The following is a 41,401-nucleotide window of genomic DNA, read 5'->3' on the forward strand; positions in this document are numbered from 1 at the left end:
CCGTCGTCCCAGCCGACCGCGAACTGCACGCCGATCGCCTCGCCGTCCGGGTCGGTGGCCCGGGTGGTGACCTGCGGCATCCGGTTGATCCGGATGCCGGGGTACTGGCAGACCGAGCCCGGCGACATCGTCATGTCGGACATCGGGATCTGGTTCGGGCGCAGGTTGTAGTAGACCCGCAGGAAGGCGTCGTCGGTGAAGCGCTTCCAGGCGAGGGTGTCACCCTCGTTCTGCGCCTTCAGACCGAAGGTGATGGTCGGCCAGCCCCAGTTGGCGGCGTCCTGCACCAGGTCCTTGACCCCGCCCGAGGTGCCGCCGTACTCCAGCCAGCCGCCCGGGCAGTTGCCGCTCCAGCCCTTCGCCGTGTTGATGGTCTGGAGGTAGCGGCTCCAGAAACCGGAGGCGTTCTGCGAGTTCCAGTTCACCCCCGGGGCGATGTAACCGGTGCTCCACAGCTCGACGGGCCGGGCGTCACAGGAGTACGACCAGCTCTCGTAGGTGCCGAACTCGGCACTGAGGATCTGCTTGCCGACGAACGAGCCGTTCGGGATCTGGAAGAACGCGCGCTTCACGTCGGTCGGCGCGCAGCGCGAGGTGTCGCCGCAGTAGCCGACGCCCCAGTCGTGGACGTAGTTGCTGTTGTACGTGAAGTGCCAGTACGACTGGTTGGGGTAGGTGCGCGAGACACCGGCCCAGTCGGAGGCCTTGGGGGTGTTCCACGCCGGGTCGATCATCACCGGGTAGACCGTGCCGGGGTCGTCCAGCATCGCCTGGTCAGGCGTCAGGACCATGGTGTCCTTGGGCAGTTCGACCTTGAGGCGGGTCATCTTGGCGCCCTCGCCGGGCAGGTCGCCCTGGCCGGCGGCGTCCGGAGCCTGGGCCTGCGGGGCTGCCGGGGCCTGGGGCGCCTGCTCGGCCGACCGGGCCTGCGGCGCGGGGGCCGCCTTGAGCGCCTTCGGGGCGGCGGCCGGGGCTGCCGGGGCGGTGGCCGGAGCGCCCTGGGCGGGCGCGGTACCGGCCTGAGCGGGGGCGGTCGGCCCGGAGGAGTCCCACATCACCGGGACGGGCGCCTCGAAGACGGTGCCGCCGCCGGACGGGTCGACCGCCTTGAGGGTGCCGTCCGTCTCCTGCCGGATCGTCAGGCCCTTGCCCTGCAGACCGAGCCGCAGCTGGTCCAGCTCGGGGTTCTTGGCCGCCGCGGCGGTGTGCACCACGACCACCTGGGTGAACCCGGTCTTGGTGGCGGACAGCCGCAGGTCCACGTCCGGCAGGATCGACGCGTACTCGGCGGTCGCGCCATTGATCGTCGGCTTGGGCAATGGCTTCGGCCAGCTGAGCTTCAACTCCTTGCCGGCCCGCGCCATCCGGACCAGCGGCGCGCTGCCGCCACCGGAGAACTCCAGGTCCGCAGTGGCCCCCTTGGGAGCGACGGCACCGCCGGGCAGGGCCTGCAGCGTCGGGTCGAGGTCCACCCAGGCGCCGTTCTTGCGCACCCGCTTGGGCTGGACGTAGGTGGTGGTCATCAGCCTGCCGTCGGGCTGGGCCACGGTGTCGCTGGACTCGCCGCGCTTGGCGAGCACCTCCACCGGCTTGCCGGTACTGGCCGCCTCCCGGACCGCCAGGGTCTCGGCGGTGTCCTGGGATTCCGTCGCGCCGGGCGGAGACGTCCGCCCGGCGGCGGCCGCCGGCACCACCGTGGTCGCCGCCAGCGCGACCGCGGCGAGTGCCGCGGCGAGCAGGCTGCCCGACCGTCTTGCTGCTGTTCTCACTGTACGTAAGCTCCGACTTCCGGTATAGGGCGAAGTTTGGAGCGGATCTTCACGGAAGATTAAAAGAATTGTCAAAGACCCATCAGAAAGGCATGGGCAAGCACCCCTCGGCAGCACATCCCGAAGAGGGGGCAGTACAGGTGAAATCGGGCGAACCGCCCCTTTTGCCGTGGCGGATATCACACCACAAAGGGGGCTCGGGGCACTTGCGGAACGGCCACCGACGGTCAGCCGAGCGCGGCCGGAACTCCCCCGCCCGGCACCGCTCCACAGCGGCATCCGCACTGGTCACCCGGGGTACCGTCGAGCGGCCCGGCCCGGCTCCGGCGGCGACACGGAGCCGGGATGATCCATCGACGTGCCCCGTCAACCGGGACGCCGGGAACGGCGCGCCGGTTCCCCGGCGGGAAGACCGTGGACCCGAAAGCGCGGACCCGAAGCGCGGACCCGGAAGACCGCGGACCGGGACGGCGGCCGGACGGCTCACCCCCGGCGGAGCTCAGTTGCCACAGGGGGATCCTTCTCCCGCCCGGCAATTCGGAATGCCGACTCCCCCGGATATGTGACGCACGATCAATTTCCTTGCGGCATAACCTCGCGAAGAATCACCGCCATACCGAAATGGCGAAAGCGCGCCCGCCCTACGGCAGCTGCACCGGCGGGAAGGTCCCGGCCGGGGTGCCGGTGAGGGCGCCGTCCATGGCGTCGCGCCAGATCGGGCCCGCCAGGGTGCCGCCGAAGGCCTGGCCCACCACCGTGCCGCCGATCCGCTGGCCGTCCAGCGGCTTGGGGTTGTCGGTGTCGCTGACGACCGTCGCACCGGCCATCTCGGGCGTGTAGCCGACGAACCAGACCTGGCGGCTGTCGTTGGTGGTGCCGGTCTTTCCGGCGCTGTCGCGGCCGGTGAGGCCGGCCGTCTTCCCGGTGCCGTCCTCGACGACGCCCTTGAGCATCGCGGTGACGGTGTCGGCCGTGTCCGTGGACATCACGGCGGAGCAGTTCGCCTGCGGCACCGCCAGCTGCTTGCCGTCGGGGCCGGTCACCGAGGTGACGGCGGTCGGCGCGCAGTACGTGCCGTGGGCGGCGAAGGCCGCGTAGACGCTCGCCATCTCCAGCGGGGTCAGGTCGTTGCTGCCGAGCGTCATCGACGGCACCACCTGGAGCTTCTCGCCGCCGGCCTGCTCGGTGATGCCGAGCTTGTTCGTCATCCGGGCGACATTGCAGAGCCCGGTGTCGGCCTCCAGCTTCGCGAAGTAGGTGTTGACCGACTGCGCCATCGCCGTCTTCATGTCGAACTGGCCGGTCAGGCTCTGGCTGTCGTTGTGCACCTGCCCGGCCGACGGGAACCTGCCGCCCGAGCAGTCCGTCATCGCCGGCCACGGGATGCTGTAGTCGGTGGTGTAGCTCTGGCCCGGCGTGATGCCGTTCTCCAGGGCCGCCGCCGCGACGATCGGCTTGAAGGTCGAACCCGTCGGGAAGCCGAGCCCACCACCCATGGCCTTGGTGGCGTTGTAGTTGATCTGGGTCTGGTGCTGCTTGTCGTCGACCCCGTACGGGCGGCTCTGGCCCATCGCGAGGATCTTGCCGGTACCCGGTTCGACGATGCTCATCGCGGTCGCCGCCTGGTCACCCGCGTTCACGTGGCCGGTGACCGACTCGTTGAGGGCCGCCTGCGCCCGGGGGTCGAGCGTGGTGTGGATCCGGAGGCCGCCGCGCTTCCACACCGCCTGCCGCTCGGCCGCCGTCTTCCCGAACACCGGGTCGGTGAGCACCACCTGGCGCACGTAGTCGCAGAAGAAGCCCTCCCCCTGCTTCGCCAGGATGCAACCCTGCTGCGGCGCCTGGACGTTCAGCCCCAGCGGGGTCGCGATGGCCTGCTGGGCCTGCTCCTTGGTGATGTGCCCGTACTCGGCCATCTTGCGCAGCACGGTGTCGCGCCGCTCCTTGGCCGCCGTCGGGTTGACGGTCGGATCGTAGCCGCTGGGCGACTGCACCAGACCGGCGAGCATCGCGGCCTGCGGCAGGGTGAGGTCCTTGGCGTGCACCCCGAAGTAGCGCCGCGCCGCCGCCTCGATGCCGTAGGCCTTCTCCCCGAAGAAGGTGATGTTCAGGTAGTTGGTGAGGATCTGGTCCTTGCCCAGGGTCTCCTCGACCTTGATCGCGTACTTCAGCTCCTGGATCTTGCGGCCCACCGTCTGCCGCTGCGCCTCCGCGACCTTCTGCGGGTCGTCGCCCGCCTCGTCGACGAAGACGTTCTTCACGTACTGCTGGGTCAGCGTGGACGCGCCCTGCGCGGTCGTGCCCGAGGAGGCGTTCTTGTCCACGGCGCGCAGCACGCCCTTGAGGTCGATCGCACCGTGCTCGTAGAAGCGGTTGTCCTCGACATCCACCAGCGCGGTCTTCACCAGCGGGGATATCTGGTCCCCCGGCACCACCGTGCGGTCGCGGTCGTACACCGTGGCGATCGTGCCGCCCTGGGCGTCGAGGATCGTCGAGGCCTGCGACAGCGCCGGCGTCTTGAAGTCGTCGGGCAGGCTCTGGAAGTCGTCCGCCGCCGACCGGGCCCCCAGCCCGGCCGTCGCGACCGCGGGCAGCGCGATCCCGGCCGCCACGACGCCCGCGGCCACGCTGACCGCGATCAGCTTCGCTCCGTGGCCGAACTTCCGCCCACCCGTCCCCGCACGCTTCTCTGCCATGGAACGGGAACCTACGTGCACGTCATGAGGAACTCGTTAGAGTCCCGGCCGCCCTCACGTCCACCTCTGTCCCCACTTCCACCTCTACCGCGCCGCGAGATGGACCTCCGTGATCGTCGCGGCCGCCTCGAACCCGAGCACCGGGTCGGGCCGCCCGGAGAGCAGGCTCGCGTAGAGCGGACGGTAGTGGGCGACCTTCCTCGGCGTGAGCCCGTCGTTGCCGAAGACGGCGAGCAGTTCGCCCTCCCGCGCGGCGAACCCGGTCATGGCCGTGTGGTCGATCCACACCTCCACCCCGGAGCGGCCGAACACCAGGCTGCTCTCCTTGCTGCTGGCACCGGTCAGCCAGCTGCTGCGCAGCCGGGCGGTACCGGTCTCGCCACGGGAGCGGAAGTCCACCGTGCACCAAGCGCTCGCACCGCCGTCCGTCTGCCGGACCGAGGCCGGCCCGGCGAGGTCGACGAAGCGGGTGAGCATGCTGAGCTGGTTCACCCCGGAGTCCGTCCAGCTGGAGACGTACGAGGCGAAGGCCTCCGCCCCGCGCGAGACGTACGGGTCGTAGAACGCGGACGTCACGGTCGTGACCGGCCCCCACTCGGGGTGCCCGGCGAGCAGGTCCGCCGCCCAGTCGACCTCGGGCGAGAAGGCGAAGTGGTGCGCGGTGAGCACCCGGCCGCGCACGTCGACCGCGCCGTCCAGCTCGCGCAGCGCCGCGAGCGAGGCCCGGTCGTGCACGAGCGGCTTCTCCACCAGCACCCGGGCCGAGGAGCGCAGCAGCACCAGGGACGTCAGCTCGGCGTGCGTCTCCGTCGGCGTGGCCAGGACCACCAGGTCCGGCCGGTGCGCGTCGAGCGCCCGGGCGAGGTCCCGGTAGTGCGGCGGCGCCTCCCCCCGGAATCCGACCGGCCCCGCCACCCGCGGGTCGACCGTGAACTCCAGCTCCACCTCCGGCCGCTCCGCCAGCACGGCAAGGTGCGTCTCCGCGATGATCCCGACCCCGACCAGCCCCACCCGCACCATGCCGCCCCCACTCCGAAAGACCCTGCCCGCACCCTAACCGGAACCCCCGGACCCGCCCCGGACCCGCCCCGAGGGCGATCAGAGGATCGGCTCGCAGCCGATCGCCTTCCCCCCGGCGGTGAGGAACTGCCGGACGAGATCGTTCTGGTCCGGGAACAGAAAGGGCTGTTCGAGGCCGCTCGTGAAACCGCCGTTGACGGTGAAGAAGACGTCCCTGCCCTGGCAGGTGGCGACGAGTGTCCCGTCGGCGACCCAACGGGCCCGCCCGACGGCGGACAGCTCCTTGCCGTCCTTCCGGGTAAGGGAGGTGGTCCGTGGCTCGGTGGTGATCGCGAAGGTCTGGACCCGCGCGTCACGCACCGGGTCACCGCCGATCGTGCAGGACCAGATCGGGCCGAACGCGGTGGTGACCTGCTGCGGCATGCGCCATTGGGCTTCGGGGTTCTTCGCGGGCGCGAACCCGGGCAGGCCGCAGAGGCCGGCCCAGTCCGGGTCCGTTTCGGCCCCCGTCGCGGACAGGCTGTTCGGAGCCGCGAGCTGTCGGCCCGCACAGGAGCGTGCCGTGGCCGCGCCGTTGGCGAAGGCCACGGCCAGGCGGGCCCTGGCCTCGTCACGGCCCGCCTCGCTCGTGCGAACCTCGGCGCGCAGGCCCTTCTGGCAGCCGTCGGGGAGTACGGCCCATGCCGCGATCGGGGTCACCGAGCCGACCGCGTCGCCGGAGAACAGCCGGGCATCGGACGCGGCCAATGGGCCCGGGCCGCCCTTGCCGTTGAGGACGACGGTGAACCGCACAGTCCTCTTGGAGGTCTCGAACAGGCCGGAACTGACCGTGGCTGAGCAACTGTTCCCGGGGGCGGTCTCCGTCGCCGAGTAGTAGGTGCTCTTGCGTTCGCTGATCCGCCCCGCCCCCAGCAGGTCGTGCACCTGATCGGCCGTGGCCGCCCCGTCACACACGCTGTCCGGCCCCCCGAGGTTCGTCAGCCGGTACAGCGCGAACCCCACCGCCCCGACCGGGACGAGGGAGAGCGCCAGCACCGCCGCCGCCAGCCGCACCCGCAGCCTCCGCGTGGTGAACCCGCGCCGGTCGTCGCGCATCGTCTCGGCCATCCTCACGACCGCCTCCCCCATGACGGCAAAGGGGCTGTCCCCTCTGCGGCATGACGACCGTACAGGCCACCACTGTCAGTACACCCACGCACCCCCCGTAGCGCAAATTTCACGGGGAGTGCACGGGTGCCACGCGACCGTCTTCGCCGCCGGCGGGCCGGCGTTCCGAACCATCGCCTTCCGCCCGCCGTGCGAGGGCAGAGGTCAGCGCTCGCGGCCGCGGGCCTTCAGCGGGAGGGCGGGGAGTTCGGGGGCGGGGAGGCGGTCGCCGGCGTAGCCGTGGACGTCGCCGAAGCGGGAGGTGGACATCCAGTCGGTGCGGGCCTGGGCGATGTCCTCGGTCGAGCGGCCGATGAAGTTCCACCACATGACGATCTTCTCGTCGAAGGGCTCCCCGCCGAGGAGGAGGACGGCGGCGTCGGTGTGGGCCCGGAGGGGGAGGTGGGGGCGGCCGCGGCCGAGGTAGAGCATGGAGCCGGGTTCGACGGGGACGCCGTCGACGTCGGCGCGGCCGGACATGGCGAGGACGGCGTACTCGAAGTCGGGGACGAGGGGGAGCCGGAGGTCGGCACCTTCGGCGAGGGCGAGGTCGGCGCCGACCAGGGGGGTGTGGGTGGTGCCGGGGGAGGTGGCGGTGTCGAGGGTGCCGAGGAGGACGGTGGCGCGCAGGCCGGGGGCGGTGACCACGGGCAGGTCGGGGTGGTGTTCGAAGCCGGGGGCGGTGTGCCGGTGGGCGTCCGGGAGGGCGACCCAGAGCTGGGCGCCGTGCAGGAGGCGGGCGTGCGGGCGCGGCGACTCCTCGGAGTGGGAGATCGCCCGGCCGGAGGTCATCAGGCCCAGTTCGTACGGCCGGACGGTCTGCAGGCTGCCGAGGCTGTCGCGGTGCAGGACTTCGCCCTGGTGGAGCCAGCTGACCGTCTGGAGGCCCATGTGCGGGTGCGGCGGGACCTGCATGCCGGGTTCGTCGGCGATGTCGTCGGGGCCGTAGTGGTCGACGAAGCACCAGGCGCCGACCATGCGGCGGCCGAGGTTGGGGAGCAGGCGGCGGACCACTGTGCTCGCGCCGAGCGGGAATTGACGTGCGGTCAGCAGATCCCGCACGGGGCCGCCACCGGCCTCGCCTCCGCAACTGGTCGGGGCGGGCCTGGGGTCGAGGTTGCTCATCGCGGTTCCACCACCGTACGAGGGGCCGGGCGGGAACGGCCGGGCGGGACGAGGGGCCGTCGTGACCGATCATCCGGCACCTTCCGGTGTTCCTCCACCCGCACCCGGCCATCCGGCGGTGTCGCGCGCAGTAGGCAGACGCAGTAGGCAGACGCAGCAGGCAGACGCGGGCGGCGGACCCCGCCGCCCGCACGGGCGCACCTCAGTGCGCGCAGGCCCACCAGGCGTCCGTCGAGGCCGCGTCGGCGAGCTTGCGCAGGTTGCGGACGGCCTCCGCCGGGTCCTCGGCCCCGTACACCGCGGAGCCGGCCACGAACACGTCCGCACCGGCCTCGGCGCAGCGCTCGATGGTGGACGCGGACACGCCTCCGTCGACCTGGAGCCACAGTTCCAGGTCGTGCTTGGCGATCAGCTCCCGGGTGCGGCGGATCTTGGGCAGCATGATGTCGAGGAACGCCTGGCCGCCGAAACCGGGTTCGACCGTCATGATCAGCAGCATGTCGAGCTCGGGCAGCAGGTCCTCGTAGGGCTCGATCGGCGTGCCCGGCTTGAGCGCCATGGACGCCCGGGCGCCCTTGGCGCGGATCTCGCGGGCGAGCCGGACCGGCGCGGCGGCGGCCTCGACGTGGAAGGTGACCGAGCCGGCGCCGGCCTCGACGTACTGGGGGGCCCAGCGGTCCGGGTCCTCGATCATCAGGTGGCAGTCGAGCGGGATGTCGGTGGCGCGGGCGAGCGATTCGACGATCGGGACGCCCAGCGTCAGGTTGGGCACGAAGTGGTTGTCCATGACGTCCACGTGCAGCCAGTCGGAGCCCCGGACGGCCTCGGCCTCGTCGGCGAGCCGGGCGAAGTCCGCGGACAGGATGCTGGGGTTGATCTGGGCCATGGCCGGCTACCTTCTACCTTCACCTGAGGGCTGGGACACCCGGGGAACGGGCGCCTCGCCCCATCATCCCGTGCCGCGCAACCACCGTACGCACACCGCGACCGCCGCGTGACCGGCATCACACCCCGAACGGGATTACCGGGGCCGCCGCCGTGGTCATCAGCTCCTGAAGCGGTCCACGCACCCGCCCGGGCGGTCCGCGCCAGCGGCCGCCCCGGCGCCTGCCCGGGCCGTCCCGACCAGCCGAGCTCCCGCCCCCGCGCGGAGTTCCGTCCCAGGAAGGCTCCCGATGGCCGATCTCGTCCATCCCGCCCGTGCGCTGTGGTGGCTCTTCGAGCCGGTGCACGCCGTCACCTACTTCCTGCCCGAGGGGCGCGCCGCCTTCGAGGAGGCCGGACTGCACGGCCGCCTCTACAGCTACTTCGCGAACCGCTCGGCCCCGCTCGGCGCGGTGGACGCGGCGCCGGTGGTCGCCGCGTTCTTCAGCTTCTCCCCGGCGATGGTCGAGCGCGCCCTGCCGGAGGTGTGGACGCACGCGAGCCCGGAGGAGGCGCTGGTCGCGCGGCTGAAGGGTTCGGCGGCGACGCTGGGCCGGCTGCTGGAGCACGTGGACCGCAAGCAGGTCGAGTACGCCGCCGAGGCCCTGGAGCAGGCCGCGGCCCGACTGGACTGCGCGGGCCGGGTGCTGGCCGCCGCCAACGCCGCGCTCCCCCGCCCGGCCGGCCTGTACGAGCGGCTCTGGCAGGCCGCCACCGTGATGCGCGAGCACCGCGGGGACGGCCATGTGGCGGCGCTGGTCGCGGCCGGGCTGGACGGCTGCGAGGCGCTGGTGGTCCGCTGCGCGCTGGACATGCGGCGCGAGGTGCTGCAGCCGCTGCGCGGGTGGACGGACGAGGAGTGGGAGGCCGCCGCGGAACGCCTGGTCGAACGCGGCTGGCTGACCGCGCAGGGCACGGTCACCGAGCTCGGCCGGATCCGCCACCGCTCCCTGGAGGCGGCCACCGACCTGGCCGCCACCCGGGTGTGGGAGGACTACCCGCGCGCCGAACTCGACAAGCTGGCGGCGGCGTTGAAGCCGATGTCGGCGCTCTGTCGCAGCGAACTGCCGGTCAACCCGGTGGGGTTGCCCGACAACCCGTAGGCCCCGGCCGGGGGCCGACCGCCTGCCCCCTCGGGCCGTTGGCTTGGCCCCTCGGGCCGGCGGCCTACGTCCCGGGTGGGCCGAGGACGATCCCCCGCCCGGCGTAGAACTGCCCGAACGACCGCCACGGCACGCGCGCGAAGGCCTGCGACTCCCCCGGGAATCCGGACGGGTTGTGGATCAGCAGCGCCGTGTCCGTGGCGCCGACCGCCAGCACCAGGTGGCCGCCGCGCCGCACCGGCTCCGGCCCGCCCGGCTCCCGGATCGACGGGTGCACCGACAGCATCACCAGCCGTCCGCCGACCACCTCGGCCGACACCTCCTCGGGCGTCAACTCCCGTGCCTGCGCGGCCAGTCCCCAGCGCCGCCGGACGTACTCGGCGAACGGCGCGTGGACCAGCCCGCGCAGGCTCTCACCGTCCCGGACGTACCCGCCGGCCGCCACGCACTCGCCCGCGAGCGCCATCGCCGTCGGCGTCACGCCCCACCAGTGCTCCAGCGCCATCCGCAGGCAGGCCACCCCGCACAGCCGCCACGACCACCACGCGTACTCCTCCGGCGTGGCCGCCCCGGACTGGCCCCAGCGCGGGTCCGCGGCCGCGTCCAGCCGCCCGTCGACGATCTCCCGGACGAGTTCGGGCGACTCCCACTGCGCGCGGTACGGCACCTCGTGCACCACCCTCACGCTGCACTCCGCCGACTCCGCCCGCGCCACCCACGCCGGCCGGTCGGCCCGCGCGCTGCCCTGATCCACCATCCCCCGACGCTCTCACGCCGGGTGGCCGGACAACTCACGACACTCCCTGAGTACCCGTACTCAGGCGGCCGGCCTGCGGTCCTCCGTAGCGTGAGCACGCCGGCCACCGGGGGCGGCGGCAAGCACGGCACCGGCGACGACGGGAGCGGTCATGAAGAAGGGCCTGGCGGTAATGGGCGGGCTGGTGCTGGTCTCGTGGCTGGTGTTCGCGGCCCCGTTCCTCATGTTCCTCTTCGCGGCGATGTCCGGCGGCCTGGACCCGTACTCCTCGGATCCCTCGCCCGCCGCGACCTACGCGCCGGCCCCGCCGTCCCCCACCGCCGCCTCGCCGACCCGCTTCCCGGCGCCGCCGGAGTCCCCCGCCCCGCCGGTCTCGCTCGACCGGTAGGCCAGCCGCTGCGCCGCGTGCCGTCCGCGCTGCTCCACCGGGACCGCGCCGGTGGCGCCGGCCAGGCCGAACGGCGGCATGTCGAAGTAGATCGACTCGTACCCGCCCTCCGGCACGATGTACGTCTCGTGCCAGAGCCCGACGTGCCCGCGGATCTTGCCCTCCCGCATCTTGCGGTTGGCGATGCCCCACACGGTGTGGTGGAAGCCGTCGGGCGCGCTCGCGTAGCCGTACAGCTTCTCCTTGGACTCCCAGTACTGGACGACGTAGTAGGTGCGCGGCGAGGCGGTGAGCAGGATCCGTCCGAGGAGGCCGCGCTCGGAACCGCTCCCGCCGCGGCGCAGCTCGTACAGCATCCGGAACATCGCGAACATCACCGGGCCCCAGTGGTGCACGGCCCAGAACCGGTTGATCCGCATGCCGATGAGCAGTACCACGGTGTCGCCGGTGGCGGCGGCGGTGGTGTAGCCCGGCAGCGGCTTGGCGAACATCGGCATCTGCGCCTCCCGGTCCCCGTACCCCTTGATGTAATCGGTGATTACATCAGCGTCCGACAACCCGGTCAAGGCTCGCTACAGACACAATTCCGCTACCGCGCAGGCGGGTTGGCGATCCCCTGGCCGAAGGTGTCGATAACCTGCGCGGCCAGCTCCTCCGCCTTCTCGGCCGGCAGGTAGCCGTCCACGATCATCTGCGCCAGCCCGTACACCAGCGCCTGACCGGCCAGCCCGACCAGCGCCGGGTCCCCGGCGCGCAGCCGGCCCGCCTCCTGGTCCGCGACGATCAGCTCCGTGAACGCCCGGTCGATCCAGTCCAGTTGCTCCCGCAGCTCCGGATCCCGCGAGGCCGCGAACACCCGCGAACGCACCAGCTCGAACCGGCGCGGATGACGCACCGCGTACCGGACGCAGCCCAGCCCGATCGCCCGCATCACCGACCGCCCGTCCGGACCGGCGGCCGCCGCCTGCGCCTTCTGCCACCGCACGAAGTCCGCCAGCACCCGCTCCGCCAACGCGGTCAACAGCGCCTGCCGGTCGGCGAAGTGCCGGAACGGCGCCCCGGCCGACACCCCCGCCCGCCGCGCCACCTCCCGCACGCTCACCTTCTCCTGCCCCTGCTCGTCCAGCACGTCGAACGCCGCCGCCAGCAACGCCTCCGGCAGCGCCCCGTGGTGGTACGCCCCCCGGCCGGGCTCCTTCGTCTCCCTCATGCCCGCCTTGCTACCACAACCGGCCCCGCCCCCGGCCCTTCGACGGGCAAGGACCGGGGCCGGGACCGGGGCCGGGGCCGCGGGGCCGGGGCCGCAGCGGCGGGGGTGCCTGGGCAGCGGGTGGGCTACCAGGCGTAGTCCTCCGGGGCGGGGCGGTGGCCCGGGAAGAGTTCGTCGAGGCGGTCGAGGGTCTTCTGGTCGAGTTCGATGTCGAGGGCGGCGAGGGCGCCGTCGAGGTGGGCCGGGGTGCGGGGGCCGATGATGGGGGCGGTGACGGCCGGGCGGGAGAGGAGCCAGGCGAGGGCGAGGTGGGCGGGGTCGACGCCGAGTTCGTCGGCGAAGTCCTCGTAGGCCTGGATGCGGTCGCGGTGCTTGGCGAGGAGTTCGCTCGCGTAGCCCATGGCGCTGCGGTCGCGGGTGCCCTCGCGCTCCTTGCGCAGGACGCCGCCGAGCAGGCCGCTGCGCAGCGGGGACCAGGGGATGAGCCCGAGGCCGTAGTGCTGGAGGGCGGGGATGACTTCGAGCTCGATGGCGCGGTCGAGGAGGTTGTAGAGGGACTGCTCGCTGACCAGGCCGAGGAAGTGGCGGGAGCGGGCGGCCTCCTGGGCCTGGGCGATGTGCCAGCCGGCGAAGTTGCTGGAGCCGACGTAGACGATCTTGCCCTGGGCGACCAGGACCTCCATCGCCTGCCAGATCTCCTCCCAGGGCGTGGCCCGGTCGATGTGGTGCATCTGGTAGAGGTCGATGTGGTCGGTCTGCAGCCGCCGCAGGCTGGCCTCGACGGCCCTGCGGATGGCGAGCGCGGAAAGCTTGCCGTCGTTGGGCCAGTCGCTCATGTCGGCGTAGGCCTTGGTGGCGAGGACGGTGCGCTCGCGGCGACCGCCGCCCTGGGCGAACCAGCGGCCGATGATCTCCTCGGTGCGGCCCTTGAGGTTGCCCTCGCTGTCGCGGCCGTAGGCGTTGGCGGTGTCGAAGAAGTTGATGCCGCGGTCGTGGGCGGTGTCCATGAGGCGGTGGGATTCGGCTTCTTCGGTGTGCGGGCCGAAGTTCATGGTGCCGAGGCAGAGGCGGGAGACGGTCAGGCCGGTGCGGCCGAGGTGGGTGTACTCCATGGCGCCCCACCCAATGCCACACCGGCCGTCCTGTCCAGCACATTTCCCGGGCGCGCCGGAGCCCCGTCGGTCACCGTCCGTGCGTGGCGAACTTCCGTACGGCGAGCGGCATGCAGAGGGCGAGCAGTACGGCGCTCCAGAGCACCGCCACGAGCGCGGCGTGCTGCATCGGCCAGGCGGAGCCGGCCGCCGAGGGGTTGCCGAAGAGCTCCCGGCAGGCCTGGACGACGGAGCTGATCGGGTTCCAGTCGGCGACCAGGCGCAGCCAGCCGGGCATGCCGCCGGTGGGCACGTAGGCGTTGGTGACCATCGCCACCGGGAAGACGACGACGGAGAGTTGGCCCGCCGCCTCCTCCTTGCCGACGGCCAGGCCGAGCAGGGTGCCGACCCAGGTCATCACGAAGCGGAAGAGCAGCAGCAGCGCGAACGCCCCTGCGGCGTCGGCGAGTCCGTGCCGGGCCCGCCATCCGGCGGCGAGCCCGACCAGGGCCAGCAGGGCCAGGACGACCACGCTGACCAAAAGGTCGGCGAGGGTCTGCCCGAGCAGCAGGCCGGTGCGGGAGACCGGCATGGAGCGCAGCCGGTCGGTGACCCCGCGCCCGACGTCGCGGGCGGCGCCGACCATGGTGGGCATGATGCCGTTGGTGGCGACCATGGCGAACAGGCCGGGCATCAGGAACTCCCGGTAGTCGCCACCGCCCGGCACCTGCATGGCGCTGCCGAAGACGTACCCGAAGACCACCACCATGATCACCGGGACGCCCAGCGAGGCAGCCAGCAGTCCGGGCGAGTGGCGGTAGTTGAGCAGGACGCGGAGCATCGACGTCCAGGTGTCGGAGACCAGCCGGCCGACGGTGGACGGTCGCGCGGGGGCGTAGGCGGCGACGGCCATCAGGCAGCCCTCCCGGCCCCGGCGGAGGCCGAGCCAACGGCGGAGGCCGAGCCCCCGGCGGCGGCCGAGCCCCCGGCGACTCCCACGGCGCCGGTGAGCGTGAGGAACACGTCGTCCAGCGAGGGGGCCCGTACCCCGACGTCCTCCGCGACCACTCCCGCCCGGTCCAACTCCCGTACCAGAGAGGGCAGCAGGACGGGAATGCCGGGTGCCGTCAGCACCGTGACGGTCCGCTCGGCGACGTCCACGTGCGCGTCGCCGCCGGTGAGCGAGGACAGCACCACGGCGGTGGCGGCGAGTTGCTCCGGATTGGCCAGGGTGACGGAGACCTGGCTGCCGATCGCCGCCTTGAGCCGGTCGGGTGGGCCGGTGGCGATGGCGGCGCCGTGGTCGACGACCACGATGTCGTCGGCGAGCCGGTCGGCCTCTTCCAGGTACTGGGTGGTGAGCAGCACGGTGGTGCCGCCGTCCGCCAACTCCTTGACGGTGTTCCAGATCTCCTGCCGGCTGCGCGGGTCGAGTCCGGTGGTCGGCTCGTCCAGGAAGAGCACGGGCGGGCTGGTGACCAGGCTGGCGATGAGGTCGAGGCGGCGCCGCATGCCGCCGGAGTAGGTGCGGACGAGCCGGTCGGCGGCCTCGGTGAGGTCGAAGCGGGTGAGCAGTTCGTCGGCGCGCTCGCGGGCCCGGCGGGCGCCGAGGCGGTGCAGCCGGCCGAGCAGCCGCAGGTTGTCGCGCCCGGTGATGCCCTCGTCGACGGCGGCGTGCTGCCCGGCGAGGCCGATGGCGCGCCGGACCTCCTCGGCGGCCCGGACGACGTCGTGCCCGGCGACCCGGGCGGTGCCGTGGTCGGGGGCGACCAGGGTGGCGAGAACCCGAACGGCGGTGGTCTTGCCGGCGCCGTTGGGGCCGAGGAGGCCGCAGACGGTGCCGGCCTGGACGGTGAGGTCGAGGCCGCGCAGGGCCTCGGTGGCGCCGAAGCGTTTCCGCACGCCCGCCATCTCGATGGCGGGACGGGTGGTCTCGGACATGGCTCTGCCCTCTCTCTAGGTACAGCGTACGTAGAAGCGCGTGCATGCGCATCCTACTACGTACGCCGTACGTATCTAAGATGGGAAACCGAGGTGATCTTCCAGTGCCATCCGACAAGACCCCCAGCAGCAGCGACCGCCCCTCCGCGCCCGAGGCCCCCGAGGCTCCGGAGCTGATCTGGCTGCGCCCCGAGCGCACCGGCCGCGGCCCGCGCCCCGCCCACAGCCGCGACTCGATCGCCGCCGCGGCGATCACGATCGCCGACGCCGAGGGCCTCGACGCGGCCTCCATGCGCCGGGTCGCGGCAGCGCTCGGCGCGGGCACCATGTCGCTCTACAACTACGTGCCGAAGAAGGAGCACCTGCTCGACCTGATGCTCGACGCGGCCACCGGCGAGTACGCGCTGCCCGCCGCGCCCACCGGCGACGTCCGCGCCGACCTCGCCGACCTCGCCCACCAGCAGCTCGCGATCTTCCGCCGCCACCCCTGGCTGCCCGCCCTGGTGCTGGCCCGGCCCGGCATCGGCCCCAACGCCCTGCGCTACACCGACCACTTCCTCGCCGTCACGGCCCCGACCGGCCTCGGCGGCGGCGCCCGGATGGAGGCGATGGCCATGTTCAACGGGTTCGTCTGCCAGTACGCCCAGTACGAGCAGACGGCCGCCGCGGGCGCCAAGTGGCAGTCGGAGCTGGTCGGTTACCTCACCAGGGCCGCGATGAGCGGCGAATACCCGCACCTGGCACAGGCCTTCGCCACCTCCGGCCCGCCCGCCGACCCGGAGAAGGCCTTCGACCGCGCCCTCGACCGGGTGATCGCCGCCGTCCTGGCCCCGGCGGCGGAGGACTGACAGCGGCGCAGGTGGATCACCCGTTCGAGTGGTTTGAAGGGCGCGTCACGGAAGCCCAGGAGGGTCGGCACGCCAGACTGAGCTGCCCGTTCCAGTGATCAACTCCCGTCACCCCATGGAGACATCCGATGGCCAGTTGGGATTACGACAACGTAGGTTCGCCGATCGACGCGCTGCAGATCAACCGCATCACGGTCACCCCGGACCCACCCACCCCGGGTCAGACCAATGTCTTCACTATCAACGCCGCAGCAGAAGAAGCCATCGCCGACGGCGCCTACCTCGACGTCACCGTCAAGCTCGGCCTGATCAAGCTGCTGACGAAGCGCTACGACCTCTTCGCCGAACTGCGCGGCGAGGGCACCCTCAAGCTGACCTGCGCCACCAGCGACGGCAAGAGCCCCATCCCGAAGGGCGCCACGACACTGACCCTCACCCTGGACCTGCCGAAGGAGACGCCGCGGGCGAAGTTCGCCATCGACGTCCAGGGCTACACGGTGGATGACAACGAGCTGCTGGCGCTCAAGGTCAAGGTCGACTTCATGAAGTTCTGAACCTCCGCCGCCGCAAGAACGCGGAGCTATCCGTGGGCCAGGGCCGCCCTCGGCAGCACCCCGGCGCCCCGCCCGTCCACCAGCACGAGCGCGGCGCCGTGCGCCTCCCCCAGCACGGCCCGCGCCTCGTCCGGCGACTGCCCGACGCCGACCGTCGGCAGTGCCGGCCCGAGCAGCGGGCCGAGCGGGTCGCCCGGCTTGGCGCCGCCGTCCGCGAGCGCCGCCGCCAGCGCCTCCCGGGAGACCGCGCCGACCACCTCCGCCGCGCTCACCCCGAACGGCCGCGCCGCCCGCGCGAGGACGACCGGCGCCACCCCGCCCGGCGCTCCGTGCAGCGCCTCCAGCGCCTCGCCGACCGTCGCGTCGGCCTCGACCGCCACCAGCGGCCCGGCACCGTCGAGCAGGTGCCGCAGGGTGTCGCCCTCCTCCAGGAAGCCCCACTGCCGCATCCACGCGTCGCTGTGCACCTTGGACAGGTACGAGCGGCCCGAGTCCGGCAGCAGCACCACGACCAGGTCGTCCGGTCCCAGCCCGCGCGCGACCCGCAGTGCCGCCGCCACCGCCGTGCCCGAGGACGGGCCGGCCAGGATGCCCTCCTCGCGGGCGAGACGGCGGGCCGTCAGCAGCGACTCCCGGTCCGGGACGCGCTCGAACACGTCGACCACGTCCGCCCGGTAGGCCTTCGGCCAGCGGTCCTCGACGGTGCCGGGGTGGAGGAAGTGCCCGATGCTCTCGACGTACCACGGGCTGCCGTCGCCGCCGCCGTACATCGAGGATTCCGGGTCCGCGCCGATGACGGTCACGGTGCCGCCGGAGGTGTCCTTGAGGTAGCCGCCGGTGCCGGTGATGGTCCCGCCGGTGCCGACGCCCGCGACGAAGTGGGTCACCCGGCCGCCGGTCTGCTCCCAGATCTCGGGGCCGGTGGTCCGCACATGGGCGTCCGGGTTGGCCTGGTTGTCGTACTGGTTGGCGAGCCAGGCGCCGGGGATCTCCTCCGCCAGCCGCTGGACGACGTTGAACAGGTGTGCCGGGTCCTCGGCCGGGACGGCGGTCGTCGCGAGCACCACCTCGGCGCCGTACGCCCGCAGGATGTCGGACTTCTCGGGCGCCGACTTGTCGGACACCCCGGCGATCACCCGGTACCCGCGCTGCCGCCCGACGATCGTCAGGCCGATGCCGGTGTTGCCCGAGGTCGCCTCGACGATCGTCCCGCCCGGCTTCAGCAGGCCGTCCCGCTCGGCGGCCAGGACCATCGACAGCGCGGCGCGGTCCTTGACGCTGCCGCCGATGTTGAGGAACTCGGCCTTGGCGTAGATCGGCGCGGCGATGCCCGCTCCGAGCCGGGCGAGGCGGAACAGCGGTGTCCCGCCGATCGCGTCGAGGACGGATTCGTGGACTGCGGTCATCATGGGCCCTTTCATCGGCTGTCCGCCCGAGCCTTCCCAGCCCGGGGGCCGGGTAGGCGGCGGCGGCCCCGCTCCTCATCCGGCCGAAACACGGGCGGAGGGGTGACCGCCCGTCACCATCCTCCCGGGTAGCGCGAGAGCCAGTCCGCGTGCCGCTCCTTCAGCCGGTCGCGCTCCTCCGTCGTGGTCAGGTAGACGTCCGCGCCGCCGTCGTACGGGTGGTAGAGCCGCCGCATGCCGGTGTCGGAGACGATCACCCCGTACTCCCGCTCGTCGGCGACCCGGCGCAGCAGCCGGTCCAGGCAGCCCGGCCGCCACTGCTGTCGTTCCACGAAGGAGTGCCAGTAGGTGCCGCACTCCGGCTCGGAGCCGTCCGCCCCGTCCGCCCCGTCCGGCTCGTCCGGCTCGAACCAGGTCCGCCAGTGCTTCGCGTCCCGGCGCATGCGGGGCACGCTCGGCTTCTCCGTCCACCTCGGCGTGAGGACGTACACCTCCTTGCCGGTGAACAGCCCGTTCAGCACGGTGTTGTGGCGCTCCAGCAGGATCGCGTACTCGCGCTCGTCGTCCGGGTAGCGCTTGGACTCCGGCAGGCTGTGGAAGCGCACCCAGCGCTCGCCCCCGCGCTCCTGGATCTCGTGCCCGATGGGCATGCTGCCCGGCCACCGCCGCTCCCACAGCGCGGTCAACGCGTCCCGGTCCACCGGCGTCCCCCTCTCGATCGGCGCCGAGTCTGTCACACCCGTCCCACCGGCCCCGACCTGGCGAAATTCCCTCGTCACCGCCTCCGGGCTCCCGTAGCGTGGTGCGGTCGTCGATCTTGAGGCCAGAACGGGGCACCACACCATGCAGCAGCACCAGGGCTGGGCCGACGAACGCTTCGGCGCCGTCGCCGACGCCTTCGCCGCCAACTTCGCCGAGTTCCCCGAGCTGGGGGCCGCCGTCACGGTGTACTCCGGCGGCCGCAGGGTGGTGGAACTGTGGGGCGGCACCGCCGACGAGCGCACCGGCCGGGCCTGGACGCAGGACACCCTGGTCCCGGTCTTCTCCTGCGCCAAGGGCCCGGTGAGCATCGGCGCCCACCTGCTCGCCCAGCAGGGCCGGCTCGACCTGGACGCCCCGGTCGCCCGCTACTGGCCCGAGTTCGCGCGCCACGGCAAGCAGTCCGTCACCACCCGGATGATCCTCGGCCACCGGGCGGGCATCCCGGCGCTGGACGCGGTGCTCTCCTTCGAGGAGGTCGCCGCCTGGGACCCGGTGATCCGGGCGATCGAGGCGCAGCAGCCGCTCTGGGAGCCGGGCACGGCGTACGAGTACCACGGCCATGTGTTCGGTTTCGCGGTCGGCGAGGTGATCCGCCGGATCACCGGCCTGACCCCGGGCGCGTTCCTGCGCGAGGAGCTCGCCGGGCCGCTCGGCGCCCTGCCCGCCTGGATCGGCCTGCCGGAGGAAGAACTCCCGCGCGTCGCACGGCTGGTGGAGGCCGAGGGCCGCCGTCCGATGCCCGGCCCCGAGCACCTGCTCACCCGGATCGTGACGATGAACGGCACACTGGTCTTCCCCGGCCTGGACGTGCCGCACGGCTGGAACGACCCGGCCCTGCACGCGATCGAGCTGCCCGGTGCGGGCGCCGTCGCCTCCGCGACCGGCCTGGCCGGGCTGTACGCGGCGGCGGTCACCGGCCTGGACGGCGGGGAGCGGGTGCTGTCCCGTGACACCGTCACCGACGTGCTGCGCGAAGTCTCCTCCGGCGCTGGCTTCCTGGGCTTCGACATGGGTGCGCGCTGGGGCTCCGGGGTGCTGCTCGACTCCCCGTCCTTCCGCCGGCTGCTCGGCGGGCGGAGCTTCGGCAACGACGGCGCCGGCGGCCAGTTCGCCTTCGGTGACGACGAGTTCGGCATCGGCTTCGCCTATGTCGCCAACCGGATGATCGGCCACGGCGACGCCCGGGCGAACCGGCTGATCGACGCGGTGCGCGGGTGCCTGGGGTGACGGACTTCCTCACTCTCGTCACCGGCCTGGCCACCACCGGCAGCCTCGGTGAGCTCCGCTACGGCGCCTCGCTGCCCGAACTCGCCGCCCACTACGGCGATCCGTGGGACGGCGGCCGGCTCCACCGTGAGACCCGCTGGCCGCACGCCTTCGGCTGGGGCGACGCGCTGACGGTGTTCTGCCGCTGCCGGCAGCTGCACTCGCTGTCCCTGTCGGCCTGGCAGGGCGAGCTCGAACTCCCGGAGCCGGGAGGCGAGTCGGTGCTGCTCGGCACCCGCGTCACCGAGACCGACCTGCTGGCCGCGCTGACCGCCGCCGGGCACAGCTGGCAGACGCTGACGTACGAGAACCTCCCGGACCAGCGGAACCTGGTGTTCTCGCCCGCCGAGGAGATCCGGGTGGAGCTGGTCCTCTCCGACCGGCACGACGCCGACGAGCCGCCGCTGGAGGAGTTCCTGCTGTACAAGGCGATGCTGTGGGGCTACGAGCACACCGACTGCCCCGAGCCGGACGCGTCCCTGCCCGACGACGGCTGGGGCGCGGGCGACCGCTGAGCGGCGCCGATTCGGTCACCGATTCGGTCACCGGGCCGGCGGCGGGCCGTTCCGTCCCCTGTGCGGAACGGCCCGCCACGGCTCCCTCGCTCCCGCCCTACTTCAGCAGGAAGTCGTAGACCGCCTGGCGCCCCATCGGGTTCTCCGCCCGGTTCTGCACCGAGTGCGCCGCGCCGGGCACGATCACGATCTGCGGGTCGTGCATCGACGCGGCCTGCTGGTACAGCACTTCGTACGGCGTGGACAGGTCCCGGTCGCCGCCGAGCAGCAGCACCGGCACGTCCGGCAGCCTGTGGTGGGCCGACGGCACCGGCGGCACCTGCTCGCGCGGCCAGTCCAGGCAGACCAGGGTGCTGCCGAGCCCGGTGGCGGTGGCCGGGTCGTACGGCCAGGTCTGCTCGGCGGTCAGCCGCTGCCGGGTACGCTCCAGGGCCGCCGCACGGCCCGCGACGGGGGTGTCGGCGGTGCCCCACGGGAAGCGCGAGTCGGCGCACAGGGCTGCGGAGTGCAGCCCTTGGCTGAGCTCCTCGGCCGAGGCGGTGTCGACCTCCTGGTGGACGAAGTCGACGAGGGCCTGGAGCTTCGCGGTCTGCCCGGCCGCGGCCTCGTGCAGGGCTTCCGGAACCCCGCCGAAGTTCGGGTCGGCGAACTCGTAGCCGGTGAGCATGCTCAGGACCTGCACCCCGTTGCCGTACCGCCGGACGGTGGCAGCGAGGTCGGCGGCCGGGTCGGTGGTGCAGCCGGTGGCCTGGCAGGCGGCCCGCAGGACCCGGGCGGTCGCGGGCAGCGCGGCCAGGTCGAGGGGGTCGTAACCCTGTTGCGGCACCACCGAGTCGAGCACCAGCCGGGCCACGTGCGCCGGGTGGGCGAGCGCGTACCGCTGGGCGACGAAGCTGCCGTACGAGACGCCGTCCAGGGTGAGGCGCCGGTCGCCGAGGGCGCGGCGCAGCAGGTCGATGTCGGCGACGGTGTCCGCCGTGCTGTAGAAGCGGGCGTTCGGGCCGAGGGCGGCGGCGCAGTCGGCGATCGACTGCCTGCGCGGCACGGCGATGTCGGAGGAGCCCATGTCCTCCTGGAGGCCCGGGCACTGGAGCGCGCCCTGGCCGGTGCCACGCTGGTCGAACATCACCAGGCGGTAGTCCTTGAGGACGGGCTCCAGCTTGCCCGCCATCCGCCGCATCCCCGGGACGCCGGGCTGGCCGGGGCCGCCGGTGAGGAACAGCAGGTCGCCCTTGGGAGCCGTGGTGTTGCCGGTGACGGCCACCCGGAGGCCGAGGGTGCCGGGGGTGGCACCGCGGTGGTCGAGCGGGACGGCGAGGGTCCCGCAGGTGAACTCGGGTGCGTCCGGGCAGGGCGCCTGCCCGGTGATCCCGCCGCCGGCGCGGGCCGGGTCGGCCGTGGCGGCGAAGCCGGCCCCGGGGGTGGCCAGGGTGGTGCCGGCGACCACCGCGAAGGCGCCCAGCAGGGCGGCGACGCGGCCGCGCGTGCTCGTCATGTTCGTCCTTCCGGTCGCGCCGCGCCCGTGCTGACGCGGTCACGGAAGTAGCCTGCGCCCAGGGCCACTTCGTTGGCGAGCGTTCGACCGGGAATTCGACCAGGAGCGAACCGTCAGAACCCGAATGGCCCCGGCCGGTACCGTGTGCCCAGGCCGTACCCCGCACGGCGCGTCACGCCAGCACGCGCGGCAGGACCACCCGCACCCACTCCTCCGGCTGCGACAGGTGCGGGGCGTGCCCGGCGCCCGCGTACAGGTGCCGTTCCACCGTGGGCAGGGAGAGGTCGACGAGGTCCAGCACCTCGCCGAACATCGGCGCACTGTCGTCACTCTGCGTCAGTAGCGCCGGGTCGGTGTACCGGGCCAGCGCGTTGAGGTCGAGGTCGAGCGCGTCCGGGTCGCGCAGTTCGTCCAGGTAGGTGGGCGCGTTGCGGATGTACGTGTGCCGGATCGGCGCGGGCAGCTGCTCCCAGGCGCCCGGCCCGAAGGCGAGGCTGTCCACGAAGAGTTCGGCGGCGGCGGCCGATTCGGCCTGCTCCAGCAGCTCCCGGACGGCGGCGATCCGGTCGGCGAAGGCGGTGCCGATCGGGCGCAGGTCCGGGTCGGCGAGCAGGATGCCGGTGCCCGGCGGCTCGTGCACGGCGATCCCCCGGACCAGGTCGGGGCGGGCGGCGGCGAGCCGGAGGGTGACCAGTGCGCCGTAGGAGTCGCCGTAGACGAAGGCCGGCGCGAGGCCGAGCCCGTGGATCAGCCCGGCCAGGTCGGCCGCGTCCTCGTACACCGAGCCCTGGGTGAGCGGGTCCTCGCTGCGGCTGTGCCCCCGGCGGTCGTAGGCGACGGCGGTGGCGGACTCCGCCAGGCCCGGCAGCACTCTCGCCCAGGAGTCCCCGTCGCTCCAGGAGCCGTGCACCAGGACGACTCCGGGGCCCTCACCACGGGCCTCGTAGTGCAGCCCCACCCCGTTCACCCTGATCTCGGCCATCACGAGCCTCCCGATCTCGGCGGTGCTGCCCACCAGCCTGACACAGCTCCCCCACCAGCCTGACACAACCGCCTGGAAGGCTCAGTTCCGCCGGTCGGGGGCGCGCCCGCGCCCGGGAGGCCCCGGGGGCTCCAGGAGACCCCGGGAGGCCCCGGACGAAGATCATCCTCACGCGTGATCACGGCGGCGCCCGGCCCTGCCAGGCTCGGCGCATGCACTACGTCGTACGCCGGATCGCCGCCGAGGAGTGGCGGGAACTCCGCGAGATCACCCTGGAGGCCCTACGGGACTCCCCCACCGCGTTCAGCCTGTCCTACGCCGACACCGCCGCCCGGCCCGACGACGGATGGCAGCGCCAGGCCGTCGCCGAGGCCACCGGCGAGGAGTCCGCCACCTTCGCCGTCCGTGACGAGGACGGGGCCTGGGTCGGCGTCGCGGGCGTCGAACCCATCCCGCACGTCCCCGGCACCGTGCACGTGCACGGCGTCTACGTCGCCCCGGCGCACCGCGGCAGCGCCGGGCCCGCCGCCGACCTCGTGTGGGCGGCCGTCCGCCACGCCCGGGACCACACCGACGCACGGTGGCTGACCCTCGGCGTCAACGAGAGCAACGTACGCGCGCTGGCCTTCTACCGGCGGCTCGGCTTCGAGGACACCGGCAAGGTGATCCCGTACGTGCGCGACCCGGCCGAGAAGGTCCACATCCTGGGCTACCCGGGCTTCCGGAACGGCTCGCACTGAGCCCGGGGCGGCCGTCGGCCCACCGCCGTCGGCCGCCCCGCTCTGTTCTGCTCTGCCCCGCCTCAGCGCATGCCGCTCTGCTCTGCTCTGCCCCGCCTCAGCGCATGCCGCGCACCGGCGGCTCGTCCCGGGTCCCGTCCTCGGCGACCACGGTGAACCGCGACGGCCCCGACACCGACAGGTCCACCGGGTACAGCGAGGCCGTGCCGTTGACGTCCAGCTGGGCGCTCTGCCGGCCCGTCGCCGTGTCGATCCGGGCGAGCCGGTCGCGGGTCATCGCCCATACCGACGTCCCGTCCACCACCAGTCCCGTGACCTGGTCGTCCAGCGCAGCCGTCCACCGCTGCCCGCCGTCCGCGAGCGAGTACGCCACCAGGCGGCCGGTGGCGCTGCGGCTGGGGTGCTTGCCGCCGCTGATGGTGACATCGCCGGGCTTCTCCCCGGGCACGATGAACAGGTCCCCGACGACCACGCCGCCGAGCAGCGGCCGGGCGTCGAACTGGTCGTAGGCGTGCAGCCCGCCGAGCATCACGTCCAGGTCGTACTCGTCCCCGGAGACCGGGATGGACGCCCGCTGCCGCCCGGTCCGGTCGTAGCTGAGCACCGCGTGCGTCCCGCGCTCGCCCTGCGCGTCGGCCCACACCACGAGCGGCTCGACCGACACCACCGCGAGGTTCTTCAGCCCGCCCGTCACCGGCAGCACGATCCGCGACTGCTCCCGTCCGTCCGCGGGGGCCAGCGACCGCAGGACGGGCGCCGCCTCCCCGCACTGCGCCACCGCGACCACGTCGGCCGGGCCGCCGGTGACCTGGAGCGGGGCGCAGCCGGCGTCGACCGTGCTGTGCCAGGCCGTCCCGCCGTCCGCCAGCCGGACCGCACGCCAGCCGCCCCGCTCCTGAAGGACGGCCTGCGGACCGGCGACGGCGATCACGTCCGGTGCCGCCGCGTCGCCGTCCCGGGCGGGCGCGTCCACGGTGGCGGTCCAGCCCTCCCTGCCGTCGGCGAGGCCGAGCGCGGTCACCGCCGCGCACGGCCGGTCGTGCGGGGAGTGGCCGATCAGTCCGGTTCCGGTCTGCCCGGTCCCCCGGCTCATCGCGCACACCGAGTCCTCGCCCGGCGGGGTCCAGCGCCACACCACGGCGCCGGTGGTGCCGCGGTACGCCACCACCTGGTCGGGCCGGACCCGGACCACCAGGTCCCCGGTGGTCCAGCTGCCCAGGGCGCGGGTGGTGGACGGCCGGTCCAGCGGCGCCTTCCAGTCGTCGTTGAGGCCGTCACCGGCGAAGGAGACGAAGATCGCGAGCCCCAGCAGGGCCCCGACGGCGGCCGACGGCAGTCCGTGGCGGGGGTGGATCAGCGCCCAGACGAAGCCCGCACCGCACGGCATCAGCCCGAGGATGCTGATGATCCCCATGTACGCGAGGCTGTCGCCGCCGAACCCGTTCGACGGCCCGAACAGCACGGCGAGGCCCATGCTCGCGAACATGCCGCCCAGCACACCGCCGAGGACCACCATCCAGGTCTCCTTGTCCCAGGCGAACCTGGGCCTGGGACCCCACCCCGCCCGGACCACGCTGTCCTCGGGCCCAACGGCCATGCCGGTCTCTCCCCTGCGACGCGCCGCCCACCGCGTCAGGGCGACGATCATCGGATCGTCGCAGAGGCCGTCATGATCCGAAACAAAGAGCAGGGAAAACCCCGGCCATCACCTGCACATGGCAGGCCGGGCGGGCCGTGGGCATGCGCGCCCGCTGCCCCTGCCACCCCCGGCGGACCAGCCCGAACGGGCCAATCTTTGCCCCTTGCCCCCGGGTCGGCCGACACCTCGCGTACCGGCCGGCCCCTCACACCCCCGCCAGCCGTCACATACCGGCCGACGCCCCGGGAGCGCCGGGTGCCCCGGGAGCGCCGGGAGCGCCGGGAGCCTCGGGTGCCCCTGGAGCCCCTCCCGGCACCCAGTTCCCGTGCAGCCCCAGCGGCACCCGCACCGGCAGGTGCACCCGGGCGACCGGCTCGCCGGTGACGTCCTGGGCCGCCAGGTCCACCGTCCAGCGGTCGAGCGTGGGCCGGCTCGCGCCGATGTCCCGCAGGTCCATGCCGGGCGGGTGCCGGACCACATCGACCACCAGTGAATCCGCCGTCCGCTCGTACGCGTTGAGCGTGTGCCCCACCAGGTGCGGCGCGAGCTCGAACCACCGCACCCCGCCGCCCTCGCGCGGCATCACGCCGACCCGGGCGGCGCGCCGCTCGTCCCAGGTGAAGGGCACACCGGTGGCCAGGTGCGCCGCGCTGAACACCACCGGCGGTAGCGGTTGCGGCGTAACGGGTCACCGGTCATCGGGTCGTCCTCTCGTCGGTCCGCGGTCCGTTCCGCGGTCCGTTCCGCGGTCCGTCGGCTCTCGCTTCACCGGTCGACCGGGCCCGTCATCCGGTCGACCGTCCGGTCGATCGTGCGGCTGTCCGCCGGTGGCGCGTCGGCGCCGAACGCCCGCCCCAGCGCGGCCATCAGCGCCTCGTAGCGCGGCCCGGCGTCGGCCGGGGCGAAGTGGCCGGCCAGTTCCAGGCTCACCGCGCCGTGGGTGGCCGCCCAGAACAGCCCGGAGACCTCACGGGCGTCGCCGGGCCGGAATCCGGCCGACGGCTGCTCGAACATCACCCGGTAGTAGGCGGGTTCGGCGATCGCGCGTTCCCGGTACTGACAGGAAACAGCGTTACCACCCCTTTGCGGCATCGCGCCGGGAGTGGGAAGTCGGCCCGTCCGACGTCCCACTCCGCCCCCTCCCCCGTGGCTACACTGGCGCGCTCCACCGCCGAGGGGAGTCAGCGTTGAACCGCCCGCCCCAGCAGGACACCGACCCGACCGACGGGACGTCAGCCGCCCGGCCCGGCCCGGCGACGGAACCGCAAACCCCACCGGCCCCACCGGCCCCGGCCGTACCGCCGCAGCCCTCCGACGGCGGCCGGACCACTGTGGACGCCCCGACCGTCCGCGCCCTGCTCCGGGCGCAGCACCCGGACCTCGCCGACCTCCCGCTGCGCCCGGTCGACGGCGGCTGGGACAACCAGCTCTGGCGCCTCGGAGACGAATTGGCGGTCCGCGTGCCGCGCACCGGGCGCGCCTCGGAGCTGCTGTCCAAGGAACTGCGGTGGCTCCCTCGGCTGGCCCCGGGCCTCCCCCTCCCGGTCCCCGTGCCGGTCCGGACGGGCACGCCGTCCGACCTCTTCCCGCGCCCGTGGGCCGTCACCGCCTGGGTCGCGGGCGAGCCGGGCGACCGCGCCGCCGTCTCGCGCCCCGCGCACGCCGCCGAGACCCTGGCCGGCTTCCTCCGGGCCCTGCACCGACCGGCCCCGCCCGACGCGCCCGCGGGCACCGGTCGCGGCGCGCCCCTCGCCGAGCACCAGGAGCAGTTCGACCGCCGGGTCCGGATCCTCGAACCGGCTGGCCTCGCCGCCGACGCGGCACGCGTCCGGTCCGTCTGGACCGACGCGAGATCCGCCCCCGACCACCGGGGTCCACGGCTCTGGCTGCACGGCGACCTGCACCCCGCCAACGTCGTCGTCACCGGCGGCACTTTCTCCGGCGTGCTCGACTTCGGCGACCTCTCCACCGGCGACCCGGCCGGCGACCTCGCCGCCGCCTGGGTCCTCCTGCCCGCCGGTTCGGCGGCGCGCCTCCTCGACGCCTACGGCGGCGTCGACCGCGCGACCGTCCGCCGGGCCCGCGGCCGGGCGCTCCTGCACGCCCTCTCGCTGGTCTCCGTCGGCCTGTCCTGGGAGCGCGGCCTGCCCGGCGGGCAACCCACTTGGGGCCCGGCCGGCCGCGCGGCCCTGGAGCGCGTCCTGGCATCGGACTGACGACCGGGTGGAGGCCCCAACCCGCATCCCTCACAGGCCAGTTGGCGGCGGAACAACGTTTGCCCCACCGGCGCGCGACTGCCGCCCCACCACCACTGCCGCGGCGCGCTCGCCCGACCGGGTGAGCCTCGATGTCCGACAGTGCGTGCACGCCGGGTCGGCTCGTTCTGCTGTACATGCCTCCCCCGCTCTTCACGCCTCCGCCACGCCCCGGGCACAACAGCGCTCACACCGCAGCTCACACCGCAGCGCACGCGACCGCGCCGAGGCTGCCGTGGCCGTGATCGGCCGGGCGACGGCGACCGTGATCTCCCTCACGATCCTGCTCGTCCCGGCAGCGGTCACCCCGGTCGCCGACCGGCCGCCCGAGATCGGGGCTGGCTGGTGGGAGGTCACGGCCAACGCCGCCAACATCCGGATCGACCACTTCGGCGGCGACACCGTCATCGGCCTCGCCCGCTCCGGCGACGCCGTGGAGGTCGTGGACACCTGGACCTCGCCGCTCGGCGCCCGCTGGGCCAAGGTCATGGTGGTTCGTACCCGGGCCACCGGCTGGGTCCTGTGGTCCCTACTCGCGCACCACGACCCCGCTTCGGAACCGTAGAATCCGCCTGTACACATCAGGGAGGATTTCGCGTGTTCCGAGCGCACCGTCCGCGCACCGCAGAACTGACCCCACGACACGGGGACGGCCCGGTCAACGGCGTCGCCCTGCTCCTGCCCGGAGGGTTCCTCCGAAGCCGGCGCGGGCCGTTGAAGGTCGCCGAGCTCGGCCTGCGGGAGCTGGCCGCCGAGCTCACCGAGCGCGGCCGGCCGCACGGCCTGGCCGTGCACCTGCTGCGCTACCGCTACAGCGGCTGGAACGGCGACGACGCGGACACCGCCGTCGACACCGCCTGGGCACTCGACGAACTCGCCCGCCGGTACGAGGGCGCGCCGGTCGTCCTCATCGGCAACTCGCTCGGCGGGCGCGCCGCCTTCTGGTGCGCCGGCCACCCCTCCGTCGTCGGCGTCGCAGGGATCGCCCCCTGGCTGCCCAGCGGCGACCCGGTCGACCAGCTCGCCGGACGGCGGGTGCTGATCGTCCACGGCACCGGCGACCACAGCGCGGCCAACGCCACCCAGTCCCTGGAGTACGCGCTGCGCGCCCGCCAGGTCGCCTCGGACCTCGCCCGCTACGAGATCCCCGGTGGCAACCACTACCTCATCCGCGAGACCGGCGACATCAGCGCGCTGACCACCGCCTTCACCCTCGCCACCCTCGACGCCGAGCCCGCGGCACTCGCCACCGGGGCGGTCCGCACCCTCCTCCCGGCCCGGGCGTAGCGCGGCGGGGGCGACGCGGTCGATCACGGTCGTCCGCCCGTCCGCCCGTCCGCCCGCAGCGGTAGCGGCTGCGGCAGCTCCCTGATCCTGGTTCCGGACTCCTGGGCCTCCCCTGCCGATCGGCAGGGGAGGCCCTGCCGCATTTCCGCAGGAATCCTGCTGATCGGCACATGTGCGACCGGGGCCGGAGCGAGCAGTCTTGGCGTCACCGAAGCGGCGGCCACCCGGGCCGCCGGAGAAGGGAGCCCCCGCCATGGCCCGCGTCCACACCTGCGACCCCGCTCACGCCGTCGCTGTCACCGTCACTGCCGCCGTCGCTGCCCTCGCCTCCGTCATCGCGGCCGCCACAGGGGAACTGATCCAGCATCACACCCGCGCCTCCCCCGGGAGCCCGCCGCGACCTGGCCGCCCCCTACGCCCCATGTACCCCATCCACCCCAGCCGCGCCGACCACCCCGGATCCGTCCTCCCGGCGTCCCGTCATCCACCCGCACCGCGACCGCTCACCCCGACGGCGGCCCGTACGGGTCGACTCGGGCCTGCTCGGCGAGCAGGTCGGCGAAGGCCACCGTGAGGGGGTCGGGCCGGGTGCGGGTGTAGGCGGTGAGGGTGCGACGGATCGGCGGGTCCGGGCGGAGCACGGCGCCGTCGAAGTGCGGCGGGACGATGTTGGCGGGCACCAGGGCAGGGCCGAGTCCGGCCGCGGCCAACAGCGGTGCGGCGGAGGTCTGTTCGGCGCGGACGGCCGCGCGGGGGTGGAAGCCGGCCTGGGCGGCGACGTGGTCGAGCAGGTCAGCGAGGCCGTTGTCGGGGGCGTAGTGCACCCAGTCCCGGTCCGCGAGTTCGGCCAGCGCGACCGTCCGGGCGGCCCGGTCGGCGAGCGGGTCGTCGGCGGGCAGGACGACGGCGAACTCCTCGACGCCGAGTTCGCGGATCGGTCCCTCCCACCCGGCCGGGGCGGGTCCGATGGCGACGTCGGCGCGGCCGGCGGCCATCGCGGCCTGGAGCCGGTCGGCGTGCGGGTACTCGCGGAGCCGGATCCGCACACCGGGGTGCCGTCGGCGCCAGGCGCGCAGGACGGGCGGCAGGATGCCGAGACTGACCGAGTAGATCGCCGCGACGTCCAGCTCGCCCTCCTCCAGGCCCGCCGTCCGCCGGGCGACGGCGTGGAGGCGTTCGGCCTCGGCCAGCGCGGCGCGGGCGTGCGGCAGCACCGCCCGGCCCATCGGGGTGAGCCGCACCGAGCGCGGGAGGCGTTCGAGCAGCGGGCCACCGACGGCGGTCTCCAGGGCCCGTACCTGGTGCGAGAGCGCCGGCTGGGTGACGTGCAGTTGCTCGGCCGCACGGGTGAAGGAGCCGGTGTCGACCACCGCGACCAGGTATTCGAGCTGCCGGAGGGTTGCCATGAGCAGATTTTATCGCTGGGCCAGAAAACATGCCTTGGACTCATCACACTGGTGCGGGAGAGGGTCGAACCACGGCCGCCACCCGAAGCACGGGCCGGCCGGTTCCCCCATCGATCCGAAGGAGTTCTCCCATGTCCGACGACGGTTCCCTGAAGGACCGACGGCTCGTCGTGGTGGGCGCGGGTTCGCGCACCGGGCGCGCGCTCGCCAAGGCCGGTTCGGCCGCCGGTGCCGAACTGCTGCTCGCCGGGCCGGATCCGCGCAAGCTGGAGTGGACGGCCGGTGAGCTGTCCGGTCCGTCGAAGGTGCTCGCGCTCGACCTCGCGGACGAGCAGTCGATCGCCGGGTTCGCCGACCGGGCCGGCGGGTTCGACCACCTGGTCTCCACGGCCGCGGTACCGGCCAACGGGCCGCTGCGGGACCTCGAAGCAGCCGATGTGCAACGGGCGTTCGCGGCCAAGGTGATCGGGCCGCTGCTGCTGGCCAAGCACCTGGCCGGGCAGGTGTCCACGAGCGGATCGTTCACGTTCTTCTCCGGTGTGGCCGCCTGGCGTCCGGCTCCCGGCCGTACCGTGATGGCCACCACCAACGGGGCGCTCGCCTTCCTGGTGCAGGCACTGGCGGTGGAGATCGCACCGGTCCGGGTCAACGCGGTGTCCCCGGGCATCGTCGACACCGGCTCCTGGGACGGCCTCGGTGCCGACAAGGAGGCGTTCCTGCGCGGCGTCGCCGAGCGCAACCCGGCGCGCCGGGTGGGCGCCACCGAGGACCTGGTCAAGGCCGTGCTCTACGCGATCGACAACCCGTACGTCACCGGCACGGTGCTGCACGTCGACGGGGGTGGCCGCCTCGTCTGAGCCCCGGCCCGCCCCCGTCCGCTCGGCACTGGCCCGCACCGCAGCCGCCGTGGCGGGCGCCATCGCCCCTGACCACCCCTACCCCTGACCACCCCCGCCCCTCCCACCCCCGCTCCGCCCTACGGCAAGGGGCCGCTCCGCCCATCGATGCGCCCGGAATCACATTGGCGGTCGGCGGCCCCTGCTGCCTATGGTCGGAGGATGACCATCCGAACCTTCCGCATCATGGTGCGCGGCGTCTTCGACGGCCTCACCGACGAACAGCGCGCCGAACTCCTCGCCGCCGCACCCCGGCACGACGTCCTGCACGCCTCCTTCACCCGCGAGGGCCACCTCAGCTACGACCTCTCCGCGCGGGCCGCCTTCACCTTCCGCTTCCTCGACGAGGGCGAGGCCGAGGAGGACATCCTGGCGGCCACCGAGCGGGCGGAGCTGTCGGCGCGGAACTGGCTGGCCGAACGCGGCTACGGCTACAAGAACCTCCGCTCCCAGGCCGAAGACCGGTCGCTGGCTCCCCTCGGCAAGCGACAGCGCCGCGCCGCCAACACGGCCGGCTGACCCGGCCCCCTCCCCCCTTCGCCACCTCCTTGACGGTCCTCCGCAGAGATATGCTTGAGTAGTCAAGGAGGTGGCAATCATGGAGGAACTCATGCCCGAGGAGCCGATGGCCGAGGAGCCGACGACGGGGCAGGCCGGTACGGCCCCCGGCCCCGACCCGCTGGACATCGCCCTGCGGCTGGTCCGCGCCCAGACAGCCGTGGTCAAACGGTTCGACGCGGGGCTCGGCGGCCCGCACGGCGTGAGCCTGTCCGACTTCACCATGCTGCTCCACCTCGCCCAGGCACCCGGCGGCAGGATGCGCCGGGTCGACCTCGCCGAGGCCCTCGGCCTCACCGCCTCCGGCGTGACCCGCGGCCTCGCACCGTTGGAGCGGATCGGCCTGGTCGCACGCGAGGCCGCGGCCCGCGACGCCCGGGTCGCGTACGCCGCTCTCACCCCGGTCGGCCGCGAACGGCTCGCCGAGATGCTGCACACCGCTCGCCAGGTCGCCGCCGAGCACTTCGCCGCCGAACAGTGGAACACCGAGGACCTCACCCGCCTGTCCGTCCTGCTCGCCCGACTCGGCGGCACCGCCCCCGGCCGACGATCCGGCTGAACACCGCCCGCAGAGGACGCCCGGCACCACGCCCCGCCGCACCCGGCCCCCGGCCCGCGTCCTAGGCTGAATCCCGCACCACCCGTACTGTCCGCCCCACCTGTGCCATCCGCACGACCCGCACCACCCGCACCAGGCCAGACCCCGCGAAGGGCAGCACCATGACGCGCACCCCCGGCGAGACGCGCGGCCGTCGTGAGCCCGCCCCCGCCGATGCCCGGCGCGCGCACCGGCAGCAGACCTACACCGCCGACCCCGGGATGTACGGCGAGCGGCGCTCCGCCACCGGCGGCCCCGAGGCGCTCGGACTCGGCGCCGGCCACGGCCGTGACGCACCGCACCTCGCCCGCGCGGGCTTCCCCGTCCTGGCCACCGACTTCAGCCCGGACGGCCTGCCCAGCCGCCTCCGGCGGATCACCCAGGAGACCCCCCGATGACCACACCGAACGGCACCACTCCGAGCGGCACCGCCCCCGCCGACCTCACCATCGACGGCACCGGCCTGCTCTGCGTCCAGCTCCTGCTCCGGCTGCGCGCCCGGATCGCGCACCTCCCGGCCGGCGCGGTGGTCCACATCCACACCACCGACCCGGCCGCCCCGCTCGACCTGCCCGCCTGGTGCCACCTGACCGGTCACGAGTACCTCGGCCGGGTCCCGTACGAGGCCACCGACCGGGAGGTCTACGCCCTGCGCCTCACCTCGGCCCCGGTCCTGACCCGCCCCGACCGCCCCTGGCACCCGGCCCCCGCCGGACATCCCACCGACGCCCCCGCTGACGCCCCCACCGACTGACCGCGCCCGGGCGGAAAACCCCGAGCCCGACCCCGAGTTGCCGGTGCAGACTGCCCGCATGCCCACCTCCGACCCGCCGACCCCACCCACCGAACCACCGACCACCGCACCACCACCCACCGCACCACCACCCACCACACCGCCACCCGTCGGCCCGCCGCTCGCCAACCCCCTGCTGGGCCACCCGCCCGGGGCCCGGCTCCTCCTGCTCAACTGCGACGACTTCGGCATGGACGAGTCCGTCAACCTCGCCGTGATCGACGCCGTCCGCAACGGTGTCGCCGCCTCCTGCAGCCTGATGACCCCCTGCCAGGCCGCCCCGCACGCGCTCCGCCTCCTGCGCCGTCACCCCGAGGTCCCGTTCGGTGTCCACCTCACCCTGGTCTGCGAGTCGCCGGATCGCCGCTGGGGCCCGCTGGCCGCCCGCGAGCGGGTGCCGTCCCTGCTCGACGACACCGGCGAGCTCTTCGCCCCCACTCCCGCCGGACGCGCCGGACTGCTCGCCCGGGCCCGGATCGACCACGTCGAGCGCGAGTTCCGCGCCCAGATCGACGCGGTGGCGGCAGCGGGCCTCGCCCCGACCCACCTCGACTTCCACTGTCTCGCCGACGGCGGCCGCGCGGACATCCTCGACCTCGCCCTCGACCTGGGCGCCGAGTACGGCCTGGCGGTCCGCGTCTGGCTGCCTCCGGCCCTGGACCGGCTGCGCGAACACGGACTTCCGGTCGTGGACCACGGTTTCCTCGACAGCTTCGCCGTCCCGTCGGACGACAAGCCCGCCCACTACGCCCGCGCGCTCGCCGCGCTCCCTCCTGGCCTGACCGAGTGGGCCCTGCACCCCAGCCTGGCCGGCCCGAACCCCCGTGCGCCACAGGACGGTTGGCGCGTCCGCCGGACGGACTACGAGTTCCTGGTCTCCCCGGAGGCCCGCCGCCTGCTCACCGAGCACGGCATCACCGTCCTCGGCTACCGCACGCTCCAGGAAGCCTGGCGACGGGCCCGCGGACGGCTCGCCTCCGGACCCGGCCGATCAGCCGGTGTGCCACGATGACACGAACAGAACAGCCGGGCACCACAGGGAGGTTGACCGCCATGGACCCGATCATCACCTGCGCGTGGCAGGACGAGAGCGGTGACTGGGCGCTGCTCGTCGAGCAGAACGGCAGCGACTGGGAACTGGTCGCGATCACGCCGTACGGGTCCGAGTCACTCCCCTTCGAGCGCCCGGACGAGGTCCGCCGGCTGGCCCAGGCCCTGCTGGACCTGCCGGCCGAGCCCGAGCCGTACAGGTTCGAATGGGAGCTCTCCCGGACCGAACCGTCCCGGAACCAGCGCGAGTCCACGCACTTCGCCACGTTCACCGTCGGCCTGGCCGCCCAGGCCGACCACCGGCCGTACCTCGCCTACCAGTCGTACTTCGCCCTCGACCGGACGACATCCCTCGGGATGCAGGCGTTCTGCGAGGACCCACCGGTCGACCTCCTGCGCACCCAGGCCCACGCGTTCCTCACCACCGCCCCCGGCCCGCCGCGGGCCAGGCGGGCCGGCTCATAGCCGACCCCGCCGCGGCCCTCGCAACCGCCGAACCGGCCGGTGCCGGTGCGGGCGGGCCTCCCCGCCGGGGACACCCGCCCGCACCGCCCGATCGGACAGCCCCGATCGGAAACCCTCGATCGGACAGCCCCGCTCAAACGGGGCCCGCTCAGACAGCGCCCCGCTCAGACGGCCCCGATCAGGCCGTCCGCCGCAGCAGCGCCAGGTACATCGCGTCCGTCCCGTGCAGGTGCGGCCACAGCTGCACGTCCGGCCCGTCCCCGAGCGCCGGGACGCCGGGCAGCAGCGGGCGCGCGTCGATCCACTCGACCCGGCCGGCCTCGCCACGCAGCACGTCGTCCACGACGGCGCGGGTCTCCGCCAGGTGCGGCGAGCAGGTCGCGTAGCCGACCACGCCGCCGATCCGGGTGGCGTCGATCGCCGAGCGCAGCAGGTCGCGCTGGAGCGGACCGAAGGCCGCGACGTCGTCCGGCCGGCGCCGCCAGCGGGCTTCCGGGCGGCGGCGCAGCGCGCCCAGGCCGGAGCACGGCACGTCGACCAGCACGCGGTCGAAGCCGCCGGACCGCCAGGCCGGCCGCGTCCCGTCCGCCGTGATCACGGTGTACGGGCCGGGGTTGCCCTCCAGGGCCCGGGCCACCAGTCGGGCCCGGTGCTGCTGCTTCTCGCTCGCGACCAGCGCCGCACCGCGCTCGGCGGCCAGTGCGGCGAGCAGCGCGGCCTTGCCGCCGGGGCCCGCGCAGCCGTCCAGCCAGATCCGGTCCGGGCCGTCCAGCGGGGCGCTCGCCAGCGCGAGCGCGACCAGCTGGCTGCCCTCGTCCTGCACGCCCGCCCGGTTCTCCTGCACCGCCGCGATGGAGCCCGGGTCGCCGCCCTCCGCGAGCCGCAGGGCGAACGGGGACCAGCGTCCCGGCTCGGCCTCGGGCAGCGCGTCGGCCAGCTCGCCGACGGTGGCCCGGCCGGGGCGGGCGACGAGGGTGACCTCGGGCCGCTCGTTGTCGGCCCGCAGCAGTTCCTCCACCGCGGCGCGCCCGGAGGCGTCGGGCTGCCAGCGGCCGAGCGAGTCCCAGAGCGCGGAGACCACCCAGCGCGGGTGCGAGTGCACGACCGCGAGGTGGTCCTCGGCGTCCTTCTCGTACGGCGGGGCGACCTTCCCGATCCAGGTGTCCAGGTCGTGGGCGCTGATCCGGCGCAGCACGGCGTTGACGAACTTCGCCTTGCCGTCGCCGAGCACCACCCGGGCGAGTTCGACGGTCGCCGACACGGCCGCGTGGCTGGGGATCCGGGTGGTGAGCAGCTGGTGGGCGCCGAGCGAGAGCACGTCCAGGACCGGCGGGTCGACCTTGCTGAGCGGCCGGTCGATGCAGGCCGCGATGACCGCGTCGTAGGTGCCCTGCAAGCGCAGGGTGCCGTAGACGAGCTCGGTGGCCAGGGCGGCGTCGCGCCGGTCCATGCCCTTCTGCTCGGCCTCGCGGAGCAGGGAGGGCAGGATCAGGTTGGCGTACGCGTCGCGCTCGTCGACGGCACGCAGCGCGCGGAACGCGACGATCCGGGCCGGGTCCTTCTTCGGACGGCGGTGCGGGCGGGGGGCGCGCTGAGCGCTGGGAGTGGTCACAAGTGCCTCAAAGTGCTGCGGTGGTTATCACGCCAACGATATCCCCCACCGGCCGTCCTTCTCGAACGCCCGCAGTCCCGAGCCGCCCCGCAGCCGCCGGCTCCCGCCAACGCCCGCCCCCTAGAGCCGCCCCGGAACCGCCCCCCGCACCCCACCGCTCAGCTCCCGGCGCCGAACCGCTCCCCGGCCTCCAGCCGGGCGCCACGGGCCCAGTCGGCCGCCCGCATCTCCTTCTTGCCCTGCGGACGGACCTCGCCCAGCTCGATGTCGTGGCTGCCGGTCCCGACCCGCACGCTGTTCTTGCCGGCCATCGCGACCTCGCCGGGCGCCAGCTCGGCCGACTCGGGCAGCAGCTTCACCGGCCCGGTGACCTTCAGCCGCTCGCCCCGGAACTCGGTCCACGCCCCCGGCGCGGGCGCGCAGCCGCGCACCACCCGGTCGACCCGCAGCGCGGGGTGGTTCCAGTCGATCCGCGCGTCCTCGACGTTGATCTTCGGCGCGAGCGTGATGCCTTCGGCCGGCTGCGGCACGCCGTGCAGGGAGCCGTCCTCGATGCCGTCCATGGTGGCCACGAGCAGGCGCGCGCCGGAGACCGACAGCCGGGTGAGCAGTTCGCCGCTGGTGTCGCTCGGGCGGATCTCCTCGGTGATCACGCCGAAGACCGGTCCGGAGTCCAGGCCCTGCTCGATCAGGAAGGTGGACGCGCCGGTGACCTCGTCGCCGGCCAGCACCGCGTGCTGGACGGGGGCCGCGCCGCGCCAGGCGGGCAGCAGCGAGAAGTGCAGGTTGACCCAGCCGTGCTTGGGGATCTCCAGGGTGCCGGGGCGCAGCAGCGCGCCGTAGGCGACCACCGGGCAGCAGTCGGGGGCGAGTTCGGTGAGCCGGGCGACGAAGTCCGGGTCGCTGGGCTTCGCCGGCTTGAGGACCTCGATCCCGGCCTCCTCGGCGCGCTGGGCGACGGGGCTGGCGACCAGCTTCCGCCCGCGCCCGGCGGGGGCGTCGGGGCGGGTGACCACCGCGACGACCTCGTGCCGGTCGGACGCGAGCAGGGCGTCCAGGGCGGGAACGGCGACCTCGGGGGTGCCGGCGAAGACGAGACGCATCAAGTGCCTTTCTGCGGGAGGGGCGAGAGGAGATCGAAGGAGCCGGGACCGGGGGCCCAGGACTCAGCGCGCGGCGCCGAAGGTGCTGTGCGGCGAGACTTTGACGACCGGCGCGGGCCCGCTGCCCCACTCCGTCTCCCGGATCGCCTTCAGCGCGGCCTTGCGCTGCTCTCGGTCGAGCCGGTCGATGAAGATGATCCCGTCCAGGTGGTCGGTCTCGTGCTGGATGCACCGGGCGAGCAGTCGGGTGCCCTCCAGGGTGACCGGGTCTCCGTACATGGTGAAGCCCTTGGCCACCACGCCGTACGCGCGCTTGGTGTCGTAGCGCAGGCCGGGCAGCGAGAGGCAGCCCTCGGGGCCCTCCTGCTCGTCCTCGCTCAGCGACAGGTCCGGGTTGATCAGGTGCCCGGTGACGCCGTCCACGTGGTACGTGAACACCCGCAGGGAGACGCCGAGTTGGGGTGCGGCGAGACCGGCTCCGGGGGCGTCCATCATGGTCTCGGTGAGGTCGCGGACCAGGGTGCGCAGTTCCTTGTCGAACACGGTCACCGGCTGGGCGGTGGCCCGCAGGACGGGGTCTCCGAAGAGTCTGATCGGCTGGATCGCCACGGGGTACGGGTTCCTGTCCGTCGGAGTGTCGGGATTCAGCGGGAGTCGTCGGGGCGGCCGGGCCCGGTCCGCGGGCAACGGCTGTTCCTGCCAAGTCTATGCAACGCTCCGGGCCGCTCCCCCCCTGCCCCGGGGGGCCGCCGGAACCGTTCTGGCATAACCCGAGTCTGCCGCGTGGCGTTACCCCGGCCCCCGCTTCGGCGTTGGTCAAGAGAGATTGACCGGGGCCGGGGCGCACGGGACACCGCGCCCCGGCCGAGCCGAACCGTACGGAAGGTGGCACCTAGCCATGGCTGAGCAGATCAACCACGACGCCCGGGCGCGGGCGAGCCTGCACCTGCTGGTACGGGACATCGAGCGGGTGAGGCGCCAGGTCGACGCGCTGCGGACGCTCACCGCGCAGTTGGGCAACGTCTACCGGCCGCGCCGGCCGAGCACCTCCGCCGGCTTCGTGGTGTACGGGCGGGCGCCCGCGCCGACCGTGCGCCTGGCTCAGGAGCTGCGGGAGAGCGTGGAGACGCTGGTGGCGGCGGCGGTGGAGTTCGACCGGGCGCTGGGCTTCTCCTGGGACTCGGTGGGCTCCGCCCTCGGGGTCACCAAGCAGGCGGTGCACCGCCGCTACGGCATGCGCCGCCCGACCAGCGAACTCCTCGCCGCCGGCGGCGCCGTCCCGGGCCCGGCCCGTCCGGACCGCTCCGAGGAACTGCCCGCCGCCGTCCCCACCGGCGGCCTGGCCGCGACCGTCCCGGCGGCCCGCCAGGGCGGCCTGGACCGCAACAGCCTGGAGCGCAACGCCCTGGAGCGCGGCCCGATGGACCGTACCGCCGTGGACGGCCGCCCCCAGGCCGACCGCCCGACGGCCGAGCGCGGCACGATGGACCGCCCAATGGACCGGGGCACGATCGACCGCGGCACCCCCGTCGACCGCACCGGCATCCCCCTGCGCGGCTGACCTCACCCGCACCGACCCGACGGCCACCCGGGGCGGGGTGGCCCACTCATCCCGCCCCACCGGCCCCGAGCACCCCGACCGCCGCCCGACCGGCACCCGGCCCGACCAGCACCCGGCCCGATCCGCCCACCAGGAGCGAGACCCCGCCCCCCACCAGCAGCGAAACCCCGACCCCGACCACCCTCAGCCGATGTCCACCGGATCCATCCGCACCCGCACCGGCTCCGCCGTCCGCAGGGCGATCCGCGCGATCTGCGCCGCCTTGAGCGCCGCCGCCAGCGCCGCCCCCTGCCCGGGCGGCACCCGCAGCAGCGCGCGCTCCTGCTCCTCCCCCCGCAGCGCCGGCACCGGCACCGGCCCGAGCACGTCGGCGCCCTCCGGCAGCCGGATCAGCCCCAGCAGGTCGGCGACCGCCGCCGGGCTGCCGCCGACCGAGGCCATCCGCGACACCGGCGGGAAGTGCAGCTGCGCCCGCTCGTCGCGCTCCAGCCCGGCGTGCCCCAACGGGTCCCAGCGCACCAGCGCCTGGACCGGCCGGGCGGAGGGTTCGGCGACCACGACCACCGCGCCGCCCTCCGCCGAGGACCGCACCAGCGCGGCCGCCGCCAGCCAGAGCCGCAGGGTCTCCTCCCCCGCCCGCAGGTCGGGCCGGCTCAGCAGCGCCCAGCCGTCCAGCAGGAGCGCGGCCCCGTACCCGGCGCCCTCCACCACGGGTTCCGCGCCGGGGGTGGAGATCACCAGCGAGGGCTCGTCGGGCACGGTGGCCAGGACGGCGTCCCGGCCCGAGGTCCGTACCGGGATCCGCGGGAACGCCTTGCCCAGTTCCTCGGCCGTCCGCCGGGCGCCGACGACCTGGGCCCGCAGCCGGAACGAGCCGCACTCCGTGCAGTGCCAGTCGTTCTCCGTCTCGCCGCACCACGCGCAGCGCAGCAGGGCGTCCGCGGACGGCGCCTCCAGCGGCCCCTCGCAGCGCCGGCACCGTGCCGGGGTCCGGCAGCGCCCGCAGGCCAGCCGGGGCACGTAGCCGCGCCGGGGCACCTGGATGAGCACCGGGTGCCCGGCCGCCAGCGACTCCCGGGCGGCTTCCCAGGCCACCGAGGGCAGCCGGGCGGCCTGCGCGGCCGCGTCGCGGTGCTGGTCCTGGTCGGTGACGGTCCGCACCCTCGGCGCGACCTGCCGCACCGTCTCGCGGTCCGCGACCAGCGGGCGCGCCCAGCCGGTGCTGACCAGCTGCGCGCCCTCCACGGTGACGGCGTGCCCGCCGAGCAGCACGGCCGCGCCCTCCTCGGCGGCGCGCAGCAGCGCCACCTCCCGGACGTGCGGGTGCGGGGCGCGCGGGTCGCTGTGGCTGCCGTCCCCGTCCGACCAGACCACGACGAGTCCGAGGTCGCGGACCGGCGCGAACATGGTGGCGCGGGTCCCGATGGCGGCGTGCACCGAGCCGCGGCTCACCGCGAGCCAGCGCTTGTAGCGCTCGCGCGGTCCGAGTTCGGCCTCCAGGGCCGTGTGCAGCCCGGGGCCGAGCAGTTCGGTGAGCGCCTGGTCGACCCGGGCCACCGACCGCTTGTCCGGCAGGACGACGAGCGCGCCGCGCCCGCCCGCCAGTGTCGCGGCCACCGCCCGCGCGATCTCGTACGGCCAGCCGGGGCCGGGGAGCGCCGCCCACACCGCGCGGGGCGCGCCGCCGGCGGCCAGCGCGGTGAGGAAGTCGGGCCCGGCCGGGTAGCGCTGCCAGCCGCCGGGGGCGGGGGCCGCCGGGCGCGGCAGCGGCGGCGGGGAGGGCTCGGCCTCGGCCTTGGCGTGCCGGGGCGGGACGGCCAGTTGCAGGACGTCGGCGAGCGTCCCGGCGTACCGGTCGGCGACCGTCCGGCACAGCCGCAGCAGCTGCGGGGTGAGGACGGGCTCGGGCGAGAGCACCTGCGCCAGCGGGGCGAGCGGCCCGGGGAAGTCGCTCTTCTCCAGCCGGGCGACGATGAACCCGTCGTGCAGTTCCCCGCCCTCGCGCTGCCCCCTGACCACGCGCGCCCCGAACCGGACCCGGACCCGGGCGCCCGGCTGGGCCTCCTCGGCCATCGCGGCGGGGACCTCGTAGTCGAAGAACTTGTCGATGGTGAGCACGCCCTTGTCCACCACGACCCGCGCCACCGGCAGGTGCTCGGCCCGCTTGGCCCCGCGCCAGCTGCGCGGTTTGGCCCGCTTGACCGTCTCCCGGATGAACGCCAGCTGCTCCGGCTCGGCGGCCCCGTTCTCCCCTGTGCTGCTCATCGCCACCAAGTACTACCAGGTCACACCGACAACGCGCACGCGCCGCCCGGCCCGCCCGAGCCGACGCCCCCGGGGCGCACGAAGCGGGGCCCGCCCCCCCGAAAGGGGGGGGGGCGCCGGGGGTGGGTCGAGCCGGACGACCGGGAGGGCGCCCGAAGCGGGGACACCCCCGCGG

The 41,401-nt window shown here is 74.1% G+C and carries 40 protein-coding genes and 2 pseudogenes; 18 read left to right on the top strand and 24 right to left on the bottom strand.

What is annotated here, in order from left to right:
* From ACFQ6N_RS32970 to rpe, 6 genes and pseudogenes are all read right to left on the bottom strand, one after another.
* Positions 1-1,769: pseudogene (locus ACFQ6N_RS32970) on the bottom strand (LamG domain-containing protein); the annotation flags it as partial.
* Positions 1,770-2,410: 641 nt separating this feature from the next.
* On the bottom strand, positions 2,411-4,465 hold the full coding sequence (locus tag ACFQ6N_RS32975) for a transglycosylase domain-containing protein (protein ID WP_380657191.1): 2,055 nt from the start codon (positions 4,463-4,465) through the stop codon (positions 2,411-2,413).
* A gap of 84 nt (positions 4,466-4,549) precedes the next feature.
* Positions 4,550-5,485, bottom strand: coding sequence for a Gfo/Idh/MocA family protein (locus tag ACFQ6N_RS32980; protein ID WP_380657193.1), 936 nt, complete (start codon positions 5,483-5,485; stop codon positions 4,550-4,552).
* A 78-nt stretch (positions 5,486-5,563) separates the two neighbouring features.
* On the bottom strand, positions 5,564-6,598 hold the full coding sequence (locus ACFQ6N_RS32985; protein WP_380657195.1) for a hypothetical protein: 1,035 nt from the start codon (positions 6,596-6,598) through the stop codon (positions 5,564-5,566).
* A gap of 198 nt (positions 6,599-6,796) precedes the next feature.
* Positions 6,797-7,756, bottom strand: coding sequence for a pirin family protein (locus ACFQ6N_RS32990; protein ID WP_380657197.1), 960 nt, complete (start codon positions 7,754-7,756; stop codon positions 6,797-6,799).
* A 202-nt stretch (positions 7,757-7,958) separates the two neighbouring features.
* Positions 7,959-8,642 (bottom strand): ribulose-phosphate 3-epimerase, encoded by a 684-nt coding sequence (rpe, locus tag ACFQ6N_RS32995; protein ID WP_380657199.1) that lies wholly within the window; start codon positions 8,640-8,642, stop codon positions 7,959-7,961.
* A gap of 289 nt (positions 8,643-8,931) precedes the next feature.
* On the opposite strand from rpe, the gene ACFQ6N_RS33000 reads away from it, so the two are divergent.
* A complete protein-coding gene (locus ACFQ6N_RS33000) occupies positions 8,932-9,783 on the top strand; it encodes a hypothetical protein (RefSeq protein WP_380657201.1) in 852 nt (283 codons plus the stop codon).
* A gap of 64 nt (positions 9,784-9,847) precedes the next feature.
* On the opposite strand, the gene ACFQ6N_RS33005 is transcribed toward ACFQ6N_RS33000, so the two are convergent.
* The 6 genes from ACFQ6N_RS33005 to ACFQ6N_RS33030 form a co-directional block, all read right to left on the bottom strand.
* On the bottom strand, positions 9,848-10,468 hold the full coding sequence (locus ACFQ6N_RS33005; protein WP_380657203.1) for a C39 family peptidase: 621 nt from the start codon (positions 10,466-10,468) through the stop codon (positions 9,848-9,850).
* Between the two features lie 363 nt (positions 10,469-10,831).
* Complete coding sequence (locus ACFQ6N_RS33010; RefSeq protein WP_380657280.1) at positions 10,832-11,419, bottom strand: DUF4188 domain-containing protein; 588 nt, start codon at positions 11,417-11,419, stop codon at positions 10,832-10,834.
* A gap of 98 nt (positions 11,420-11,517) precedes the next feature.
* Positions 11,518-12,138: a TetR/AcrR family transcriptional regulator gene (locus ACFQ6N_RS33015; RefSeq protein WP_380657205.1), complete on the bottom strand. Its 621-nt coding sequence runs from the start codon at positions 12,136-12,138 to the stop codon at positions 11,518-11,520.
* 125 nt (positions 12,139-12,263) lie between these two features.
* Positions 12,264-13,250: an aldo/keto reductase gene (locus ACFQ6N_RS33020; protein WP_380657207.1), complete on the bottom strand. Its 987-nt coding sequence runs from the start codon at positions 13,248-13,250 to the stop codon at positions 12,264-12,266.
* A 70-nt stretch (positions 13,251-13,320) separates the two neighbouring features.
* Positions 13,321-14,142 (bottom strand): ABC transporter permease, encoded by an 822-nt coding sequence (locus ACFQ6N_RS33025; RefSeq protein WP_380657208.1) that lies wholly within the window; start codon positions 14,140-14,142, stop codon positions 13,321-13,323.
* Positions 14,142-15,170 carry an ATP-binding cassette domain-containing protein gene (locus tag ACFQ6N_RS33030; RefSeq protein WP_380657209.1) on the bottom strand — a complete coding sequence of 343 codons (1,029 nt, stop codon included), beginning with the start codon at positions 15,168-15,170 and terminating at the stop codon, positions 14,142-14,144. The genes ACFQ6N_RS33025 and ACFQ6N_RS33030 overlap by 1 nt, the downstream gene beginning before the upstream one ends.
* A 104-nt stretch (positions 15,171-15,274) precedes the next feature.
* Between ACFQ6N_RS33030 and ACFQ6N_RS33035 the strand changes: the two genes are divergently transcribed.
* Both ACFQ6N_RS33035 and ACFQ6N_RS33040 read left to right on the top strand, forming a co-directional pair.
* Entirely contained in the window at positions 15,275-16,018 is a 744-nt protein-coding gene (locus tag ACFQ6N_RS33035) for a TetR/AcrR family transcriptional regulator (RefSeq protein ID WP_380657211.1), read from the top strand.
* 128 nt (positions 16,019-16,146) lie between these two features.
* The gene (locus ACFQ6N_RS33040; protein WP_380657213.1) at positions 16,147-16,572 is read left to right on the top strand and encodes an ML domain-containing protein; all 426 of its coding nucleotides are present in this window, start codon (positions 16,147-16,149) and stop codon (positions 16,570-16,572) included.
* 26 nt (positions 16,573-16,598) lie between these two features.
* On the opposite strand, the gene ACFQ6N_RS33045 is transcribed toward ACFQ6N_RS33040, so the two are convergent.
* Together ACFQ6N_RS33045 and ACFQ6N_RS33050 are read right to left on the bottom strand one after the other, a co-directional pair.
* Positions 16,599-17,981: a pyridoxal-phosphate dependent enzyme gene (locus ACFQ6N_RS33045; protein ID WP_380657215.1), complete on the bottom strand. Its 1,383-nt coding sequence runs from the start codon at positions 17,979-17,981 to the stop codon at positions 16,599-16,601.
* A 110-nt stretch (positions 17,982-18,091) separates the two neighbouring features.
* Positions 18,092-18,679, bottom strand: coding sequence for a hypothetical protein (locus ACFQ6N_RS33050; protein WP_380657216.1), 588 nt, complete (start codon positions 18,677-18,679; stop codon positions 18,092-18,094).
* Positions 18,680-18,821: 142 nt separating this feature from the next.
* Between ACFQ6N_RS33050 and ACFQ6N_RS33055 the strand changes: the two genes are divergently transcribed.
* Positions 18,822-19,967 (top strand): serine hydrolase domain-containing protein, encoded by a 1,146-nt coding sequence (locus ACFQ6N_RS33055; RefSeq protein WP_380657218.1) that lies wholly within the window; start codon positions 18,822-18,824, stop codon positions 19,965-19,967.
* Positions 19,964-20,521, top strand: coding sequence for a hypothetical protein (locus tag ACFQ6N_RS33060; RefSeq protein ID WP_380657219.1), 558 nt, complete (start codon positions 19,964-19,966; stop codon positions 20,519-20,521). The genes ACFQ6N_RS33055 and ACFQ6N_RS33060 overlap by 4 nt, the downstream gene beginning before the upstream one ends.
* Positions 20,522-20,618: 97 nt before the next feature.
* Here ACFQ6N_RS33060 and ACFQ6N_RS33065 read toward each other — a convergent pair whose 3' ends face one another.
* Together ACFQ6N_RS33065 and ACFQ6N_RS33070 are read right to left on the bottom strand one after the other, a co-directional pair.
* Positions 20,619-22,016 carry an alpha/beta fold hydrolase gene (locus tag ACFQ6N_RS33065; protein ID WP_380657221.1) on the bottom strand — a complete coding sequence of 466 codons (1,398 nt, stop codon included), beginning with the start codon at positions 22,014-22,016 and terminating at the stop codon, positions 20,619-20,621.
* Between the two features lie 172 nt (positions 22,017-22,188).
* Positions 22,189-22,998 (bottom strand): alpha/beta fold hydrolase, encoded by an 810-nt coding sequence (locus ACFQ6N_RS33070; protein WP_380657224.1) that lies wholly within the window; start codon positions 22,996-22,998, stop codon positions 22,189-22,191.
* Positions 22,999-23,210: 212 nt separating this feature from the next.
* Here ACFQ6N_RS33070 and ACFQ6N_RS33075 point away from each other — a divergent pair, with 212 nt between their 5' ends.
* Positions 23,211-23,738, top strand: coding sequence for a GNAT family N-acetyltransferase (locus tag ACFQ6N_RS33075; RefSeq protein ID WP_380657227.1), 528 nt, complete (start codon positions 23,211-23,213; stop codon positions 23,736-23,738).
* Positions 23,739-23,835: 97 nt separating this feature from the next.
* On the opposite strand, the gene ACFQ6N_RS33080 is transcribed toward ACFQ6N_RS33075, so the two are convergent.
* The 3 genes from ACFQ6N_RS33080 to ACFQ6N_RS33090 all read right to left on the bottom strand — a co-directional run bounded on the left by ACFQ6N_RS33080 (position 23,836) and on the right by ACFQ6N_RS33090 (position 26,391).
* On the bottom strand, positions 23,836-25,335 hold the full coding sequence (locus ACFQ6N_RS33080) for a PQQ-binding-like beta-propeller repeat protein (protein WP_380657230.1): 1,500 nt from the start codon (positions 25,333-25,335) through the stop codon (positions 23,836-23,838).
* A gap of 265 nt (positions 25,336-25,600) precedes the next feature.
* Positions 25,601-26,038 carry a carotenoid oxygenase family protein gene (locus ACFQ6N_RS33085; RefSeq protein WP_380657233.1) on the bottom strand — a complete coding sequence of 146 codons (438 nt, stop codon included), beginning with the start codon at positions 26,036-26,038 and terminating at the stop codon, positions 25,601-25,603.
* Positions 26,039-26,142: 104 nt separating this feature from the next.
* Positions 26,143-26,391, bottom strand: a complete 249-nt coding sequence (locus tag ACFQ6N_RS33090; RefSeq protein ID WP_380657236.1) for a TetR-like C-terminal domain-containing protein — start codon at positions 26,389-26,391, stop codon at positions 26,143-26,145.
* Between the two features lie 317 nt (positions 26,392-26,708).
* Between ACFQ6N_RS33090 and ACFQ6N_RS33095 the strand changes: the two genes are divergently transcribed.
* The 3 genes from ACFQ6N_RS33095 (at position 26,709) to ACFQ6N_RS33105 (ending at position 28,919) form a co-directional block, all read left to right on the top strand.
* The gene (locus tag ACFQ6N_RS33095) at positions 26,709-27,593 is read left to right on the top strand and encodes an aminoglycoside phosphotransferase family protein (protein ID WP_380657282.1); all 885 of its coding nucleotides are present in this window, start codon (positions 26,709-26,711) and stop codon (positions 27,591-27,593) included.
* Positions 27,594-27,867: 274 nt separating this feature from the next.
* Positions 27,868-28,197 (top strand): hypothetical protein, encoded by a 330-nt coding sequence (locus tag ACFQ6N_RS33100; RefSeq protein ID WP_380657239.1) that lies wholly within the window; start codon positions 27,868-27,870, stop codon positions 28,195-28,197.
* A 32-nt stretch (positions 28,198-28,229) separates the two neighbouring features.
* Entirely contained in the window at positions 28,230-28,919 is a 690-nt protein-coding gene (locus ACFQ6N_RS33105) for an alpha/beta hydrolase (RefSeq protein ID WP_380657241.1), read from the top strand.
* 503 nt (positions 28,920-29,422) lie between these two features.
* Here ACFQ6N_RS33105 and ACFQ6N_RS33110 read toward each other — a convergent pair.
* Complete coding sequence (locus tag ACFQ6N_RS33110) at positions 29,423-30,325, bottom strand: LysR family transcriptional regulator (protein ID WP_380657244.1); 903 nt, start codon at positions 30,323-30,325, stop codon at positions 29,423-29,425.
* Between the two features lie 131 nt (positions 30,326-30,456).
* Between ACFQ6N_RS33110 and ACFQ6N_RS33115 the strand changes: the two genes are divergently transcribed.
* The 7 genes from ACFQ6N_RS33115 (at position 30,457) to ACFQ6N_RS33145 (ending at position 34,685) form a co-directional block, all read left to right on the top strand.
* Positions 30,457-31,182: an SDR family oxidoreductase gene (locus ACFQ6N_RS33115; RefSeq protein ID WP_380657247.1), complete on the top strand. Its 726-nt coding sequence runs from the start codon at positions 30,457-30,459 to the stop codon at positions 31,180-31,182.
* A 201-nt stretch (positions 31,183-31,383) separates the two neighbouring features.
* Positions 31,384-31,740: a DUF6204 family protein gene (locus ACFQ6N_RS33120; RefSeq protein ID WP_380657250.1), complete on the top strand. Its 357-nt coding sequence runs from the start codon at positions 31,384-31,386 to the stop codon at positions 31,738-31,740.
* A 79-nt stretch (positions 31,741-31,819) separates the two neighbouring features.
* Positions 31,820-32,338, top strand: a complete 519-nt coding sequence (locus tag ACFQ6N_RS33125; RefSeq protein WP_380657253.1) for a MarR family winged helix-turn-helix transcriptional regulator — start codon at positions 31,820-31,822, stop codon at positions 32,336-32,338.
* A gap of 161 nt (positions 32,339-32,499) precedes the next feature.
* On the top strand, positions 32,500-32,775 hold the full coding sequence (locus ACFQ6N_RS33130; protein ID WP_380657256.1) for a hypothetical protein: 276 nt from the start codon (positions 32,500-32,502) through the stop codon (positions 32,773-32,775).
* Complete coding sequence (locus ACFQ6N_RS33135) at positions 32,772-33,131, top strand: sulfurtransferase TusA family protein (RefSeq protein WP_380657259.1); 360 nt, start codon at positions 32,772-32,774, stop codon at positions 33,129-33,131. Before ACFQ6N_RS33130 ends, ACFQ6N_RS33135 begins: the two co-directional genes overlap by 4 nt.
* A 58-nt stretch (positions 33,132-33,189) precedes the next feature.
* On the top strand, positions 33,190-34,182 hold the full coding sequence (locus ACFQ6N_RS33140; protein WP_380657262.1) for a polysaccharide deacetylase family protein: 993 nt from the start codon (positions 33,190-33,192) through the stop codon (positions 34,180-34,182).
* 41 nt (positions 34,183-34,223) lie between these two features.
* Positions 34,224-34,685 (top strand): hypothetical protein, encoded by a 462-nt coding sequence (locus ACFQ6N_RS33145; RefSeq protein WP_380657265.1) that lies wholly within the window; start codon positions 34,224-34,226, stop codon positions 34,683-34,685.
* 178 nt (positions 34,686-34,863) lie between these two features.
* Here ACFQ6N_RS33145 and ACFQ6N_RS33150 read toward each other — a convergent pair whose 3' ends face one another.
* The 3 genes from ACFQ6N_RS33150 to def all read right to left on the bottom strand — a co-directional run bounded on the left by ACFQ6N_RS33150 (position 34,864) and on the right by def (position 38,009).
* Positions 34,864-36,297, bottom strand: coding sequence for an RsmB/NOP family class I SAM-dependent RNA methyltransferase (locus ACFQ6N_RS33150; protein ID WP_380657268.1), 1,434 nt, complete (start codon positions 36,295-36,297; stop codon positions 34,864-34,866).
* 158 nt (positions 36,298-36,455) lie between these two features.
* Entirely contained in the window at positions 36,456-37,400 is a 945-nt protein-coding gene (fmt, locus tag ACFQ6N_RS33155) for a methionyl-tRNA formyltransferase (protein WP_380657270.1), read from the bottom strand.
* A gap of 63 nt (positions 37,401-37,463) precedes the next feature.
* Entirely contained in the window at positions 37,464-38,009 is a 546-nt protein-coding gene (gene def / locus ACFQ6N_RS33160) for a peptide deformylase (RefSeq protein ID WP_380657273.1), read from the bottom strand.
* A gap of 289 nt (positions 38,010-38,298) precedes the next feature.
* Here def and ACFQ6N_RS33165 point away from each other — a divergent pair.
* A pseudogene (locus tag ACFQ6N_RS33165) lies at positions 38,299-38,766 on the top strand (hypothetical protein); the annotation flags it as partial.
* A gap of 54 nt (positions 38,767-38,820) precedes the next feature.
* A complete protein-coding gene (locus ACFQ6N_RS33170; RefSeq protein ID WP_380657275.1) occupies positions 38,821-38,961 on the top strand; it encodes a hypothetical protein in 141 nt (46 codons plus the stop codon).
* Between the two features lie 183 nt (positions 38,962-39,144).
* On the opposite strand, the gene ACFQ6N_RS33175 is transcribed toward ACFQ6N_RS33170, so the two are convergent.
* Positions 39,145-41,226, bottom strand: coding sequence for a primosomal protein N' (locus ACFQ6N_RS33175; protein ID WP_380657277.1), 2,082 nt, complete (start codon positions 41,224-41,226; stop codon positions 39,145-39,147).
* Positions 41,227-41,401 lie beyond the last annotated feature (175 nt).

This window comes from Kitasatospora sp. NPDC056446 (genome assembly GCF_042796115.1).
GTDB lineage: Bacteria > Actinomycetota > Actinomycetes > Streptomycetales > Streptomycetaceae > Kitasatospora.

Excerpts from the sequence above, each read along its gene's own strand:
- ACFQ6N_RS33090 (WP_380657236.1), bottom strand. The coding sequence starts at position 26,391 with ATGTTCGAGCAGCCGTCGGCCGGATTCCGGCCCGGCGACGCCCGTGAG.
- ACFQ6N_RS33170 (WP_380657275.1), top strand. The coding sequence starts at position 38,821 with ATGGACCGTACCGCCGTGGACGGCCGCCCCCAGGCCGACCGCCCGACG.
- ACFQ6N_RS33045 (WP_380657215.1), bottom strand. The coding sequence starts at position 17,981 with ATGATGACCGCAGTCCACGAATCCGTCCTCGACGCGATCGGCGGGACA.
- ACFQ6N_RS33145 (WP_380657265.1), top strand. The coding sequence starts at position 34,224 with ATGGACCCGATCATCACCTGCGCGTGGCAGGACGAGAGCGGTGACTGG.
- ACFQ6N_RS33135 (WP_380657259.1), top strand. The coding sequence starts at position 32,772 with ATGACCACACCGAACGGCACCACTCCGAGCGGCACCGCCCCCGCCGAC.
- ACFQ6N_RS33120 (WP_380657250.1), top strand. The coding sequence starts at position 31,384 with ATGACCATCCGAACCTTCCGCATCATGGTGCGCGGCGTCTTCGACGGC.
- ACFQ6N_RS33030 (WP_380657209.1), bottom strand. The coding sequence starts at position 15,170 with ATGTCCGAGACCACCCGTCCCGCCATCGAGATGGCGGGCGTGCGGAAA.
- ACFQ6N_RS32990 (WP_380657197.1), bottom strand. The coding sequence starts at position 7,756 with ATGAGCAACCTCGACCCCAGGCCCGCCCCGACCAGTTGCGGAGGCGAG.
- fmt (WP_380657270.1), bottom strand. The coding sequence starts at position 37,400 with ATGCGTCTCGTCTTCGCCGGCACCCCCGAGGTCGCCGTTCCCGCCCTG.
- ACFQ6N_RS33080 (WP_380657230.1), bottom strand. The coding sequence starts at position 25,335 with ATGGCCGTTGGGCCCGAGGACAGCGTGGTCCGGGCGGGGTGGGGTCCC.
- ACFQ6N_RS33010 (WP_380657280.1), bottom strand. The coding sequence starts at position 11,419 with ATGTTCGCCAAGCCGCTGCCGGGCTACACCACCGCCGCCGCCACCGGC.
- ACFQ6N_RS33025 (WP_380657208.1), bottom strand. The coding sequence starts at position 14,142 with ATGGCCGTCGCCGCCTACGCCCCCGCGCGACCGTCCACCGTCGGCCGG.
- ACFQ6N_RS33000 (WP_380657201.1), top strand. The coding sequence starts at position 8,932 with ATGGCCGATCTCGTCCATCCCGCCCGTGCGCTGTGGTGGCTCTTCGAG.
- ACFQ6N_RS32975 (WP_380657191.1), bottom strand. The coding sequence starts at position 4,465 with ATGGCAGAGAAGCGTGCGGGGACGGGTGGGCGGAAGTTCGGCCACGGA.
- ACFQ6N_RS33075 (WP_380657227.1), top strand. The coding sequence starts at position 23,211 with ATGCACTACGTCGTACGCCGGATCGCCGCCGAGGAGTGGCGGGAACTC.
- rpe (WP_380657199.1), bottom strand. The coding sequence starts at position 8,642 with ATGGCCCAGATCAACCCCAGCATCCTGTCCGCGGACTTCGCCCGGCTC.
- ACFQ6N_RS33110 (WP_380657244.1), bottom strand. The coding sequence starts at position 30,325 with ATGGCAACCCTCCGGCAGCTCGAATACCTGGTCGCGGTGGTCGACACC.
- ACFQ6N_RS33065 (WP_380657221.1), bottom strand. The coding sequence starts at position 22,016 with ATGACGAGCACGCGCGGCCGCGTCGCCGCCCTGCTGGGCGCCTTCGCG.
- ACFQ6N_RS33125 (WP_380657253.1), top strand. The coding sequence starts at position 31,820 with ATGGAGGAACTCATGCCCGAGGAGCCGATGGCCGAGGAGCCGACGACG.
- ACFQ6N_RS33130 (WP_380657256.1), top strand. The coding sequence starts at position 32,500 with ATGACGCGCACCCCCGGCGAGACGCGCGGCCGTCGTGAGCCCGCCCCC.
- ACFQ6N_RS33140 (WP_380657262.1), top strand. The coding sequence starts at position 33,190 with ATGCCCACCTCCGACCCGCCGACCCCACCCACCGAACCACCGACCACC.
- ACFQ6N_RS33020 (WP_380657207.1), bottom strand. The coding sequence starts at position 13,250 with ATGGAGTACACCCACCTCGGCCGCACCGGCCTGACCGTCTCCCGCCTC.
- ACFQ6N_RS32980 (WP_380657193.1), bottom strand. The coding sequence starts at position 5,485 with ATGGTGCGGGTGGGGCTGGTCGGGGTCGGGATCATCGCGGAGACGCAC.
- ACFQ6N_RS33070 (WP_380657224.1), bottom strand. The coding sequence starts at position 22,998 with ATGGCCGAGATCAGGGTGAACGGGGTGGGGCTGCACTACGAGGCCCGT.
- ACFQ6N_RS33175 (WP_380657277.1), bottom strand. The coding sequence starts at position 41,226 with ATGAGCAGCACAGGGGAGAACGGGGCCGCCGAGCCGGAGCAGCTGGCG.
- ACFQ6N_RS33055 (WP_380657218.1), top strand. The coding sequence starts at position 18,822 with ATGCAGCAGCACCAGGGCTGGGCCGACGAACGCTTCGGCGCCGTCGCC.
- ACFQ6N_RS33115 (WP_380657247.1), top strand. The coding sequence starts at position 30,457 with ATGTCCGACGACGGTTCCCTGAAGGACCGACGGCTCGTCGTGGTGGGC.
- ACFQ6N_RS33015 (WP_380657205.1), bottom strand. The coding sequence starts at position 12,138 with ATGAGGGAGACGAAGGAGCCCGGCCGGGGGGCGTACCACCACGGGGCG.
- ACFQ6N_RS33040 (WP_380657213.1), top strand. The coding sequence starts at position 16,147 with ATGGCCAGTTGGGATTACGACAACGTAGGTTCGCCGATCGACGCGCTG.